At 36.2% G+C, this 57,671-nt stretch carries 52 protein-coding genes and 1 tRNA gene (1 of these 53 only partly in view); 26 read left to right on the top strand and 27 right to left on the bottom strand.

Annotated elements, in window-relative coordinates; all coding sequences use genetic code 11:
- The 4 genes from ACIR131C_RS0108870 to ACIR131C_RS27085 all read right to left on the bottom strand — a co-directional run.
- Positions 1-569 carry the 5' portion of a pentapeptide repeat-containing protein gene (locus ACIR131C_RS0108870; protein WP_028089899.1) on the bottom strand. 241 nt of this gene lie to the left of the window's left edge, so the window shows 569 of its 810 coding nt (coding positions 1-569); it begins with the start codon at positions 567-569; the stop codon falls past the left edge of the window.
- Positions 570-671: 102 nt separating this feature from the next.
- Positions 672-1,313: a beta-carboxysome protein CcmP gene (gene ccmP, locus ACIR131C_RS0108865; RefSeq protein ID WP_028083111.1), complete on the bottom strand. Its 642-nt coding sequence runs from the start codon at positions 1,311-1,313 to the stop codon at positions 672-674.
- A gap of 259 nt (positions 1,314-1,572) precedes the next feature.
- Complete coding sequence (locus tag ACIR131C_RS0108860) at positions 1,573-2,259, bottom strand: acyltransferase (protein ID WP_028089898.1); 687 nt, start codon at positions 2,257-2,259, stop codon at positions 1,573-1,575.
- A gap of 460 nt (positions 2,260-2,719) precedes the next feature.
- The gene (locus ACIR131C_RS27085; protein ID WP_255501491.1) at positions 2,720-2,851 is read right to left on the bottom strand and encodes a hypothetical protein; all 132 of its coding nucleotides are present in this window, start codon (positions 2,849-2,851) and stop codon (positions 2,720-2,722) included.
- 323 nt (positions 2,852-3,174) lie between these two features.
- Between ACIR131C_RS27085 and ACIR131C_RS0108845 the strand changes: the two genes are divergently transcribed.
- Entirely contained in the window at positions 3,175-4,893 is a 1,719-nt protein-coding gene (locus tag ACIR131C_RS0108845) for a diflavin flavoprotein (protein ID WP_028089897.1), read from the top strand.
- Between the two features lie 282 nt (positions 4,894-5,175).
- A complete protein-coding gene (locus ACIR131C_RS0108840) occupies positions 5,176-6,888 on the top strand; it encodes a diflavin flavoprotein (RefSeq protein ID WP_028089896.1) in 1,713 nt (570 codons plus the stop codon).
- A 148-nt stretch (positions 6,889-7,036) separates the two neighbouring features.
- On the opposite strand, the gene ACIR131C_RS0108835 is transcribed toward ACIR131C_RS0108840, so the two are convergent.
- On the bottom strand, positions 7,037-8,266 hold the full coding sequence (locus ACIR131C_RS0108835) for a DUF445 domain-containing protein (RefSeq protein ID WP_028083108.1): 1,230 nt from the start codon (positions 8,264-8,266) through the stop codon (positions 7,037-7,039).
- 10 nt (positions 8,267-8,276) lie between these two features.
- Positions 8,277-8,966, bottom strand: coding sequence for a bifunctional demethylmenaquinone methyltransferase/2-methoxy-6-polyprenyl-1,4-benzoquinol methylase UbiE (gene ubiE / locus ACIR131C_RS0108830; protein WP_028089895.1), 690 nt, complete (start codon positions 8,964-8,966; stop codon positions 8,277-8,279).
- Positions 8,967-9,265: 299 nt separating this feature from the next.
- On the opposite strand from ubiE, the gene ACIR131C_RS0108825 reads away from it, so the two are divergent.
- From ACIR131C_RS0108825 to ACIR131C_RS0108815, 3 genes are all read left to right on the top strand, one after another.
- On the top strand, positions 9,266-10,339 hold the full coding sequence (locus tag ACIR131C_RS0108825) for a RuBisCO accumulation factor 1 (protein WP_028089894.1): 1,074 nt from the start codon (positions 9,266-9,268) through the stop codon (positions 10,337-10,339).
- An 81-nt stretch (positions 10,340-10,420) separates the two neighbouring features.
- Positions 10,421-12,697, top strand: coding sequence for an ATP-dependent helicase (locus ACIR131C_RS22290; protein ID WP_035371722.1), 2,277 nt, complete (start codon positions 10,421-10,423; stop codon positions 12,695-12,697).
- Positions 12,698-12,918: 221 nt separating this feature from the next.
- On the top strand, positions 12,919-13,512 hold the full coding sequence (locus ACIR131C_RS0108815; protein ID WP_028089893.1) for a Uma2 family endonuclease: 594 nt from the start codon (positions 12,919-12,921) through the stop codon (positions 13,510-13,512).
- A 39-nt stretch (positions 13,513-13,551) separates the two neighbouring features.
- Here the strand turns inward: ACIR131C_RS0108815 and ACIR131C_RS0108810 are convergent, their stop codons facing one another.
- The 4 genes from ACIR131C_RS0108810 to ACIR131C_RS0108795 form a co-directional block, all read right to left on the bottom strand.
- Positions 13,552-14,328: an ion transporter gene (locus ACIR131C_RS0108810; RefSeq protein ID WP_028089892.1), complete on the bottom strand. Its 777-nt coding sequence runs from the start codon at positions 14,326-14,328 to the stop codon at positions 13,552-13,554.
- A gap of 107 nt (positions 14,329-14,435) precedes the next feature.
- Positions 14,436-14,930 carry a hypothetical protein gene (locus tag ACIR131C_RS0108805; RefSeq protein WP_028089891.1) on the bottom strand — a complete coding sequence of 165 codons (495 nt, stop codon included), beginning with the start codon at positions 14,928-14,930 and terminating at the stop codon, positions 14,436-14,438.
- Between the two features lie 53 nt (positions 14,931-14,983).
- A complete protein-coding gene (locus tag ACIR131C_RS0108800) occupies positions 14,984-17,086 on the bottom strand; it encodes a pentapeptide repeat-containing protein (RefSeq protein ID WP_028089890.1) in 2,103 nt (700 codons plus the stop codon).
- A 62-nt stretch (positions 17,087-17,148) separates the two neighbouring features.
- On the bottom strand, positions 17,149-17,481 hold the full coding sequence (locus ACIR131C_RS0108795; RefSeq protein ID WP_028089889.1) for a hypothetical protein: 333 nt from the start codon (positions 17,479-17,481) through the stop codon (positions 17,149-17,151).
- Between the two features lie 597 nt (positions 17,482-18,078).
- On the opposite strand from ACIR131C_RS0108795, the gene psbP reads away from it, so the two are divergent.
- The 8 genes from psbP (at position 18,079) to ACIR131C_RS0108755 (ending at position 24,590) form a co-directional block, all read left to right on the top strand.
- On the top strand, positions 18,079-18,624 hold the full coding sequence (gene psbP, locus ACIR131C_RS0108790) for a photosystem II reaction center PsbP (RefSeq protein ID WP_028089888.1): 546 nt from the start codon (positions 18,079-18,081) through the stop codon (positions 18,622-18,624).
- 76 nt (positions 18,625-18,700) lie between these two features.
- Positions 18,701-19,294, top strand: coding sequence for a Maf family protein (locus ACIR131C_RS0108785; protein ID WP_028089887.1), 594 nt, complete (start codon positions 18,701-18,703; stop codon positions 19,292-19,294).
- A gap of 92 nt (positions 19,295-19,386) precedes the next feature.
- A complete protein-coding gene (locus ACIR131C_RS0108780; protein WP_028089886.1) occupies positions 19,387-19,677 on the top strand; it encodes a nucleotidyltransferase family protein in 291 nt (96 codons plus the stop codon).
- Positions 19,678-19,714: 37 nt separating this feature from the next.
- Complete coding sequence (locus ACIR131C_RS22285) at positions 19,715-20,020, top strand: HepT-like ribonuclease domain-containing protein (RefSeq protein WP_196811743.1); 306 nt, start codon at positions 19,715-19,717, stop codon at positions 20,018-20,020.
- 56 nt (positions 20,021-20,076) lie between these two features.
- On the top strand, positions 20,077-20,805 hold the full coding sequence (locus tag ACIR131C_RS0108770) for a phycocyanobilin:ferredoxin oxidoreductase (RefSeq protein ID WP_028089885.1): 729 nt from the start codon (positions 20,077-20,079) through the stop codon (positions 20,803-20,805).
- A gap of 267 nt (positions 20,806-21,072) precedes the next feature.
- Positions 21,073-22,482, top strand: coding sequence for an HlyD family efflux transporter periplasmic adaptor subunit (locus tag ACIR131C_RS0108765; protein ID WP_028089884.1), 1,410 nt, complete (start codon positions 21,073-21,075; stop codon positions 22,480-22,482).
- Between the two features lie 76 nt (positions 22,483-22,558).
- Positions 22,559-23,713 carry an ABC transporter permease DevC gene (devC, locus tag ACIR131C_RS0108760; RefSeq protein WP_028089883.1) on the top strand — a complete coding sequence of 385 codons (1,155 nt, stop codon included), beginning with the start codon at positions 22,559-22,561 and terminating at the stop codon, positions 23,711-23,713.
- Positions 23,714-23,852: 139 nt separating this feature from the next.
- Positions 23,853-24,590 (top strand): DevA family ABC transporter ATP-binding protein, encoded by a 738-nt coding sequence (locus ACIR131C_RS0108755; protein ID WP_035371719.1) that lies wholly within the window; start codon positions 23,853-23,855, stop codon positions 24,588-24,590.
- Positions 24,591-24,651: 61 nt separating this feature from the next.
- Here ACIR131C_RS0108755 and ACIR131C_RS0108750 read toward each other — a convergent pair whose 3' ends face one another.
- Positions 24,652-25,434, bottom strand: a complete 783-nt coding sequence (locus tag ACIR131C_RS0108750; protein ID WP_028089881.1) for a hypothetical protein — start codon at positions 25,432-25,434, stop codon at positions 24,652-24,654.
- Between the two features lie 675 nt (positions 25,435-26,109).
- Between ACIR131C_RS0108750 and ACIR131C_RS0108740 the strand changes: the two genes are divergently transcribed.
- Both ACIR131C_RS0108740 and ACIR131C_RS0108735 read left to right on the top strand, forming a co-directional pair.
- Positions 26,110-26,448 carry a Mo-dependent nitrogenase C-terminal domain-containing protein gene (locus tag ACIR131C_RS0108740; protein WP_028089880.1) on the top strand — a complete coding sequence of 113 codons (339 nt, stop codon included), beginning with the start codon at positions 26,110-26,112 and terminating at the stop codon, positions 26,446-26,448.
- 19 nt (positions 26,449-26,467) lie between these two features.
- The gene (locus ACIR131C_RS0108735; RefSeq protein WP_028089879.1) at positions 26,468-26,740 is read left to right on the top strand and encodes a cupin domain-containing protein; all 273 of its coding nucleotides are present in this window, start codon (positions 26,468-26,470) and stop codon (positions 26,738-26,740) included.
- Between the two features lie 83 nt (positions 26,741-26,823).
- Here the strand turns inward: ACIR131C_RS0108735 and ACIR131C_RS0108730 are convergent, their stop codons facing one another.
- The 4 genes from ACIR131C_RS0108730 to ACIR131C_RS0108715 all read right to left on the bottom strand — a co-directional run bounded on the left by ACIR131C_RS0108730 (position 26,824) and on the right by ACIR131C_RS0108715 (position 29,590).
- The gene (locus ACIR131C_RS0108730; protein ID WP_028089878.1) at positions 26,824-27,411 is read right to left on the bottom strand and encodes a Uma2 family endonuclease; all 588 of its coding nucleotides are present in this window, start codon (positions 27,409-27,411) and stop codon (positions 26,824-26,826) included.
- A 303-nt stretch (positions 27,412-27,714) separates the two neighbouring features.
- Positions 27,715-28,146 (bottom strand): NUDIX hydrolase, encoded by a 432-nt coding sequence (locus ACIR131C_RS0108725; RefSeq protein WP_028083090.1) that lies wholly within the window; start codon positions 28,144-28,146, stop codon positions 27,715-27,717.
- A gap of 8 nt (positions 28,147-28,154) precedes the next feature.
- Positions 28,155-28,613: a DUF3531 family protein gene (locus ACIR131C_RS0108720; protein WP_028089877.1), complete on the bottom strand. Its 459-nt coding sequence runs from the start codon at positions 28,611-28,613 to the stop codon at positions 28,155-28,157.
- Between the two features lie 53 nt (positions 28,614-28,666).
- A complete protein-coding gene (locus ACIR131C_RS0108715) occupies positions 28,667-29,590 on the bottom strand; it encodes a Sll0314/Alr1548 family TPR repeat-containing protein (RefSeq protein ID WP_028089876.1) in 924 nt (307 codons plus the stop codon).
- A gap of 120 nt (positions 29,591-29,710) precedes the next feature.
- On the opposite strand from ACIR131C_RS0108715, the gene ACIR131C_RS0108710 reads away from it, so the two are divergent.
- From ACIR131C_RS0108710 to ACIR131C_RS0108690, 5 genes are all read left to right on the top strand, one after another.
- Positions 29,711-30,382 (top strand): ABC transporter ATP-binding protein, encoded by a 672-nt coding sequence (locus tag ACIR131C_RS0108710; RefSeq protein ID WP_028089875.1) that lies wholly within the window; start codon positions 29,711-29,713, stop codon positions 30,380-30,382.
- A 177-nt stretch (positions 30,383-30,559) separates the two neighbouring features.
- Complete coding sequence (rsmG, locus tag ACIR131C_RS0108705; protein WP_417033389.1) at positions 30,560-31,315, top strand: 16S rRNA (guanine(527)-N(7))-methyltransferase RsmG; 756 nt, start codon at positions 30,560-30,562, stop codon at positions 31,313-31,315.
- Positions 31,316-31,415: 100 nt separating this feature from the next.
- Entirely contained in the window at positions 31,416-32,438 is a 1,023-nt protein-coding gene (locus ACIR131C_RS0108700) for a bifunctional riboflavin kinase/FAD synthetase (RefSeq protein ID WP_028089873.1), read from the top strand.
- Positions 32,439-32,814: 376 nt separating this feature from the next.
- The gene (locus tag ACIR131C_RS0108695) at positions 32,815-33,189 is read left to right on the top strand and encodes a hypothetical protein (protein WP_035371717.1); all 375 of its coding nucleotides are present in this window, start codon (positions 32,815-32,817) and stop codon (positions 33,187-33,189) included.
- Between the two features lie 338 nt (positions 33,190-33,527).
- The gene (locus ACIR131C_RS0108690; RefSeq protein WP_028089871.1) at positions 33,528-34,436 is read left to right on the top strand and encodes an AAA family ATPase; all 909 of its coding nucleotides are present in this window, start codon (positions 33,528-33,530) and stop codon (positions 34,434-34,436) included.
- An 87-nt stretch (positions 34,437-34,523) separates the two neighbouring features.
- On the opposite strand, the gene ACIR131C_RS0108685 is transcribed toward ACIR131C_RS0108690, so the two are convergent.
- From ACIR131C_RS0108685 to ACIR131C_RS0108665, 5 genes are all read right to left on the bottom strand, one after another.
- On the bottom strand, positions 34,524-35,522 hold the full coding sequence (locus tag ACIR131C_RS0108685; RefSeq protein WP_028089870.1) for a PrsW family intramembrane metalloprotease: 999 nt from the start codon (positions 35,520-35,522) through the stop codon (positions 34,524-34,526).
- Positions 35,515-36,441 (bottom strand): class I SAM-dependent methyltransferase, encoded by a 927-nt coding sequence (locus ACIR131C_RS0108680; protein ID WP_028089869.1) that lies wholly within the window; start codon positions 36,439-36,441, stop codon positions 35,515-35,517. Before ACIR131C_RS0108680 ends, ACIR131C_RS0108685 begins: the two co-directional genes overlap by 8 nt.
- A 147-nt stretch (positions 36,442-36,588) precedes the next feature.
- Positions 36,589-37,731, bottom strand: a complete 1,143-nt coding sequence (locus tag ACIR131C_RS0108675; protein ID WP_051347518.1) for a HetZ-related protein 2 — start codon at positions 37,729-37,731, stop codon at positions 36,589-36,591.
- A 408-nt stretch (positions 37,732-38,139) separates the two neighbouring features.
- On the bottom strand, positions 38,140-38,490 hold the full coding sequence (locus ACIR131C_RS0108670) for a carbon dioxide-concentrating mechanism protein CcmK (RefSeq protein ID WP_028083078.1): 351 nt from the start codon (positions 38,488-38,490) through the stop codon (positions 38,140-38,142).
- An 88-nt stretch (positions 38,491-38,578) separates the two neighbouring features.
- Positions 38,579-38,890 carry a carbon dioxide-concentrating mechanism protein CcmK gene (locus ACIR131C_RS0108665; protein ID WP_028083077.1) on the bottom strand — a complete coding sequence of 104 codons (312 nt, stop codon included), beginning with the start codon at positions 38,888-38,890 and terminating at the stop codon, positions 38,579-38,581.
- Positions 38,891-39,032: 142 nt separating this feature from the next.
- Between ACIR131C_RS0108665 and ACIR131C_RS0108660 the strand changes: the two genes are divergently transcribed.
- A complete protein-coding gene (locus tag ACIR131C_RS0108660) occupies positions 39,033-39,920 on the top strand; it encodes an alpha/beta fold hydrolase (protein ID WP_028089867.1) in 888 nt (295 codons plus the stop codon).
- Positions 39,921-39,975: 55 nt separating this feature from the next.
- On the opposite strand, the gene ACIR131C_RS0108655 is transcribed toward ACIR131C_RS0108660, so the two are convergent.
- The 5 genes from ACIR131C_RS0108655 to ACIR131C_RS0108635 form a co-directional block, all read right to left on the bottom strand.
- Entirely contained in the window at positions 39,976-40,485 is a 510-nt protein-coding gene (locus ACIR131C_RS0108655; RefSeq protein WP_028089866.1) for a hypothetical protein, read from the bottom strand.
- Positions 40,486-40,659: 174 nt separating this feature from the next.
- Entirely contained in the window at positions 40,660-42,630 is a 1,971-nt protein-coding gene (gene nblS / locus ACIR131C_RS0108650) for a two-component system sensor histidine kinase NblS (protein ID WP_028089865.1), read from the bottom strand.
- Positions 42,631-42,871: 241 nt separating this feature from the next.
- Positions 42,872-44,101, bottom strand: a complete 1,230-nt coding sequence (locus tag ACIR131C_RS0108645; RefSeq protein WP_028089864.1) for a hypothetical protein — start codon at positions 44,099-44,101, stop codon at positions 42,872-42,874.
- Between the two features lie 50 nt (positions 44,102-44,151).
- Positions 44,152-45,315 (bottom strand): esterase-like activity of phytase family protein, encoded by a 1,164-nt coding sequence (locus tag ACIR131C_RS0108640; protein WP_417033489.1) that lies wholly within the window; start codon positions 45,313-45,315, stop codon positions 44,152-44,154.
- A gap of 56 nt (positions 45,316-45,371) precedes the next feature.
- The gene (locus tag ACIR131C_RS0108635; RefSeq protein WP_028089862.1) at positions 45,372-46,811 is read right to left on the bottom strand and encodes a TM0106 family RecB-like putative nuclease; all 1,440 of its coding nucleotides are present in this window, start codon (positions 46,809-46,811) and stop codon (positions 45,372-45,374) included.
- Positions 46,812-46,988: 177 nt separating this feature from the next.
- On the opposite strand from ACIR131C_RS0108635, the gene ACIR131C_RS0108630 reads away from it, so the two are divergent.
- Positions 46,989-47,060, top strand: a tRNA-Gly gene (locus ACIR131C_RS0108630).
- 478 nt (positions 47,061-47,538) lie between these two features.
- Positions 47,539-48,279: a 2-phosphosulfolactate phosphatase family protein gene (locus ACIR131C_RS0108625; RefSeq protein ID WP_028089861.1), complete on the top strand. Its 741-nt coding sequence runs from the start codon at positions 47,539-47,541 to the stop codon at positions 48,277-48,279.
- Between the two features lie 153 nt (positions 48,280-48,432).
- Here the strand turns inward: ACIR131C_RS0108625 and ACIR131C_RS0108620 are convergent, their stop codons facing one another.
- Both ACIR131C_RS0108620 and ACIR131C_RS0108615 read right to left on the bottom strand, forming a co-directional pair.
- Entirely contained in the window at positions 48,433-50,214 is a 1,782-nt protein-coding gene (locus ACIR131C_RS0108620; protein WP_028089860.1) for a M61 family metallopeptidase, read from the bottom strand.
- A gap of 154 nt (positions 50,215-50,368) precedes the next feature.
- Positions 50,369-52,033 (bottom strand): DUF3352 domain-containing protein, encoded by a 1,665-nt coding sequence (locus ACIR131C_RS0108615; RefSeq protein ID WP_028089859.1) that lies wholly within the window; start codon positions 52,031-52,033, stop codon positions 50,369-50,371.
- Positions 52,034-52,455: 422 nt separating this feature from the next.
- Between ACIR131C_RS0108615 and ACIR131C_RS0108610 the strand changes: the two genes are divergently transcribed.
- The 3 genes from ACIR131C_RS0108610 to ACIR131C_RS24410 all read left to right on the top strand — a co-directional run.
- Positions 52,456-55,029: a M1 family metallopeptidase gene (locus ACIR131C_RS0108610; RefSeq protein ID WP_028089858.1), complete on the top strand. Its 2,574-nt coding sequence runs from the start codon at positions 52,456-52,458 to the stop codon at positions 55,027-55,029.
- Positions 55,030-55,233: 204 nt separating this feature from the next.
- Complete coding sequence (locus ACIR131C_RS0108605) at positions 55,234-56,577, top strand: P-loop NTPase fold protein (protein ID WP_028089857.1); 1,344 nt, start codon at positions 55,234-55,236, stop codon at positions 56,575-56,577.
- A partial coding sequence (locus ACIR131C_RS24410) for a tetratricopeptide repeat protein (RefSeq protein ID WP_035371715.1) occupies positions 56,537-57,671 on the top strand: 1,135 nt, incomplete at its 3' end. The genes ACIR131C_RS0108605 and ACIR131C_RS24410, both read left to right, overlap by 41 nt.

The raw sequence follows: 57,671 nt of genomic DNA, 5'->3' as shown, positions 1-57,671 counted from the left end.
TTAGCTTGATAAAGTTGAGCAGTGATTAATTCTGCTTCATATAAATTAGCTTGACTTAAATTAGCCGCAATTAAATTAACCCCCATTAAATTAGCAAAACTGAGATGACTGCGAATAAGTTTTGACCCTGATAAATCCGCATTTTTTAAATTAGCATTTTGAAAATTTGTACCAATTAAATTAGCATCATTAATCATAGCATTTTCTAGATTTGCTCCACTCAAATCAGCGCCAATTAAATTTACATAACTTAAATTTGCTGCGGTTAAAATTGCTCCGCTCAAATTAGCAATACTCAAATTAGCTTGACTCAAATTGGCTGCAATTAATTTAGCTTCATAAAAAATAGCATTACTCAGATTTGCTTGACTAAAATTAGTTCGCACTAACAAAGCATGAGCTAAATTTACGTGATTGAAATTTACCCCAGCGAGATTTGCTCCTCGCAGGTTTTCTCCTAGTAGAATTGCACCACTGAGATCAATTTCAATTTCAGGATTTTGATTTCTCCATTCTATCCAAATAACTGCCCCGGATCGTAATAAATTCAGATGTTGTTGATTCGCCATTTTTTCCTCCTTGATCAAAAATTAACAAAAATTAAAGAGTTTAATACATCATTTATATGATTAGAAAAAATCTTTAACCTTTAATTTTTAACTTTTAATTGTTTATTCGTTCCGCTTACCTTGAGGATTTTCCCTACCAGGTGAATTTTCAATTGCTGCTAACGCTCCTGCTGCTCCTGCTAAAATATCCTGTTCCGTTCCCCCTAAATAAAGTCGGCCAAAACTACCCACAGCTTGAACTTCCAGAATATTAATTTGTGCTGCTTTTTCCGCTTCATTAGCCGCTAGTGCTGCATAAGCTGCTGGTTCAACTTCTAATACGTACAGAGTTTGTCCTGCTAATAACAGTTGTCCTCGACGAGTACGGTTAATCAATTGAGTTTGATACGCGTCAATATTGCGGATAATCTGACTAGAAACCACACGAGGTTTGAGACATTCCTGCTTTTTCACGCCCAAAAACGCCAAAATCGCATCCCCAGCGGCTCGTGTTTCCCCCTGAGAGCCAGAATGTACCTCCAAAAGTCCGTATAAACGTTCTACTACTTGCACTCCGGGACGGACAGAAGCAGATTTGAGGGCTACGTCCGTAATCTTGTTGATTTCGATACCAGGGGAAATCTCAATCCATAAGGATGTATCCCCTGGTAATGGTAAGAAACCCTGGGCTACTGTTCCCATATATGCAGCGTGTTGAGGTTGCAGGTTGTCTAGAAATACGAAACTGCGTAGTTCTATGCCCAAAGTCTTAATTCTCCAGTCATGAGGGTAAATGTCTTTTATTGCAACATAAAGAGTTTACCGTGAAAGTGGACTGATTGAGTAATTTCAGCCCCCAACTCCTTGCTTGATAACTCACAAGATGTCTAATAACTCAAGTTGCTAGTTATCTAGTTGAGACTGGTAATAGGTAATGGGTAATTGGTAATTGGTGATAAAATCCCTGTTTTGATCCTGTTTATCCTTTAATCTTGGACATTCTGAAATACTAGAAGTCGGTAATTTAGTTGACTGTAAACTTGATAACTTCCTTACCATCACGGTTTTTAATTACTCGTGCCGGTACCCCCACCGCTACTGAGAATTGAGGAATATCTTTAGTAACAATAGCACCAGCACCAATAACACTACCTTTACCGATAGTGACACCATCCAAGACCTTTACACCATCTCCTAACCAGCAATCATCCTCAATTACGATTCCAAGACGAGTAACACCTTGGCTGCTGATTGACTTAGTTGGATCTGCAAAATTGTGATTATTAGCGTATATCCCAGTATGGGCTGCAATTAAACATTGCTTGCCAATTTTAATATTTCCAGGTCCAGCAATACAAACACCAGGTCCAATAAAAGTATCTTGACCGATTTCGATACAAGTATGGTCAAGTGACCCTATGACAACATTATGCTCAACAATAACTCCATTTTCTAGATGAATTCTATTATTTTCGTGTCCTCTTCCATCTATACGAACTCCTTTAAAAATATAAACTCTATTACCGATTTCAATAGAATCAGTGCCAATAAATTCAATGCCATCTTGAAGATAAACTGAGCTACCTAGCCGATAAAAAATAAATTTATAAAGTAAATTACGTAACTTTACACCACCAAAAATTGTTGGTATATCGCCAATGAAAGTAGTTAAAAAAAGTTCTTGAAGCCGCTTAAACTTGACTTTGTTCATAACCTTATTGCTGCTAACTAATGTGATATTGGAGATGGGCAGAATTATGAAATGCCTAAAAAATCCGGCTACCATATAACCATATATATTTCTATATCTGCATTTTCATCAAACAGATGTATAGAAAAATAATATGACCAATATGAAAACCCAAGGCAATTTTCAATCTAATATTTACTAACTGGAAATTAGAGAAAATACTTTTTGATATTTAGAACTGATATACTGAGATTTAATGCTTTAACATCACATCAAATTGCTAACTATTGCTGCACATAATTTAGCAGTTTAACAAGCTATTATAATTCAGATATTCAGTTACAAAATACCAAAATATTTATTTCAATCGAATTACATTTTTTTACGCAATTGCAAAATAGAGGTAAAATTTTATCACTACCATCAAAATGTAATTATTGAATTATTCATCAAATTTCCTGATAAGTACAATCACCTCAAATCAGGGGGGAGTATCTCCAACTTCTGCCATCACATTAAAATTAACCATCGGAGCAAATAAATAAATACTTCCCCGATTACTATAACGGCTTCTTTGCAGCCAATTTTTAGAATCTGCCGCTGTTGTAATCATAGTATGTCAAAAAATTTACTTATGCACTTTTAATTTTCGTATAAAACGCCTTTATAGTGACATAAATAATGTTCTTCTATTATCTTAAAAGACATTTATGAAATAAATATGAAGTAATAGTAAAGTTTAAGGATAAATTATGAAGATTTAAAAATCAACAGAGATTTATCATTAATACAAGTGTAGCGGGAATGCTCTCTAAAAATGTATTTATGATCACAATTTTAATTTCCCAAAATATACTTTTCATTACAGCTTTAAAAAAAAATAATAGGGAGAATGGGGGGCAGAAGAAATAATTGTTTATTTGCTGTTGTGAAATCATGGTAGCTATCTCAGAGAACATTCAGAACCGATTAACTATACAAACTGTAGAAATTGCCCCCAATACCACCGCAATTCGCTCTCTTGATTGGGATAGAGATCGTTTTGATATTGAATTTGGGTTACAAAATGGTACAACCTATAATTCATATTTAATTAGGGGTGAACAAACAGTTTTAATTGATACTTCTCATCAGAAGTTTCGTCAACTCTATTTAGACACTCTCAAAGGTTTAGTTAATCCTAAAAATATTGATTATATCATTGTTAGTCATACTGAACCTGATCACAGTGGCTTAGTAGAAGATGTTTTACAGTTAGCTCCCAGAGCAACTGTTTTAGCCTCTAAAGTGGCTTTACAATTTCTAGAAGGTTTGGTACATGAACCTTTTTCTAAACGCATTGTTAAAAGTGGAGATCGGATTAAAATTGGTCAAGATCATGACATAGAATTTGTGAGTGCGCCAAATTTACACTGGCCAGATACTATCTTTAGTTTTGATCGCAAAACCCAAATTCTTTACACCTGTGATGCTTTTGGGATGCACTTCTGTGATGATCGCACTTTCGACGAAGATTTAGAAGCCATTGAAGCTGATTTTCGCTTTTATTATGATTGTTTAATGGGTCCAAATGCTCGTTCTTTGCTAAATGCAATGAAGAGAATGGGTGAACTTGGTAAAATTAAAATTATTGCCAATGGCCATGGTCCATTGCTTTATCATAATCTTGATATTCTGACTGAATTTTATCAGCATTGGAGTCAGAAACAAACGAAAACAGAAACTACTGTCGGTTTATTTTATGTTTCTGGTTATGGACATAGTGATCTTTTAGGACATAGTATTTCTGAGGGTTTACAAAAATCCGGTATCGGTGTGGAAATATTGGATCTTAGCACCGCAGAAAGCCAAGAAATTCAAGAATTAGCAGGAAGATCATCTGGTTTAATTATTGGTATGCCTCCTACTAGTGCAATTAAAGCACAAGCTGCAATTAGTTCTTTATTAGCAGTTGCTAAAAATAAACAAGTAGTTGGTTTATTTGAATCTTATGGTGGAGATGATGAACCAATTGATACCCTTAGACGCAAATTTATTGACTTAGGTATTAAGGAAGCTTTTCCAGCTATTCGGATCAAAGAAACACCTAATGAATCTATTTATAAACTGTGTGAAGAAGCGGGAAATGGTTTAGGACAATTGTTAGTACGAGAACGCAATATTAAACAAATCAAAGCTCTCGACGTGAATATGGAAAAAGCGTTGGGAAGAATTAGCAATGGTTTATATATTGTTACTGCTAAAAAAGGCGATGTTAGTGGTGCAATGATTGCTTCTTGGGTAACACAAGCTAGTTTACAACCTTTAGGTTTTACTATTGCTGTTGCTAAAGATCGCGCTCTTGATAGTTTACTGCAAATTAATGATCGTTTTGTTCTCAATGTTCTTGAAGAAGGAAATTATCAAGACTTGAAAAAACATTTTCTTAAACGTTTACTTCCCGGTATTGATAGATTTACAGATGTAAAAATCCAAATTGCTAAAAATGGTTCACCTATTCTCAGCGACGCACTCGCATATATGGAATGTGAAGTTATTAATAGTATGGAATGTAGTGATCATTGGATTTTATATTGCATTGTTAATGATGGTAAAGTTTCTAAACCAGATGGTATTACAGCAGTTCGTCATCGTAAAGTAGGAAATTACTACTAATTACAATAAATAATGGATAATAAACAATAAATTAAGTTTTATTATCCATTATTAATTGCATTTAATCTATTGCCAATTGCATTTAATTCATTGTTAATTGCATTTAATCCATTACTTATTTTTAATTGGTAATAATTTATTATCAATTATTAATTGTTTCTTATCTAGATAATTATTTACTCGTTGCAGATCATTAATATGTCAATTCCAGATTCTTTTTCTAACGCTGTTGAATCAGCTAAAAATTGGGTTTCTCAAGTTTTTTCACCTCAACAGGTATCTATGAATGATTCCCGACCCAGAGATGTACAAATTTTACCTATTGGTACTAACACAAAAGTTTTAAGAGCGCGGAGTAAATCACGACTCAGATTTGAAATTGAATATGCACTAGAACGCGGTACTACTTCTAACTGTTATTTAATAGAAGCAGATAAAATTGCTATTACTGACCCACCAGCGGAAGGATTTACAGAAATTTATTTAGAAGCGTTACAAAAAACAATTAATGTTCAAAAATTAGATTACATAATTTTAGGACATTTTAATCCTAATCGTGTTCCAACGTTAAAAGCAATTTTAGCAATTGCGCCACAAATTACTTTTGTTTGTTCTCTTCCTGCTGCTAATAATTTACGTGCGGCTTTCACTGACCAAGATATTAAAGTTTTAGTTATGCGAGGAAAAGAAATACTAGATTTAGGTAAAGATCATGTTTTAAAATTTTTACCTACTCCTAGTCCTCGTTGGCCAGAAGCACTTTGTACCTATGATCAAAAAACGCAAATTCTGTTTACAGATAAGTTATTTGGCGCTCATATTTGTGGTGAAGAAGTATTCGATGATCACTGGGAAAGTTTTAAAGAAGATCAACGCTATTACTTTAATTGTCTTATGGCTCCCCATGCGACATATATAGAATCAGCTTTGGAGAAAATTTCTGATTTACAAGTGAGAATGTATGCTGTAGGTCATGGACCTATAGTACGTACTAGTTTAATTGAATTAACAAAATCTTATCATGAGTGGAGTCGCGCCCAAAAAGATAGAGAAATATCTGTAGCACTTCTCTATGCTTCTGCTTATGGTAATACTGCAACTTTAGCACAAGCAATGGCACTAGGATTAACAAAAGGCGGAGTTGCGGTTAAATCTGTTAATTGTGAATTTGCTTCTGCTGATGAAATTCGTACTACTGTAGAACAAGCAGATGGTTTTATTATTGGAACTCCTACTATTGGAGGACACGCACCTACACCTATTCATACTGCTTTAGGTATTGTTCTTTCTACGGGTGATAATAGTAAACCTGCGGGAGTATTTGGATCTTACGGTTGGAGTGGTGAAGCTTTAGATTTAGTAGAAGGTAAACTTAGAGACGCTGGATATCGTTTTGGTTTTGATACTTTGAAGGTAAAATTTAAACCTGATGAAGTGACTCTTAAATATTGTGAAGAAGTGGGTACAGATTTTGCTCAAAGCTTGCGAAAGGCCAAGAAAGTCCGCGTTCCCCAACAAGCAGCAACCCCTACGGAACAAGCTGTAGGCCGGATTATCGGTTCTGTATGTGTTATTACAGCTAAACAAGGGGAATTTTCTACGGGGATGATGGGCGCATGGGTATCTCAAGCTACTTTTAATCCGCCGGGAATTACGGTAGCGATCGCCAAGGATAGAGCGATCGAATCTTTATTATATCCTGGTGGTAAATTCGTGCTGAATATTCTCCCTGAAGGTATTCACTTGGAATATATGAAACATTTCCGCAAAAATTTCCAACCAGGAGAAAACCGCTTTACTAACTTCCCTACAGCGGAAGCGGACAATGGTTGTACAGTATTAACCGATGCTTGTGCATACTTAGAGTGTTCAGTACAGCAGCGGCTAGAATGCGGTGATCATTGGGTAATATATGCAACTGTAGATAATGGTAAATTACTCAAACCTGATGCGATAACTGCTATTAACCACCGGAAAACAGGCTCATATTATTAATTAGGAGAAGAAAGAAAAAAGAGGGAATAATATCGAGCCTAAAAAAGTGTTTTCTGGGTAGTTTTAGAAACCCTGATTCTTTGTCTTTAACTCTTGTGGGGTGGGCTTCTAGCCCGCCCAAAAGTACATAAAGTAGGTACTTTACAGGTTAATTAAAGAATAAAAATCCGGTTTGTAATAAACCGACAAAAAACCCTAAAATACCACCTAAAGTCACAATTGCTTGTAATTCATTTCTGACAATTCCTTCAATAGCATCTTCTAGTTCAGCCGGTGATGTAGCTTTTACTCGTTCTACAATTACTTGATCTATAGATAAAATGGGAATTGTTTGCGCTACAATCATTTCTAAATCTTTCTCTAGATACTTTTCTAAAATTAAGGTCAAATCCCCAGCAACTATTTCTAAAGAAGTATTGACAGCTGGTGAACTACTCAAGCGATTTAGTAATACAATAGATATCCTTTCCCAGTCAGCGGATTCTGTTAATTCTTTGAGCAAATCACTACCACTATTTTGCAGGTATTGACGTACATTATCTCTAATAGTTTTTCGCAGTTGACGTACAGTACCGACGGGGAGATTTTGTAAAGATAACTTCTGTAATAATCCCTGAATGCGATCGCGCATTTTTAAATCTTTAATTAATTCTTGTAATCGTTCATTGGTTGCTTCTTTTTCATCCAAACAAAATGTCCGTAACCGAGTTAGAGTATTCTTTAAACCAAACAAATTTGCAACTACCCAATAAGTACCACTGGTTTTTTCTCGAAAGCTTTCATCAATAGTTTGAATTGTCCGATCTGTTAAGAAATCAATGATAATTTGTCGCAGTCTATCTGGTGGTAAAACTATCTCTAATAACCAATCAGCTAACCGGATAGATTGTTCTTCAGTCAGTTGAAATTCTAGTAGTACCTTATCAAATATTTGGTTAATTTGAGTTTCTAAAAATGTTTCTTGTCGTGCTAATACCCTCAAAAGACGGGGTAAAGATTCACCCAATAAATCCCGTAAAATTCCCGCTACAATTTTAGTAGTACGGGGGTTTTTATCATCTTTAATTTGCTCAAATAGCAGACGTAATAACCACAGAACTCCCCCTTGTAACCGTTCAGGTTGTAAAAGTTTCCGCGCTAGATTTTGCAGTTCTTCTGGAGTCAGTAACGACTTCATAATCGCATTAGCAATATTTTGTCCTAACCGCTCTTGATTGCTAGGAATTAACCCAGGAGTAAATGGTACTCTTTTCCCAAAAATATAAACTGGTTTGTAGGGACGAAACAGCATTTTTATGGCTATGTCGTTGGTATAATAGCCAATTAATCCACCCAGAATTGGGGGTGATACATATAATAAGATTTGAGACAAATCCACGGCTTTTGGATTACCTAATTACTACTAATACTCCCATCATACCGTTCGCAATGGGATAGTGTCTAACTTCCTGAAAACCAACCTGACGCGCTAACTCTATCTGCTCCCTACCCGTGGGAAAGCGGTCTAAACTAGGGCTAATATAAGCATATTCTTCCTTTAAACCAAGATTAGTGGCTATAGGAACTACACAATTATCTAAATACCACTGTTGCACAGCGCGTAACTGTTGATGATTGGGACGATGAAAGTCTAAAATCGCAGCTTTAGCTCCTGGTTTAAGAACACGGTATATTTCTTGAAGACTTTTGATAATATTTTTAACATTTCTTAATCCATATCCCATAGTAGCTGCATCAAAATAATTATGATCAAAAGGTAAATTTAATACATTACCTTCTACCCAATTAATCGGAGGTTGAGGATAATAATTTTTGCAGCGTTCTTGAGCATTATTCAGTAAATTAGGGGAAAAATCAACTCCATAAACCTTTCCTGTCATTCCCACACGACGTGCTAAACGAAAAGTTAAATCACCAGTACCGCAACATAGATCTAAGCTAGTATCACCAGGTTTAGCAGCGCTCCATTTGACTGTCATTTCTTTCCAAATTCGGTGTTGTCCTAAACTTAATTGATCATTTAGTTGATCATATACGGGAGCAATGCGGTTAAATATAGTACGAATTTCGTTACTCATTTTTCAGGAAAAAAGCATAATTTTAATTTAAACCTCATCATACCAACTGACGGTTTCAACTGGGCGATTTTTACCTTGTAGGGTGCGTTAGCGACTAGTAACGCACCGTGAATACATTTTTATCAAACGATAGTCTAGGAAAATTGATAATTTAATTGGTAATTTACTTTTTGTCAGTCCCTAATTCTCGATAGTGACCAGCTTTAGTGATATACTCGTATAGGTGACTCAATAATGGCCTATAACAAGTTGTTTAAAACTTATTGTACGCAGATTTTTAATTGCTTTTTAATAGAATTATGACAGAAATACAGCCCAATTCTCAAAATCTTGAGGATACAGCTACAGAATTATTAGTGAAACTGAGACAAAAACAGGGTTCTTGGGTGGAATGGGGACAAGCCATCGCTTACTTGCAAAAAAATGGTTATAATCCTCAGACTATCTTTGAAGCAACAGGATTTGAACCAATTCAACAGAATCAGGTAATTGTTGGCTCTCAAGTTTATGCTTCTATGGAAAAATGTGGAGCATCAACGGAAACACTAGCATATTATAAGCAAAAAAGCAGTGATGTGTTATATGAATTACGTGGACTAAATCAAGAAGACCGTGCCAGTACGGCTGATTTAACCTTTGAATACAAGCTTGATGCAGATGTAGTCAGAGATATAGCCAAAGCAGTTAAAGATTTTTCTTGGTTTCCTAATTTACCAGAAGGCTTCAGTAAACATCCGGGGGATGCTGTCGCTTATCAATCTTGGAAATTCGCTAAACAAAAATCTGACTTGTCCGAGCGATCGCGTTTAATAGCTAAGGGTTTACGCTTTGCCCATTCTGAAAGTGCTAGAAAGCAATTAGAACAACTATTAATGGATTTTAGCGTTGCGCCCAAAGTTGCTCCACCTATCCTCCCTTTTTACCGTCTTGAATCTGATGAAGACTTACCCCGGATTTTACCAGTCATAGGTGAGTTACCATTAACACAAGAAGACTTAAAAGCTGTACCATTGATTACGGAGATTGAACCATTTCGGATGGTCAAATTTGCGGGGGAACAAGCTTGGGTATCTTTACCAGGTTGGAAAGTGCTATTAAATGCAGAAGATCCCGTGGTAGTCATTGGTAATAGTGATATTTTTCCCAACCCCCATCAAAGCAAAATTGAACCAATTATGATTGTAATAGATCGCGCTCAAAGAGAATGGGATATTTCCAACTACTTTGTTTTTGATAATGGGGAGAGTATTGACTTTCAATGGTTTGAAACTGCACCAAAAATTCCCTTATTGGGAAAGATGATTGTTTTAGTTCGACCTAAGAAAGTTCTAGATGAAGAATTTACCAAAGATGCTTGGCAAATTGATGAATAATTGATCAAGAAAGATAATAGCTAGGCTAAAAAGCATCTAATTTATATACTTGGGCGGGCTAGAAGCCCACCCCACAAGACAATGACTAATGACCAATCATCTATTATTAAACTAAAAGAAAATATTGCCGAAATTAGGGCTAAATTGCGTCCAGGACAAACGCAAATGGCTGATTGGCAATCGGGTCCATTGGCCGTGGCTGCCGTTCCTGGAGCGGGAAAATCAACGGGAATGGCTGCGGCTGCGGCCATTGCTATTGCTCGTCAATATCAATATTATTTAAATACAGGTAATAAAGAATATAAACAGTTAGTAGTTGTTACCTTTACCCGTTCTGCGACTGCGAATATTAAATCTAAAATTCAGGAAAATTTAAAAAAATTATCTTTACCACAAACAGGATTTGCAGTTTATACTTTGCACGCTTTAGCTTTAATTATTGCTAGTCGTTATCCTGATTTATCGGGTTTACAGTTAGAAAATGCAACCTTAATTACACCAAATCAAAGTCATAGATTTATTCATGTAGCGGTAGAAAAATGGATTTTCAATCATCCCCAACTTTATCTTAAATTGCTTGCAGGACAAGAATTTGATGGAGAAGAAACGGAAAGATTACGTCGTCAGTCAGTCCTGAGAACAGAAGTATTACCAGATTTGGCTTATACTGTTATTCATGAAGCGAAAAGTTCGGGAATATTACCACAAGATTTATTAAAATGGAGTCAAATAAATCCAGATAAATATGATATTTTAAGAGTAGCAGCAGGATTGTATACAGAATATCGAGAATTTATGAAATTACAGGATTTTATTGATTACGATGATATGATTTTAGCCGCTTTGAAAGTATTAGAAAATAATAGCGCTCGTCGCATTGAACAAAATAAAGTTTTAGCTGTTTTTGAAGATGAAGCTCAAGATTCCAGTCCATTACAAACCAAATTATTAGAAATACTAGCTAGTCAAGAAACATTAAATTTAATCAGAGTTGGTGATACTAATCAAGCCGTTAATTCTACTTTTACCCCTGCTGATCCAATTTATTTTCGGCAGTTTTGTCAAGATTGTGAAAGTGAAAATAGACTAGCTAAAATGTCTCAAGCTGGTCGCAGTACACAAATAATTATTGATGCTGCTAACTTTGTTTTAGAATGGGTAAATCATCAGAACTTTACTAAAAATAACAGCAGACAAACACCATTTATAAATCAGAAAATTTACCCTTTAGATATCAGTGACGGTAAACAAAACCCTGAACCAGTAGGAAGAGGATTAGAACTTTATACTCCCAAAGATATACATCATACAGTTGAATTAATTTCCCGAAGAGTAATTGAGTTATTTACAGAAAATCGTGAATCTTCCGCAGCGATATTAGTGCGGGAAAATCGTCAAGGAAGATGGTTAGCTACAGCTTTAGAACCAATATGTCAAGAGTATAAAATCAAACTTTATGATGTGGGAGAAAAAGAACGACGTTCTCATGTTCCTCAAGAGATTTTATCATTATTACAATTTTGCGATCGCCCTCATTCCGCTGATTATCTCAAAGCCACTTTAGATGTGCTTGTAGAACGTAAATTAATACCTACCCAAGATATTAACACCCTAGCTAGTGTTCCCGAAGAATTTTTATATCCAGGACCTTTAACCCCACCTCAAACAGAAATAGTTAAAAAAGCGGCTCATATTTGTCGGAGTTTACTCCGCGCTTATTTAGAATTACCTTTTTATCAAATAATTTCTTTTTTTGCTTTAACGTTAAAATATAACCAAGGAGAATTAGCTACTGCTGACAAACTTGCAGAACGGGTAAATCAGCAAATTTTTAGTAATAGTTCCATGGGAAAGATGATATCAACTTTAATTGAAATTGTCAGTTCCGAAAAATTTGAACCAGTAGAAACAGAAAATATTGAAGAACAATATACCCAAAAAGGACAATTAACAATTATCACTATGCACAAGGCCAAAGGGTTAGACTGGGATTATGTATTTTTGCCATTTCTCCATGAAAACTTAATTCCGGGAAGATTTTGGATTCCTCCCCAGTCCCAATTTTTAGGGGATTTTAGTTTATCAGAAGTCGCACGCGCTCAAATTCGCGCTCTCCTTCATCAAAAACCCATACCTGATATTCAGCAAGCTGGGGAAGAATCAAAATACCTGAAAATTGCAGAGGAATATCGTTTACTTTATGTTGCTATGACGAGAGCAAAAAAACTTTTATGGATGTCTGCGGCTGAAAAAGCGCCTTTTACCTGGAATAAACCGGAGAATTTACAACCAACAACCCCCTGTCCAGTTTTTGCAGCTTTAAAACGCCAATTTATTCAAAATATCTGCAACAATTGACAATTGATAATTATTAATTAATAATTGATTATTATAGGAATAATATTTGATTTGTGATAGCTTCCGTGGCGTAGCCATACAAGACTCAGTAGGTATTAATTCTGTCTTTCTTCCTGTGTTCCCTGTTCCCTGTTCCCTGTTCCCTGTTCCCTGACCACACAAGTAAGTTCACAGAATCAAACCGGATTCCTATAGCAATCAATAACTAACAACGAAATTTTATGGTCGCAACTCCAAATTATAACTACATATCCCCCACAGAATATCTCCAAGGGGAAGAAAACAGTCCTATTAAGTATGAATACAGGGACGGAGAAGTCTACGCAATGGCAGGTGCTAGTAATACTCATGTAATTATTACACTTAATATTGCTTCAATGTTAAGAAACCATCTGCGTGGAAGTGGTTGTCAAGCTTATATTTCCGATACAAAGGCACATATTGAGTCAATTAATACCTATTATTATCCTGATGTCATAGTTAGTTGTAGCCAAAAAGACAAGGCTTTTCATAACTTTCTGCGTTATCCCTGTTTAATCATCGAAGTCTTATCCCCTACCACAGAAGCCTTTGATAGAGGTGATAAATTTGCTGACTACCGAAAATTAGCATCACTTCAGGAATATGTACTAGTGAGTCAAAACCGCATCAGTGTAGAAGTTTTTCGTCGTAATTCAGAAGGACAATGGGTACTTTATAGTTATGAACCTGGGAAAAATATTCATTTAGAAAGTATCAACTTTAACTGTCCTATAGCAGATGTGTATGAAGATGTAAATTTTGAAACTGCTGCTGGAGAAGATCTAATTGTTTAAATTTACGTCACTCTTGTGAATTAAAAAGGCAAAAATTCATCACTTTAATTGTTGACCACACCTTTTACAAAATTTAGCATCTGTATCATGAAAAGCTAAACCGCAACGTTCACAAATAGTTTTTACCTGATTTGCTGTTTTTACTAATCGTTTAATTAGATCTCCAATTTGCCAAGGAATCAGGGCTACTCCTGTTAAAATCATTAATACCGTCAATAAACGGCCTAATTCAGAAATGGGAATCACGTCACCGAATCCCACGGTTGTCATTGTCACAATTGAGAAATAAAAAGCATCTAAAAAAGTGTTAAAATTATCGGGATTAAGTGGATGTTCGACTTGATAAATTAACCCAGAGAAAACAAAAATTATGGCAAATAAAGTAAATAATATTCTGGCAAAAATGACACTATCTTCATTACTAATACTACCAATTAAAAATTTTTTGTCAATAAATCTCAGTAATCGTAAGATACGAAACCAGCGTAATAAACGGATAAAACTAATATCTGCTAATCCGATCAAAGATGGTAGAATTGCCATTAAGTCAATAATTGCATAAAAACTGAGAATATACTTAACTCTATCTTTCGTACTCCATAAGCGCAATAAATATTCCGCAGCAAATATTATTAATATACAAGTATCTAATGCTCTTAATTCTAAATGAGCATCTTCAGGAATACTATAGGTTTCTGCGACAAAAATCCCTGAAGATACTAACACTAATAAAGCGATAGTTAAATTAATTGCTTTACCTATAGATGTTTCTATATCTGTTAGGTAAAACTCTGCTTTTTCTCGATTTATCACCATTTTTTATCCAAAAACTTATGGGGAATAATTAAAATTTTAAATTAAACAAAACTCTTAGTTAAGTTATTACCCATTACCCATTACCCATTACCCATTACCCATTACCATTAAAACCTTAAAGCCACTCCACCTTGTAAAGATACAGCCATATTACCACTATTACGAGTAGCATCAAAGGCAATAATAGCATTACCAAAAATCACAGTATTACTATTAGGAATAACGTAATCAATTCCTGGTTGTAAAGCCAAGCTAATTTTATTACCTACAGGAGAAACTGCATCACTACTATTGATGACTAGTCCAGCGCCTAAATAAGCATCGGTTTGCCAGTTGAGGGGGATATCATAGGAAACAGCAGGTACTATTGCTGTCCCTTTACCAATTAAAGTTTGAGTGCGAAAAGAAATAGGGGTTTCTAGTAACTTATAGCGAAAAGCCAGGACTGCACCTAATTGACTATCATCCGTAAATCCAACAGTAGGACCAATACCAACATAACTACCATAGGCTACTTGAGCTTGTGCAGGTTGAGAGTTGACAGCTAAACCTAAAACTGTGACTACGGACATAAGCCCAAACCAATGCTGAATTTTTTTCATCACACCACTCCTAACACAATCTAAATACTAAATTAACTCGTGATTATTTCTATTTATGGACAACGAGAATGTAGCCCACCTTTCGTACAAATTAAGGCTAACTGTTGAGGATCTAAATTTTTAGCTTTACTAAAATCTACTCCTTGAATTGAAGCATTTTGTGAACCCAGATCAGGCGTTTCTACAAATTTGTCTGACTCTTGTTTACCTGTAAACAGAATTGCACCTTGAAAATCCGCACCGTCTACATTTGCTCCCCGCAAATCGGCACGACTTAAATCAGCATTTCGCAAATTGGCGTTTTCTAAGTTAGCTGATTGCAAACTAGCACCAGTAAGTCGAGTAGCGCTGAGGTTAGCATCACTAAGATTAGCATAATCTAAATAGGCTTCGGATAAATCTGCACCTTGCCAATCAGTTTTAGTTAAATTTGCATAAGCTAATTGTGTACCGACGGCAGAAACACGAACTAAATGAGCCGCATATAAATTTGCTTCTGTTAAATTTGCATCGCTTAAATCTGCATTGGTTAAGCGAGAATTTTCTAAAAGTGCATTGCGTAAATCTGCACCTACTAACTGGGAGCTACTTAAATTAGCACCAAATAAGCGGGTATAGGATAAGTTGGCTTTGTTAAGATTGGCGCGACTTAAATCACTTTGATTCATCAAAATACGACTTAGATTGGCATTAGTAAAATTAGTTTGCTTTAACTGGGCGTTACTTAAATCTGCCATGGTATCATCGTAAGTATCCCAACGTCCATCTTCACCTACACTACGGAAACGACTACCTTGAAAATTACCTTGGTTGAGATTTGCAGATTTCAAGACAATTCCTGATAAATCAATGTTGTTTAATACCAATTTGAATGAGGAATTTCCCCCAGATCCTTGATAACTTAATTGAGCATTGCTCAAGTCAATATTGTGAATTTTGCCACCATAGATAGCCAGAATTTTGTTGATTACCTGCTGGGTGAGAATTAACTGATTTTGTCTAAATTCCCAGTTTGAACTTTTCCCCATAGATTCTATTTCCCCAGCCAAAAACTGATTCACGCGCTTTAATTCGGGGATGGCTTTTAGACCTGTATTAGTTAAAGCTTGTTGAATAGTATCCAGAGTTGGGAGGTCTGTTTCTTTTACCAGTAAATCAACTAGTAATTTGATGGATTGTGTGTCATTCATGCTACCCAATGCTAAAACGGTTTTTTGACGCTCTTCATTGGTAACACCGTTGTTGGGATTAAATGCTTTAATGAGTTCGATAAACTTTTGGCTATTAGTTTGTTCGCTTCTGCGTTGGCTTTCTTGGGTTTGGATATAGATTTGTGTACCTATTAAAGTTGATAATACAGCAATCATACTAGTCAGCCCCACCAAAAACAAGCTGAAATTAGAATTGCTTCTCTGGGAAAGACTGGAAATAGATTGTTGACTGGAGGAACTATCTACATTATCCTCATGTATTTTTAGCTCTTCCCCAGGGTTACTGAAAGTGCTTTTAGCGTCTATTGTATAAGTCCGGGCTAATTGGTCATGGAAGGATCGAGGGTACTTTTGTCCAGGCCAACCTTTTGCTTCTGCTAGGATCATTAATATGGTTAAAGATGTAAACAGAGATAAGTTGGGAAAAATAAAGCTGTAGCGCCAGAGCAAATAAGCAGCGGAAATGGGTACAGTCCAGCGCCCTAATCCTTCTCTGACTACTATTGCACTTAATCCGGGGGCTGATCCTTCTGCATTAACCACCCGCACACCAAACCAACGTTTAGGAATGGTACTACCAGTCTGAGCTAATAAATACAATTGCCACCAGGAAAAGGTCGTGGGTAATAATACAGCTAGAGTCCAGAGAATATTAGTCGGCCAGGCTACATTACGAATACCGTAATTTACGGGTAATGCCAGAGGTCTAGCGATCGCTTTTTCTGTGACTACTAGAATCGGATTTAATGGGACTCGTTGGATATCACTCCGGGAATTTACATATGCACCCAAAGCATAAGGAACTAACCCACTGGCAATAAAAAGGGTTATTTCCACCGTCCAAGCCGCAAAACGCCTAGCTGTTAGTGATGTAATATTGACTTTTTTCGGTTCTTCTGGGCGGCTAGATTGATTACTGCTTCTCCCCATAATTGGATTCGCCATTAGATAATTACCTGTGAATTTATTTTTATACCAGTGTCAGGGTGATGAAAATAGGCTATCGCTTATTTCCCTTTTTTGTCAGCAACAAAAAATTTGTATCCAAGATACACTAACCCTGCCAAAACTGCCAAACTAATTACAGAAGCGACCAAAGCAAATACTGTTTGCAGTATCCAAACAGTTAAAAGCATGACTACACCTGTAACTACCAGCTTTTTAATTGTTGATAAACTATTAAACCAAATTCCGCATCTTTCTAAATATAAGTTCCATTTAAAGAAACTTGTGATAGGTGTCTGTGTCTTTTGTCCTTGGGTATTAACTCCAGCGGACTTGATTTCTGCTTCTAGATTTTGCAGACGACGCTGTAGGTCTTCTTCTGGTTGAAAGTTCATATCACGGGAAATAGATAATAGGGTGGAAATTTAGGTGACTATCTACGTTTAATGATCATTGTATGTTCTCGTCCAACTGATAATCGCTATATTCATGATCACTAATACAATTTAACGCCCAATGATGTTTTCCTGAAAAAAAGAAATATTCAGAAATTATGATTGGTACTTAGTTGTATTTATTTTAGATCATTTTAGTCTGGCAGATGCCCAAACTATAAGTATTAACTAAGTTACCCAAATAAAATTTACCTGTAATAACTGGGAATATTGACGAGAAAATTTTAGATTCTAGGTTAGGTTGGGAATTTTCGGTATAAGCGCCCCTCCTTCAGGACGGAAATCATCCAAAATCTATTGACTTTCACGGGAGCTTACACAGATTGTCCTACTGATAACTAGTCAGTTCAGGATGTTTTAATTTTTTACTATGGAAATTCTATTCAATTTATCGTTATTTACGTAATTACACTTGCTAGAATGGTTATATAACTATAATTACCTTTTTACTCATTAGACATCTCCAATTAGTGAGACAATAAGAACTTGAAATCATCCCTGCTTTGTGTTGCTGACAAACCAAAGGAATCTTAAAAAATGTGCAAAAGAATTACTTTAATCTTATTATTGGTGTTAAGCTTCAGCATAATTAGTCCCAGTGTAGCTGAAGCTGCTGGACTTAAAAGCTTTGTAGATAGTGCTGATGGTTATCAGTTTAATTATCCTAATGGTTGGTTACAAGTGAAGGTTGCTGATGGACCTGATGTGGTATTTCACGATTTAATTGAAGTATCAGAAAATGTCTCTGTGATCATTAGTCCCGTTCCCGCTGGTAAAACTTTGTCAGAACTAGGAACACCCTCAGAAGTCGGTTATAAGTTGGGAAAAGCTGCTCTTGCTCCTGTTGATTCTGGCCGCACCGCTGAATTAATTAATGCAGCGCAAAGGGAAATAAATGGTAAAATTTACTACTTTCTAGAATATGAAGTTAAACTTCCTAATGGACAAAAAAGACACAATATCTCCAGTGTGGCTGTAAGTCGTGGTAAGCTTTTTACCTTTAATGCGTCAATACCCCAGAAACGCTGGAAAAAAATACAACGCATGATTGATGAAGTTGTCAGTTCTTTTACTGTGTATTAATTGTCTATTATTGATAATTAAAAATGGGGACGGGAATAGGGGAAATTACCAATTACTAATGATCAAGACTCAAGACATGAAAATTCCGCAATTTGTACTTGCTTCTGCTTCCGTTGCGCGTCGTCGTTTACTACAAACTGTCGGTATTGACCCAATCATTTGCCCTAGTGATTTTGATGAGTCGCAAATACAACTCAATGAACCAGGGGAATTAGTACAAACTTTGGCCCAGTCTAAAGCGGAAACTGTAGTTTCTCAATTTCCATCAGCTTTGATCATGGGTTGTGATTCAGTTTTGGCAATTAATGGTAAAATCCATGGTAAACCAGCAGATGATCAGGAAGCGATCGCTCGTTGGCAAGTAATGCAAGGTAATTTTGGCGACTTGTATACAGGTCATGTATTGATTGACACATCACAAAATCGGCATCTGGTCAAGTGTCAAGTTACTAGGGTGTATTTTGCTAAAATGAGCGATCGCGCGATTCAAGCCTATGTAAAAACAGGTGAACCCCTCAAATGCGCTGGAGCATTTGCTTTAGAAGGGTACGGGAGTTTATTTGTGGAAAAAATTGAGGGTTGTCATAGTAACGTCATTGGTTTAAGTTTACCCCTATTACGGAAAATGATCGGAGAATTAGGATATGAAGTGACAGATTTTTGGGGATAGTTGGGTAATTATTATTCCCAATTTTTCTCCGAGAAAATGTTAGAAAATAGAGACTACTATCTGAATATGAAATTAGTTTCGGAAAACAAAACATGAAACGAGATGAGGTAATCACAACCTTAGCAGCACATCGAGAAAAGTTGCAGGAATTGGGAGTAAAATCCCTTAATTTGTTTGGTTCAGTAGCGCGGGATGAAGCTCGTTTAGATAGCGATATAGACTTTTTAGTGGAGTTTAATCATCCGGGTGGGTTGTTTCAACTTTTGCGAGTGCAGTATTATTTAGAAGATATTTTGGGATGTCCTGTAGATTTGGGAACTGAGGATGCTTTGAGAGAACATTTGCGAAAACCTGTATTCAAGGATATCATTTGTGCCTTTTAGAGATTGGCGGCTTCGCGTGCAAGATATTGTCTGATCTATCAATGAAATTGAACAAAGGACAAGAGATATAACCTTTGAAGAATTTGCCAAAAATCAAACGATTGTCAAAGCTGTTCTCTATGATTTTGTCGTGATTGGAGAAGCTGCTAGAAATGTACCAAACGATATTCAGTTAAGCTATCCTCTTATACCTTGGCGTTTGATGGGAGGAATACGAAATGTGGTAACTCACGAATATTTTCAAGTTGATTTGAATAGGATTTGGGTAACTATTCAAAATGATTTATCCCCATTATTACCACAATTACAAAAAATACTGGAGAGAGAAATATCAAAAGAATAGTTGATCTGGTGCAGATAGTTGTAAACTAACAAATAAATTGTATTTGTCAAATAATTATGTCTTTTACTCCTTCCTTGCGCGAACAACAACATCCCCTAATTCGTCAACTAGCTGATTGTATTGAAGCAGTTTGGCATCAACACCTAGACTTATCACCATACCATTTACCTGGGGAGTTGGGATATGTGGAAGGTAGACTAGAGGGAGAAAAATTGATTATTGAAAATCGTTGTTATCAAACTCCTCAGTTTCGCAAAATGCACTTAGAACTGGCAAGAGTCGGTAATATGTTAGATATTCTTCATTGTGTGATGTTTCCCCGTCCAGAATATAATATACCCATGTTTGGCTGTGATTTAGTTGGAGGTAGAGGTCAAATTAGTGCCGCTATTGCTGATCTTTCTCCTGTAAATTTAGATCGGATTTTACCAGATGGTTATAATTCTCAACTGAGGGAATTAACTAAACCCAACTTTTCTCAACCTCGTGAATTACCAGAATGGGGAAATATCTTTTCTGATTTTTGTCTGTTTATTCGTCCTACTTCTTCCGCAGAAGAAATAAGTTTTTTATCTCAAGTCAAGTCATTTCTAGAAATACATTGTACACAAGCAATTGCATCTACTCCAGTCACACCTGAAAAAGTAGCTGAAATTATAGCTGGACAACATAACTACTGTACAAAACAACAACAAAATGATAAAACCCGGAGAGTTCTAGAAAAAGCTTTTGGTACAGAATGGGCAGAAAATTATATGACTACAGTTTTATTTGACTTACCGTAAGCATTCAGCATGACAAGGGAACAGGGAACAGGGAAGAGGGAAGAAGTTTTGGGTAACTTTACTTTTCGTTACTTATGTCGGTTTTTTTCCATTCACCTACTATTTAAGATTACTTCATAAATTTATAAATCATCTCTGATAACCAAATACTTGCCATGACTACTCTATTACTCTAACTGTAAGTTGTGTTACGTTTTCTCTCAATCAATAAATGTAGAATTTACATTTAGTTTCATCACCACAATTCAGATTAATAGGTAACATATCATGTCAACGGTGGATGAAAAATCGAAATTTAAGGTTGAACAACCTAAAGTTTGGTTAAGTGTTGCTGTAGCCTTACCAGTAGCATTAGCTGCCGGTTTACTAGCTACAACCAGAATGGAACAATTGAAAAAACTGACTTCTGCTGTATCTGTAGCACCAATTCCCAATACTATTAGCGCCATAGGACGTTTAGAACCAAAGGGAGAAATTATTAAACTCTCCGCTCCTGCGGGTTTATCAGGTAATTCACGAGTCCAGCAACTTCTAGTTAGAGAAGGACAACGAGTACAAGAAGGACAGATTCTGGCTATTTTAGATAACCGCGATACTAGTATGGCCGTAGTCGAAGAAGCCAAAGCCAAAATGCAAGAATCCCGCGCGAATTTAGCCCAGGTGCGTGCGGGTTCTCCCAAGGATATTCAAGCCCAAAAATTCATTATTGCCCGATTACAAGCCCAATTGGCCGGGGAAAAGGACGCTCAACAAGCCATGATTAGCAGAATTGCGGCTCAGTTAAGTGGTGAGAAAATTGCCCAAGAAGCCACAGTTACCCGTTTAGAGGCCGAATTATTGGGACAAAGGGAGTCTTTAAAAGCTACAGTTGAGCGCGTTAGAGCAGAACAACGTAATGCTCAAGTAGATTCTGGACGTTATGAATTTCTATACAAACAAGGTGCTATTTCTCAACAAGAACGAGATAGAAGACAGTTAAATGCAGTAACAACTAATCAACAATTAATTGAAAGTCAAGCTGGTTTAAAACGGGCAATAGCTACTATAAAACAACAAATTTCTGAAGCTAGAGCCAATCAAGTGAAAACTCTAAATACTTTACAACAGCAGTTAATTGAAGCTACTGCTAACCGCAATAAAACTATAGCCACTTTGCAAAGACAAATAGATGAAGAAAGAGAAAAATTAAATCGTCTATTAGTAGTTAGTCCACTAAATGTCCAAGTAGCTCAAGCTCAGGTTACTAATGCAATTGCCTTAATGAGAAAAGCCCAAGCAGAACTTCAGCAAAGTTATGTTAAAGCCCCTAGTTCCGGTGAAATATTAAAAATTCATACTAAATCAGGGGAAATGATGGGTGTAAATGGAATTGCGGAAATTGGACAAACCGATCAAATGTTTGTAGTTGCAGAAGTTCCTGAAGATAGTATTAGTAAAATTCGTTTAGGTCAAACTGCTACTATCTCCAGTGATAACGGTACATTTAATGGTCAATTAAAGGGTCAAGTTACCGAAATCGGCAGAAAAATTGGCAAGAAAGATGTTCTAAATAATGACCCGGCGGCAGATATTGATGCTAGAGTTGTAGAGGTAAAAATTGCTTTATCTCCAGAATTTAATCAGCAAGTTTCTGGTTTAACTAATGCTAAAGTTACGGTAGAAATTAATGCTAATTAACTTTCTATTTCTCTGAAACATATTCAGGTTCAACTACTTAATTAATTCCCCAATCAAAATCAAAAAAAGCTAAAAAATGGCAGGAAAAATACCTTTATCTTGGCTACAACTGACAAGAGAAAAAACTCGCCTAGCAGTAGCTTTGTCCGGTATTGCCTTTGCTGATATTTTAATGTTCATGCAATTAGGTTTCCGGGATGCACTCTATTATAGTAACGTCAGAATGCACAGCAGTTTAGCAGGTGATGTGATTTTAATTAATAATCAATCTAATGCTGTTTTATCAATGAAAAGTTTTTCCCAAAGAACTTTATATAAGGCGTTAGATCTACCGACAGTTCAATCAGTACATCCCATATATTTAGACTATACAAGCTGGAGAAATCCCGTTACAGGTCGCCCTCGCAGTATTTTAATTTTCGGCATCAATCCAGAGGTTAATTTGTTTAATTTACCCGGAGTAAATGAAAATTTAAATAAACTTAAACTGCCTGATGTGGTTTTATATGATCGTTCTTCTCGGGTAGAATATGGTCCGATTACTGATAGTTTTAATCAGGGCAAAATTGTCACTGCTGAAGTAAGAAGACGACAAGTTAAGGTGGGTGGATTATTTACTTTAGGAGCATCTTTCGGTGCAGATGGTAATTTAATTACTAGCGATCTTAACTTTTTGCGAATTTTTAATAATCGTCAACGGGGACTAATTGATATTGGGGTAATTAAGTTAAAATCTGGTGCAGATCCTAATCAAGTGGCTCAATATTTACGAAGTTATTTACCTACAGGTATTAATGTTTTAACTAAGGAGGAATTTGTTGAATTTGAAAGAAATTATTGGGCAAGTAGTACGGCTATTGGTTTTATTTTTACCTTAGGAACAATTATGGGTTTTATTGTCGGAACTGTCATTGTTTATCAGATTTTGTATACAGAAGTAACAGATCATTTATCTGAATATGCTACTCTCAAAGCCATAGGTTACACTCAAAATTATTTATTAACGGTGATCCTTCAAGAAGCTTTTTTATTAGCTGTTGTCGGTTATTTACCCGGATTTGCCTGCGCTCTTGTTTTGTACAATGTTGCTAGAGACGCTACTCTTTTACCCATATTTATGAGTTATAATCGCGCTATTATGGTAATCATGTTAACTATTTTAATGTGCTTTATTTCAGGAATGATTGCTATTCGTAAATTGGGTTCTGCTGACCCAGCAGATATTTTTTAATAGGTAATATATAATGGGTATTTAACTTGCATATTACCTAAAATTAAAACTCTTGTGGGGTGGTTATCTTAACCGCCCTGGTTATGCTTAAAGGTTTATCAGCCCTGATTATTCCATCTTTATTCTCAACTCTTCTATTATGATCAACAAAAAACCCGTAATAACTATTAAAAACATTAATCACTACTATGGTAAAGGATCTCTGAGAAAACAGATTTTATTTGATATTAATCTGGAAATATATGCCGGAGAAATTGTCATTATGACCGGTCCATCAGGTTCAGGTAAAACAACATTACTGAGCCTAATTGGTGGTTTAAGATCGGTACAAGAAGGAAGTCTGAAATTTTTAGGTGAAGAACTCTGTGGCGCGAGTCAACGTAAACTAGTAAAAATGCGTCGTCATATTGGTTATATTTTCCAAGCTCACAATTTATTGGGTTTTTTAACTGCTAGACAAAACGTGCAAATGGCTGTTGAATTAAATCATAGCATTTCCCAATCAGCAGCTATTTCTCAATCGGAAACTATGCTCAAATCTGTGGGTTTACAAGAACGTATTAATTATTACCCGGATAATTTATCAGGTGGACAAAAACAAAGAATAGCGATCGCTCGCGCTTTAGTCAATCATCCTCCTTTAGTATTGGCCGATGAACCAACAGCAGCACTAGACAAACAATCAGGACGTGATGTAGTAGAAATTATGCAGCGTTTGGCTAAAGATCAGGGAACTGCTATCTTACTTGTTACCCATGATAACCGGATTTTAGATATTGCTGATCGCATTGTGGAAATGGAAGATGGTCTTCTCACTCGTGATACTCAAAATGTCCTTTTGAATCACGACCCCAAGAGTAACAATTATAACACCTGATTCAAGTTTTTTACTGCAAATTTATTGTTTTTTCACCTAGCGTCTAATAACCTAATGCTCCTTAGTATCTTGTCGCTACAGGTGCTTTGCGGGTAGTTTTAAATGTCACATTTACCCCTTCATTCAGTTGTTCCAGTACAAGCAGGGGGGTAGGTTTAGCCTTTTGATCCCAATGCATATAAACAATCCGACCGTGAATATTCGGTTGCCAGGTATCATCATTTTCTCTGGAACTCAGGTATGTTTCTATACAATCAATTATCTGAGAGACAGTAGTAGAAGTGGCTTGAATTGGTAACTTAATTAATCGAATTTGTACTCGGAATAGTACCCGCTTCACAATTTTCGGTGCTACACCAGTTTCATATTCAATATCAAAAGTTTCATCTATCTGTTTACCATTGCTACTGGCAACTCCCACTGAGCCTTGACTCGATTGACTAGGACGCAGGGCTGGAGATATCTTATCTTTAATCTTGATTTTCATTTGATTAATCAGGGCTAAATGGAATACATCCTCTGACATCCGCATTCGCAGATAATCTAGATTAAAATGCCGTGAGTCAGCTAAATCGGGATTGTTCTCCAGTTTGCGAATAGTTTCCAAAGCTAACTTCAGTTTTTTGTCTAATTCTCGCGTGCGGAATTTTTCAAAATTTAATTTTTTTTCACTCTGTTGTAATAAAATTTTACTATAAACAATTACAGCAATCAGAGCTAAAACCATTCCCCCACTGGCAAATAGTAACAATGGTGGACTTTGGGACTCATTGGCAACTACGGCTTTAGTTGTTTTTGTAATCTTGGGTACAGAAGATTGATTGAGGGACTTTGTACTGGACATAATTTGCAACCTTGTAACTATAAGACTGATATTTGATTGTTGAAATATACTTAGTGCATTGCTAATTTTGGGCTGGTTTTTTCAGACAATACTACACTATTGCAATTTTTGCAACTGTCAATAAATTTTGGATTAGTTCCGTCCCGAAGAGGCTGCGCTTGTACCGAAAATTCCCAATCTAAAATCTAAAATCTAAATAAAATCTAAAATTTTCTGGTCATTTTACGATGGCTATATTAACAGGTTATCAGCATTCAGAATTTAGTTAAGTGAATGTAACTTATATCACATTTTTATTAACATTCCATAACCTACAATTGATGTTATGGTTTCCTTATAGTTATACGGCTTGGCAGAGGTAAAAACTGTATAATTCCATGTTATTGCCGATGTGTATGGTGATTATTGTCCAGTTTTTAGAGGATTATTGGCATCTCATATATGAGATTAATATATCGAATATCAGAAATTCATCAGCTAATGCTATACCACTTTTATCTTTTCTTTGTTATTTTGTATTGGGGGGAACAGTTATTCCCCATCAAGCCCGTTTAAATGAAAATTAGTTCAACTACTTTACCGTTCCTCAAGTTCAGTGCAAATTGCCAAGACAATTTATCATCTTCGTGACCAAGGCAAATTTTGATCACTCTCATTCACAAAGGATTTACGACTATGCTGAAAACCAATAGTCAACCAATGATTATCTCTAGTTTTGTTAACCATGAGGAGCAAAACCGTCAAGCTAAAAATCAGTTTAATTTATTGCAAAAATTACGTCAATTTCTGGATGAAATCGAAATTGATAATCGTCAAGTCGCTAGATTGATTGCTAAACTTATTCCTGCCCAATGTCCCTTTGAGCGTGATATTGTGGTTTTTGGTCGCAAAATCGCCCACATTCCCCCTTTATGCAAATTTAACCCCCTATATGACCAGTTTGTAGGCTTGCGATTTCGTGCATTATGTTATTTAGTAGATAAGTGTGGAGAAGATATTCAATCTTACTGCTAAATACAACATTAAATAGGCCATGGATATTAAAGTCGAACATCAACCAAGTCTTGCACATCTCCATCAGTTAGATGTATTTAATTGGCCAATTTGGGAAAAGGAAATATCTAAGTTTCCCTGGACTTACGATGATCAGGAAGTTTGCTACTTTCTAGAGGGTCATGTCATTGTCACTCCTCATGAAGGACAATCGGTACAAATAGGTAAAGGAAATTTAGTGACTTTTCCTGCTGGTATGTCTTGTGTTTGGGAAATTATCAGCGATGTCAATAAACATTATCGCTTTGATTAATTGTAATTGATTGTTACTAATTTTGATGCAACCCAAATAATCAATATCTGAGAGGTGGGAATTTGATATTTTTTAGCGGGTTGCTATGAAACTATTGTTCCTAAAATATCGTCTACAAATAAATTATTTTCGGGGAATGCTGAAATTGACAATTTTTCCCCGCGACTTAGTGTTTGAATGTCCCTATAACCATGTTCAGTAGGGTAGCGATAGACAGTAATTACTTGTTGATAAATATCAACTAACCAAACTTCAGTAATACCACTACTAGCATAGAGAGGAATTTTCACGTCTCTATCATATTCAATACTGCTATCTGCGACTTCAATTAATAAGAATATATCTTGGGGTTGGGGGTGTCCAGATTCATAAAAATCTGCGCGAGGTTTTAGTAATGCGATATCTGGTTCAGGTTCAGATAAGTTATTTAAGAGAATCGGATTTTGTACAGCAACTATGACTTTTTTAGCCAGTAATTGTGAAAAAATTGAATTTAAACGATTTACACAAGCTGTGTGTCTTCTACCAATTGGTGACATTTCTATAATTTCTCCATTAATCAGTTCTACTTTATCATTTTCTGACAAAATACCAGCTTCACTCATTTGATGGTATTGAGAAATAGTAAAGCGAAAATTTTTAACCTGTGGTTTTGCTAATTGTAAGGTCATAATTAACTTTCTCCTATAGGAATCTGGTTTGATTCTGTGAGTTTACTTGTGTGGTCAGGGAACAGGGAACAGGGAACAGGGAACAGGGAACAGTAAAGACAGAATTGATACCTACTGAGTCTTGTATTGCTACGCAACGCAAGCTATCAAAAATCAAATAGGAGTCCTATATTTACCTTTATTTTTAAAATAGCAATAATATCCCCGACTTCTCAACTCAATTGATTATTTAGACTAAATTAGGCGGTTAGAAACCCCGTGTATACAGAGACAAAACCCACCTGCGTGGGTTTAGAAACCTGTTTATAAAAAATCGAAAAATACTTCAGGAACTAATCTTAATTCACCAGATTTAAACCGAGAAATATCTATCCATAATGCGCGATGTTGACGTTCTGGTGTTTCTGAAAAAGTTAAACTTTCGATGTGGTAAAATTTGGAATCTGCAAAATCACATTCATAGAGTTGAATGATTTCATGTCCTTGTTTACCGTTAAAAGTAAATAGGTTTTCGATACAACTTAGATAGCGAATATTGGTTAATTCGGCTTGAATTTCTTCTTGAAACTCTCTAATTAAAGCTATGCGGCTAGTTTCACCAAATTCTACACCACCACCTAAAGCCCGATAAAAGATTGATTGTTTTGTAGGATCATATCCTTCAGAAACAAAGATTCTATTACCATCTCGAATTAGTGCTAAAACAATTACTCGAATTTGACCTTCTTTATTCATGATAGTAATTAATTGTAATTATCGTAGATTGAATCGGGGTGACTTTCACTATTTTCTATAGGCCAATCTGAATTTTCACCACCAATATATAGTTCTTCAATAGTGACATATTCTTGATTTAATTGTGTTAGTGCGTTAATCAGAATGTCTAAAGCGATCGCATCACTTGTTCCCAAATCAAACCAACAACGCATCCAATCTCCTTCATATTCAAATTCACCCATATTGTGCATCAAAGCCAAGAAGGTTTTATCATAGCCTTGTTCATCATAATTCATGTAGCTGATATCAATTCCTGTATCTTGTACTTGCAGATTTTCCGCATTAAATCCCCCCAATTTACCTAAATAAAACCAGGAAGTAAATACTTCTTCTACATATTTTTTTTCTTGTAGGGAGGGAATGGTGCTAAACTTCAACCAAATCCAGACATCAAAAGGATTAAACTCGCGGAATTGAATTTGCATTTTTGTAATGGGTAATGAGTAAGAAATTCTTGCCAATAACTAATGATTAATGACTAATAACTACTAACAGCTTGACTGCGTTCATATTCAATTTGTTTGACTAAATTAACAGGAAGCTGGGATTTTTTAGCTAATGCTTTGTCAAAATAAACTATTCCTTCCTTAATTAAATCCTGACTTTTTTCCCTTTTTCCTTTTTCGTGAAGAATTTGAGCTTTTAGATAGTAAATTTCTGGGTTGTCAGCAGTTGTTTTTAAAGCGCGGTTGACATAATCTAAAGCCTGAGAATATTGTTTCAAATCTCGATAGGCTAAAGCAATACCTCTATCTACTAAATAACCAGGTGACGCATTTTTTTGCAACCGTTCAATTGCATCATCTGGACTGGTAAAAGGCAAATTTACAGCTAACATTAAATCCATATAGCCGCGAATTAAGTTTAACTCTGGATCAGTAGCAGAAATTTCTTCGGCTCTGTCAAAATATGTATATACTTTTCGTAAGCGACTAAAAGCAGGTCCAGCACCATTGATAGTCCCTTCTCGACCGAGAATTAGCGCCCCCTCTAAAAAATGACTGACAGCAGTGTATAAATTACCACGTAATGGATCACTAGGAATAAGATCTTGTGCAGTTTCCAGAGTTTTTTGACTGTATTTTTCTAGACTAGCCCAATCTTGATCTCTATAAGCTAAACCAGCCTGAATCATATAAATTAAGGGTTCATTGGGTTCGCTAGAAATAGCTGATTGTAAGGAATTTTTAGCTTTTGGGTAATTTCCCTCTTGGAAAATCGCTTTAAAAACAGCTTCCGTATTATCACCAATATTACGAGGTTCTTGAGTCCGAAATGGATCAGCAGCAAAGCAGGAATTTACAAATAGATTTAAAAGGATTGAAGTAGTAACAGTCACTTTCAAAAATATAGGAAATCGCCAAGATATGATGAATTGAGGAATTAAGAACTGTTTGAACATAGTTATCACGGGAATAATTACGGTTGAAATTGTTTTATCTATTACCTAAAATGCAAAACAGTGAATTATAAATTACGTCTATTGCCACCAAAATTTACCCTAACTTGGTAATCTTAACAGATGCTCTATCTTAGAAATCTAACTTATCACCCCACGGCTTGCCCCAAAGCAATTCTCCAAGCCATTAACTTAGAATTACCACCCCAGAAACTGGGTTTAATAATTGGACCTAGCGGTTCAGGGAAAAGCACCTTATTAGAAATTCTATCTGGACTAGCTGATCCTACCACTGGTGGGGTTTTTTGGCGAGAGCAGGGACTCATAGCTGAACAACTACAACAATTAGCAGGTTTAGTATTTCAATTTCCAGAACGACACTTTTGCGGAGGGACAATTTTAGAAGAATTACGCTTAGGACATCCTGAACTGGGATTAGGACAGGTTAAACAAGCATTAACAGAAGTAGGATTAAATAATTTATCCTTATCTGTATCTCCTACTAATTTAAGCGGTGGACAACAAAGACGGTTAGCTTTAGCAGTCCAATTAATTCGTCAGCCGAACTTATTGCTATTAGATGAACCAACAGCCGGTTTAGACTGGTCTATGCGTCGGCAACTGGTAAACTTATTAGCTAAACTGAAAAAAGATTGGACATTGTTAGTTGTAACACATGATGCCAGTGATATATTACCAATAGCTGATTATTGTTGGAAATTAGATCATGGTATTTTAAAATCAGTTGAGCCGACAACTTTGGCAAATAAAACACAAGAAGTAGTGACTAATTGACCGGGTTAATATTAACTTTGTTCTTCCTTCTTCTTCCTGCTTCGCGTTCTTTGCGTCTTCGTGGTTCATTTAATTCCATATTTTGTCAAAAAATAGGGAATTTAACCGCAGATGAATTTGAGATCAATGATCAAGTAAAAATCGGCTAAAATTAATGGGAAAAAGTGATTTTCAATAATGGATATAGAACCTTTATCTATCGCTAATTTGCCGAAAATGGCGGAAATATGGCAAAAAACCCTGAATTGGCAACCGACAAATCTACAAGAAAACCAATTTCAACAACTTTATCAATTAATCATTGCGGGAAATCGCCAAATTAACTTAACTAGGATTACTGAACCTGAAGAATTTTGGGAGAAACATCTTTGGGACTCCTTGCGAGGAATTGCCCCAAAACAAATATTTATTCCCGGTATTGACAAAGGAAAACGGATAATTGATATTGGTACAGGAGCAGGTTTTCCTGGTTTACCAATTGCTCTAATTTTTCCTAATTCGCAAGTTACACTTTTAGATTCTACGGGTAAGAAAATTAATTTTATTGAGACGGTTTTATCAGCACTTGCTCTCAATAATGCGAAAACTTTACTTGGGAGAGCGGAAGAAATTGGTCAACAGTATGAACACAGACAAAATTATGATGTTGCTGTGATTCGGGCTGTGGGAAATGTTTCCGTTTGTGCTGAATATAGTTTACCATTAGTCAGAAAAGGCGGTTTGGCGATAATTTATCGGGGTAGTTGGAGTGAAGCAGAAAATGAAAGTTTAGAAACTGCTGTTGAACAATTAGGTGGAGTAGTTGAATTAATTGAAGAATTTTCTACTCCTTTGAGTAATAGTATGCGTCATTGCCTTTATTTGCGAAAAGTCACCAACACCCCAATTAGTTTTCCCCGTGGGGTTGGTATACCCAGTCAAAAACCAATTTAATCAGCGAATTTCTCGATTTTAGATTAGATTAGTGATTAGATATATAGCGTGAGAGCGTCAACGCTGCCAGCGACAATAAACTTAAAATCCCCAAATCCAAGTGTTAAATTTGTCTCAAAATGGTTGTTCTGTATGGGTTGCTTCTTCAACAGAAGGACTGCTGACACCAACTGCTGTTGCTCTTGGCAAATTTGATGGTGTTCATCTTGGTCATCAAAGAGTAATTCAGCCAGTATTACAGTCAGTATGGGGTAAAAGTGGAGAAAATTCAACCCCCCTAGACCGCAAAAATCCGCGACCCTACTCAACCGTTGTTACTTTTGATCCCCATCCCCATGAGTTTTTTACGGGACTTCCCCGTGATTTGTTAACACCACTGGATGAAAAAGTGCAACAATTGCGATCGCTTGGGGTAGAACAATTGGTATTATTACCTTTTGATAGAGAATTGTCCGCTCTTTCCCCGGAGGAATTTGTGGATAAAATTCTGGTTCAACAACTCCAATGTCAACAAATTAGCGTTGGCCAAGATTTCTGTTTTGGCAAGAAGCGTATGGGTACAGCCCAGGATTTGCAAATACTCGCAGCTAAATACAATATACCCGTGAGCATAGTTCCTATAAAAACTGATACAGATAGCTTATCCACAGACGATACTCGTATCAGTACATCCTTAATTAGGGAAAGTTTAGAAGTAGGTGATATTCCTAAAGCAAATCGTCTCCTGGGAAGACCTTATACTCTTACGGGTGAAGTAGTAACAGGTCAAAAATTAGGTAGAACTATCGGCTTTCCTACAGCGAATATCCAACTACCAAAGGATAAATTTTTACCTCGTCATGGTGTTTATGCTGTGGAGGTGATCATTCATAATCAAACTCCAGATACAGACCCTATTCCGCAATTAGGGGTCATGAATATCGGGAACCGTCCCACAGTTAATGGTATAGATACTCGTGTAGAAGTACATTGTTTAAATTGGTCTGGTGATTTATACGGGAAAATTTTGGAGATACAGTTAGTAAGATTCTTGCGTCCTGAACAGAAATTTCCCTCATTGGAAGCACTGAAAAATCAAATTCAACTTGATTGTACAGCAGCTCAAGCAATTTTTAATTCTTAATGATGGATTACAAGTGTTACGTGAGAATACTGTAAAAAAGGCTAAATTATCAACTTAAAACTAAATTGGTGGTTAAAAACTGTGTCTATATTTCCTCTGATACAATATCAGTATATAGCTGTAGCCATCTACATTAGGACATAAACCATAATCACCAGACTTGATAGTAAAGACTACCCAGCACAAGTGGTGGAAGCAGCGTCCTAATTAACCTGGCTACAGCTATAATACAAAAAATTGACGCTTTAATACAAAATTTCGTATAATTTTTGTCTAGACATCAATTCGTCGGTTTAGTCTTGGTATCCTCACCCAACTCACATAAGCCATATTTTTGAACATGAACAGCAAAATCTTCTGGAAGCTTAGTATAGCCATGAATTTATCGCTATTTATGGTTTTTTGTAATTCTTCAAAGTTCCAATTAATACCTACAGCAATAGCGCAGACAAATAATTCCTCGGTTTTAGGATGTTGGATTACTGCATATAGGACTGGTCAGGCAGTTAATACAATAACAATGGAAATCTATGGTGACAATACATGGGAATTAGTAACGCGAATGAAGTTCCCACCAAAAGCTAAGAGAAAAGACTTTGAATTCAGTACATCAGGTAATTGGTATATTCAAGGACTTCAGTTAGTAACTCAAGAAAAAGATAGGGGAACGAAAAGTATTTTTGTACAACCCGCTCCTAATACACTTGAAGTAATTTCAGGGGGTGGTCTTGTCTTTAACAGATGCAATTAATTAAGCAGTTTTAGGTATAAAACCTCTCAAACCCTCATTTATTCATGTACTTTGTGCTTAATTTGTTATGTATCTCGTAACTCAATAGCAAATATTATAACCGATTTTCTAGAAATTTTGGGTTCATCTCTGGTTTCAATACTTGTCGGTTCAAGAAATGCGGGTTAGGTTGAGTAATAGTGAAACATGACATAATCAATGATTTTGTTGGGTTTCGTTCCTCAACCCAACCTACCATAGAAGTAGATTAGTGTTAAAAATAGTGATTGAGACGGTTCTGGATTCTAAAATCCTTTTTACACTTCATAATTCCTTCTACATTTCCCCCCAGGTACTACATGAGAGAAAAAGTTGACGCTTTAACACAAAATTTAGCTCGTACTATCGTTGGAAAACATGAATCTATCCGCTTAGTCATAGTAGCTTTACTTGGTGGTGGTCATGCTTTATTAGAAGATGTCCCTGGAGTCGGTAAAACCCTCTTGGCCAAGTCTCTAGCTCGTTCCGTAGATGGTAAGTTTCAACGGTTACAATGTACTCCTGACTTACTCCCGACGGATATCACTGGGACAAATATTTGGAATCCTAAAAGCGGTGAATTTACATTTCTCCCCGGTCCGATATTTGCTAATGTCCTACTAGCTGACGAAATCAACCGCGCTACACCCCGTACTCAGTCAGCTTTACTGGAAGTCATGGAAGAACATCAAGTCACAATTGATGGTGTTTCCCGTCCAGTTCCGCAGCCATTCTTTGTCATTGCTACCCAAAACCCCATTGAGTATCAAGGGACTTTTCCCCTCCCAGAAGCGCAAATGGACAGGTTTATGGTGTCTTTAAGTTTGGGATATCCTTCGGAATCTGAAGAAATGGAAATGCTACAAAATTTACAAGCAGGTTTAAAGGTTACTGATTTACAGCCCTGTATCAATTTAGAAGAAGTACAAGCATTACGTCAAGCTTGTTCCCAGGTTAAAGTAGCAACATCTTTACAACAATACATTTTAGAATTGGTGCGGACTACTAGACATGATGAAGAAATTACCCTGGGTGTTAGTCCCCGTGGTACGGTAGCGTTACAAAAAGCTACTCAAGCTTTGGCTTTTATCTTAGGTAGAGAATATGCTCTTCCCGATGATATCAAGTTTCTTGCTCCCCACGTTCTTTGTCATCGTTTGATTCCTAGAGGGGGACGAAATGCTAAAACTATAGTTGAACGGTTATTGCGCTCTGTGCCTATTCCTTAATATGTTGTAATATTATGGGAGGTATAACTTCCCATAGAGTATACCTATTCTGAAATTGGTGATGAGAAATGGTTATGGTAAATTTATTTAGGACTTATGTATAAAGTATTGATTATTGAAAAAGTACCCAGGACGCACTAAATTCCGTAAATACCGATAAATTAACCAAGCTAAAACTCCTAAACAGAGATTGAGCGCAATATCCCTGATTATAAACCAAAAAATCCCTGGCTCAAACCAAAGTTCCCACCGCAAAAGGCTAATTTTTCTATACAAAATCAAAAATCTAAATATAGAATTTCCACCCAATAAAAACATTAATAATACTAAACCTTTTTGCCAATTACGCACTGAGGATCTATGTCCACCAATTAACACTAAAGGACGTTTACGCTGTAATTTTCTCAGTAATTTTTCCCACCTCCAAAACATCCATAACAGCAAGGGAAATAAACCATAAGTAAGTAAGTATAAGGGCTGTGGAAACCTGCCAGCAATAGATAAAATATTAACTAAAGCATGAAAAAAGACAGAATTTAACCAAGCGGTAAAAATTAAATTCCGATCTCGATCGCACCTTGTTTTGGTAGCAATATATACCGCTAAAGCGTAACCCCAAGGAGCGGAAAACATCACATGAACTGGTGTACCAATAGTCCTTTCTAAAATTGAGGATGTACCATTAAATAGATAAATCCAGGTTTCTTCTGCTGCAAACCCTAACCCTACTGCTATAGTAAATAAAAAGACAGTAGTACCTCGCAAATAATACTGACGTTGTAAATAGCAAACGGGCAGAATAACTGCTACTAATTTACAACCTTCCTCAATTGGTGCTATTGCTAATATTTGCCGGAAGATTATACCAGAAAAATGACGCTGTATCTGTTGCCAGTTTAAAAGCCAGTTAGCAGTGTTTTCTAGAGCAAATTCCAGCCCAAGAGCCACAAAACCAGATACAGCACCGATAATGAACAATATGAGTAAATTTAACACAGGTGGGGCAGCAGGGGTTCTGCGGTAGTAAAACCACAAAAACAGCAAGGGGGGAATTACTGCCCATAGGACTAGTAATAAATTATCCACTCACCTGAGCAATTACAGTACGATGACGAGGACTATTGCTAGTAATAGTAGGAGCGTTAAAACCGGCCTTAATTAAAGCTTGTTCAATGTCCAAACTAAAATATTCATCTAAATAAGGTTCGGTGCTTTTGAGCAGCGTCAAAATATAAGGTGGCATTTTTTTGTAATTTTCTGCTTTGGGGTTCATATCCATAATTGCTAAGTGGCCACCTGGACTTAAGATACGTCTAGCTTCAGTAAAAATTATGTGAGTTGCTGATTGTGGTAATTCATGACACATCAGAAAAATGGAAACTAAATCAAAGGTAGCATCTGTAAACCCTGTAGATTCTGCTTGAGCGTGAACCCAGTTAATTTGAGTTTGATGTTCTTGACTACGATAATTAGCTACAGCTAAGAAGTAAGGAGATAAGTCTAAACCAGTAATTTTGGCTTGGGGATAAGCTGCTTGTAAGGCAAAGGTACTTAATCCTACAGCACATCCTAAGTCTAATATATTTTGTGGTTGGGAATCAATTTTTTCTTTGAGAATATTGTGGTAACTTTGGCGCAGTTTGGTGTCACCTTGAGAACCGGCTTCAGTCCAGATACTAGCATGAACGGTGCGAGCAGCTACTTCTAATTCAAAAGCTGCTGGCCAACCTAAATTTCCCTGTTCGTAGGCATGAAATGTCCGCAAATAGTATTCTGGGTAATTAATTTGAATTTGGGGATTTTCAACTTTTGATAAGTCTTTTACCCAGTCACGCTGTTGCAGTTTTTCTACTTCTTGGGTCCAGGGTACACCTATTTTTTCTGCCCGTTTAATCATCATTTGTCGGGCTTGGTGTTTGGCCAGGTTTGCTAGGGGTTTAATCGCTAAAATGCCATTAATGAAGCGAGAAGCTAAATCAGGGGTATTGTTGATGGTAGTTGTCATAAATCAATTTTGGTAAGTAGCCTTTACATACATTAAATCCTAAGAATTTGATCAAATTCAATACTTACTTGCAATATTATCAAAATTATCAAAGTATCTGATAAACTTAATAAACTTTTAATGGTCGTGATTGATAATTCTTGATTTTTAGGGATGATAATTATTAGTTCTCAGCTTTTGGGCGGCCAGATAGATTTTAGTCCATTCACTGAGAACTTGATTGGTTTTACATTGTAGTTTTTGGGCTATTTCTTCCATGGAATTACCAGCTTTACACAGCTTGAGAACTTGCTGGGCTAAAGGGGTTAATTGTTCTTCAAGTTGTTGCCATTCTGTTGCAGTTAACCCTAAATTATCTTGTTTTAAGGATGCAGAAAGCCAGTTATCTACTAATTCTGGTTGACGTTTAATCGCAAAAATTCGCACAGCATGATAACTAATTTTTTCTCGGAGACGATATACTTGTTTAATAGGTTTATTAAGTTGTTTGGCAATTTGTTCTTGAGATTTACCTTGCAGATATAACTGCAACCAATCTACAGCTAGTTGTCCAATATTTGCTAATAAATATTCTGCAAATTCTTCTTGAACTAATTGACGGTTAGCTTGTTGTTCTTCTAAATATTGAGTTTCTTCAAATTGTGCGATCGCTTGATGATCAATTAAACTAACAGGATGATCGTTATTTTCCGTTATAATCTCCGGGGAAACAAGTTTCACTAATTCGCCGGTAGGTAGTTGTGTTAAGCCTCCTCTCTGGATTCTTCTTAGGTAATTAACAAACCTGTACATTAATATTGGTTGATTGCGAACTGGACGTAAACAATATTCTTCAATACTAGCAAATAACAACATATCTCGCAATCTTTTATCTGTTGTTAATGCGCTAATTTGGCTCATTTGTTGTTGAATATAGGAATCACTTTGTAATAATTCCTGAAGCACTTCTTGAAGTACATCAACAACACTACGCTGACGATCTCTGCTTAGAGATATCCAAGACTGAATCTTATTTCTAATCGTAACTACGCTACCCAAACGATTAATAAGTTGACAATAAGCCTTTTCTCTGCTCATTCCTAAATAGCGTTTGTGCAAAATTCGCCACCGATATTCTATTGCTTGTTTAGCAATTTCTAATTCTTTGGGGCTAAGTAAATTAAACCGCTGCAAATCTATTCCTAACAGCCAGGAAATAATACTTTCTCTATTAGCCTGACTTTGTTCTGGACAGTCTGTAGCCAGTCGTTGTTGCCAATATTGAGCTATATTTGCCCCATTTTGTGTCATAGCAATATTGCTCTCCTCGAAATTAGATTTGGCGATTTAGTGGCAATTAATAACTCCTAATTTATTATGTATCAGATTTCTAAGGTGATTGACCGCAGATAAACGCAGATAAGAATAGATGATTTAATAGACATTGTCGGTAAAGGATGTAGAGAGGTTCTTCTGTTAGGGATTTTCGGCTCTACAATCTTTACCGCTGGATGTTTATTAGAGGATGTTTTAAAAGCGAATATAATTCGCTACTACCCAAGCCAAGTTCACTTGGGCAGACTAATGAAAAATCAAGAATTTCCCACCTGCGTAGGCAATTTTTATCTGTGTAGCCATGATTGACTATAGCCAATTTCAGTATTAATTCAGACTACTGCATTCATCCTCTTACCCCTTACTCATTCATAGAGTATTAAATTAACCTCTGTTAGAGCCAGCAATAATGGGATTTTCTACGGAGTCTCTATACTGTTGTACTTCTGCTGTATAAGCGATTGGTAATACAGCCTCTACGTTTTCATGGGGACGGGGAATAATCACCCAAGATTCCAAAGTACCACCATAAACTTTTTCTACAGCATCTACACCGGCAGCCATAGCGGCTTTCACTTCAGAAACATCACCACGAATGTTAACTGTAAACCGGGCGCTACCAACTCTGATATAACCAACTAGGGTAACTCGTCCTGCTTTTACCATTGCGTCTGCTGCTGCGAGGACAGCGGGAAAACCCTTAGTTTCTAATGATCCAACGGCCTGTAATGACATTTCTCATCTCCTGTTTTGAATATAAAGTTATAGATGGCTACAAATTACTTGTATGAAGGAAGACTTCAATTTTTGATAGCGCATTTACTTAGAAAATACGGAAAGGTTCGGATTTCGATGTGAAGTGAATGGGTAAGACCGTTTCTACGTTTTCCGGGGGGTTGGGAATAATGTAGTGGGTAATAACCTGACCACCATAGATTTCTTCACCCGCAGTAATACCTGCGGCCACGGCTGTTTCGACTTCGGCAACGTGTCCCCTGACAGCAACTATCAAGCGACCACCTTCGGCGATACCATAGTACACAATGGTGACACCCGCTGCTTTAACCATGGCATCTGCTGATGCTAAAACCGAGGGAAAACCTAATGTTTCAATTACGCCAACTGCCATTGGCATGGGCTGAATCTCCTACGTTAGGGATAATTGATTCTTATTTTACGAGGATTGTGTACCGATTTTTATTTTTGTGGAAATTTTCTTTTTTAATTAATTACTGGGTATTGCTGCAAGTGGTACGCGCTGATGTAAACTGGGTTTTATGTTTCCAAGTTTTCTCCCCCCCGCAGTTGGGCAACTCACACAAACTACATCTATCGCTTTGGCCCAAAATATCCAACGTCAGGCGATCGCTGTTCCCTGTATAAATGCAACTATTGATACTACTTATGTCCATCAAGGTCAGGGTGGTACACCGATTTTATTAATTCATGGTTTTGATAGTTCTGTCCTTGAATATCGGCAAATTTTGCCTTTACTAGCTGAAAATAATCAAGTTTGGGCAGTGGATTTGTTAGGGTTTGGCTTTACGGATAGATTACCGGTAATTACTTATAGTCCTGAATCAATTAAAACTCATCTTTTCTCCTTCTGGCAAACTTTAATTAATCGGCCTGTGATTTTGGTGGGTGCTTCTATGGGTGGTGCGACGGCTATAGATTTTACCCTCACTTATCCAGAAGCAGTAAAACAACTGGTATTAATTGATAGTGCTGGTTTGAAAGCTAATTCCCCATTAAGTAAGTATATATTTCCTCCTTTGGATTATTGGGCTACGGAATTTTTACGAAATCCGAAGGTACGCGATCGCATTTGTAGAACTGCTTATAAAAATCCTAGTCTAATCTCTGCGGATACTTTATGTTGTGGAGCTTTACATCTACAAATGCCGAATTGGACTCAGGCTTTAATTGCTTTTACGAAAAGTGGCGGTTATGGTGCTTTTAAATTTCCACAACTGGCCAAAATTGCACAACCAACCTTAATTTTATGGGGTGATAGTGATAAAATTTTAGGAACTGGGGACGCTAATAAATTCACTAAAGCCATTCCTCAAAGTCAGCTAATTTGGATTAAAAATTGTGGTCATATTCCCCATTTAGAACAACCAGAAATTGTCAGCCAACTTATGTTAGAATTTCGGAAATAATCTGATTAACAAGATCCCAGATTTCTTCAAGAAGTCCGGGATATGACTCCTAATTTTAATCATATAACCAGGTATTTTTAGAAAAATCCTCACTATCTTGATTTGGTTTTTCTTGAAGTCTTTCTATGGATCTATGGGATTTTTTGTATTGAATGGATTTAGAAATTTGACTAGTTTGTTGACTAGGTTGTTTAAAAACTTTGATTTCTTCTAACAACTGAGAATTAGAATCTGCTAATTGTAATGCTGTTTGTTTCGTTTCATAAAGTTCTTCTGTTAAGCGTTCTGTTAATTCTTTCTTTTCAGAAATTACCATTTGTAAAGCACTAATTTTCTCAATGAGAGTAGATTCTTTTTGTTTTAATATATCCACGGTTTTTTGCAATTCTTTTATAATTGCTTCCAGTTCCGACTGAGTTTTAATTGTGGTAATGGGAGTTTCAGGGGTTTGTATTTGTGGTTCTAATACTGGTTCAGCAATAATTTCAATTATTGGTTCACCTTGAAGGGGTATAAATTTCTTGCTTTCTTCCTGTGTTAAATTAGAGATATTTTTTTTAGCCATGAGATTATGAACTCCAATTATATTGTTATTATTCAAGTATAAACCTGGAAGTGACAAAAAACATAGATACCCAACTTCTTCCATAAATACGATATGAATTGATCTGGATTTATCTGACACAGAGTCGTTCCAGCTTAAAATCTTGATGACTGTGAGTATCAGCAACGTTAAATATCAAACTGTCTTCACTTCCAAGTTTTCTGAAGTGATTTCTAAAGTTGATAAAACTTCTTCCTCAAATAATTCTAAATCAAACCAAAAAGTAGTACCAATACCCACCTCGCTGACTAAATTAACCTGACTGTGATGTCTGTCAATAATATTTCTGACAATTGATAAACCTAAACCTGTTCCTTCCAGGGTATGAACCCTATTTTCCACGCGAAAGAAGCGGTCAAAAATCGCTTGTTGATCTTCTGGTGCTATCCCAATTCCTGTATCACCGATTTCAATTCTCACTTTACCAGGTTGATGATGAGAATTAGAATTATCATCTAGTTGATAAGCTCTGATAACTACCTTACCACCTGCGGGAGTAAATTTGAGAGCATTACCAATTAAATTACCAAAAACTTGCAATAATAAATCGTAATTTCCTAAAACTAAAGGTAAATTAGGAGTTAATTCCTGGAATAATTCCACACCTTTATCTTTAGCATTAAGTTGATAGGTACGCAATGTTTGTTCTAGTGCTTGTGGTAAATCTACCTTATCAAAATTATAAGTCCGTCCAGATTCAAGTTTTGATAAATCCAAAACGTCATTAACCAAACGGGTAAGTCTGTCAGTTTCATTATTAACTGTTTGCAAAAATTCCTGTCGTTCTTCAATTCCTAAATCTTCACCATAATCATGTAAGGTTTCAATATAGGTTTTGATATTAAATAATGGTGTTCGTAATTCGTGGGAAATATTGCTAATAAATTGGCTTTTGGCTTCATTTAATTCTACTTCACGGGTAATATCCTGGACAGTAATAGCGATACCTTTAATACTTTCCCGTTGTAGGTTCAAAACAGTTGTTAAAAGAATGCGAACTGTGCGTTGAGTTGGTTGGTTAAGTGGGATACGAAATTCAGCACTTTCACATTCACCAGCGGCCATTTCATATAAAGTCCGGGATATTTCCATTTGCACACTTTGGGGTAAATGGCGTAAAATATTATTACCAACAACATCCATATTTTCCCAATTAAAAATGCGTCTGGCTGTGGGATTAACTAATATCACCTGCATATTATTATCAATCAACACTGCACCATCAGCAATGGTAGAAACTAAGGTTTCTAACTTAGCTTTTTCTGCGGTTAATTCTTCAATATTTTGTTCTTCATAGCGTTCTAAACGTTCGGCCATTTCATTAAAACTAAGAATTAGTTCACCTAATTCACCTCCTAATGGTATATTTATACGTTGTTTAAAATTACCAGCAGCAATTTGTTTGACACCTACGAGTAATTCCTTGATAGGTTTAGTAATAGTTAAAGCATTAATTACCCCCGCTAAAATTACCATTACCCAAATCGTGATAAAAACCGCCAGGGTAACATCACGGGTGAAATTAGTGGATATGACGGCTGTTTGGTTGGGATTAATACCCACTGCTAATACACCTAAGTATTTTTTATTGACTATCAAGGGAACAAATACATCTGTAACTATCCCGTCAGGAGTATTATGTTGTCTAACCAGAGGCTGATATTCATCACCAGGATAATCTTCTGGTAATTGTATCCGGCGCTTAATACTCAGGGAATCTTCTACCTCTGGCTCCCAAAAAGGAATACCAAAGAAGATTTCTCCAGTTTCGTCAGCGTAAAGCAGATAGCGGACGCTGGTGGTGGTGCTATAAAAGCGTTGAGAAAATTGGGCTACCTCAGTCAAGTTATGATCAGCAATTAGGGGGGCGACATTAGCTGCTAACAATAACCCTAAATCACGGCCAAAGCGGGTATCATTAAAACGTGCATCTTGTTGAATTGTGTTCACAGCCCAGAAAGTTAAACCACTCATGACCAGGGAAACCGTTAAGGTAGCGACGGCCAGAAGTTTAGTCTGAAGGGTGAACTCTGACCACCAATTAGCGATCGCTTTTGATACACCTGAAGCAAATTCATCTCGGAAATTTCTGAAAAGAGCCAGCATTTTAAAATTCACTTGTTAGTAGTTCCTTGTTTTCTATCCCAAAAACTCAAAATCAAGGGTTAATTTCCTGAAATTTCTAGGAATTGAGGCTGGGGACAGAATAATACTTTTTCCTTTACCTCTTCTTTCTTTATTTAACTATGTTTTTAGCCTGATCATGAAAACTTTGATCTTTAGCTTCATTAAATACCTAAATCCCCGATTTCTATCAAAGGTCAGGGATCTAATCTATATCACTTTTTCACTTCTTTACTAAAATATAAGCATTTGTATATTCAGGTAATTTATGAATGTACTGCTGAAAATCTTTTTCACTCGCAAAAGTTCCCGCTAAAAAATCAAGTTGATAAAGGTTGGGTAAAAATGCTCCACCTGTATCCGCAATTACGCCCATTTTTAACCGTTTTTTCCCATTCTGATTATCTTCAATCACAATTATTCTCCCTAAACCAATATTCAGCACATCTCCAGCAAATGTTACTCCTGGTTTAATGGATATTTTGGCATCTATTTTATATCCATAGCCTTTAATTGCATCAACTTCTTTAAAATACCAGTACCGCTTTTGTGAAGTTGCTTTTACTCCCCGAATATAAGACATTCCATTATTCTTATCTACATTTAAAAATTCTTTAGTTCCATCAGTAAAATTAACTAATACTGTTCCCTGCATTAGTGCTGCTTCTAAACCGTTTCTGGTTAAATAAGCAATAGGTTTAACTTTACCAAATTCTTTACCTCCTGGTTCATAAATACCTGATAAAACATCTTGTTTTGTATATTTGGTGTAAAATTTATCCTGGCTTAATTCTTCTTTCAAAGCATAAATTGGTGTATTATATTTAGAGGTTTTTTCTCGAGAACCAGGATGGATAAAAGCCGCATATTTTGTGATTCTCAATTGTTTCTGTTGAGGATTTTCTGGGTTATGTGCTGACCATTTAATCACGCGAAAATTGGTGTTAATAAAACTTGGATCTTGTAACCTAGTTGTTCGTTTGTTAGCAATATCTTCTTCTAAAACTGTGATCATGAAATCTAATGTTTTCAGAATATCTTTAACTGTAACTCCCTGAGTTATTAATATTCCCGTTCTTTGAAGATCTGGATCTTCTGAAGCATATTTTTGAAAATATTCTCTGGTATTTGTGAGTACGGATAATAAATCAGTCTGATTAAAATTTATTTGATTATTTGGTAGTTTTCCTGTTGTTAATACCTGATGAGAATTGATACTATATTGATATTGTTTCCATTCATTGATCACTGAATACAATATAGATTTATGAGATGGTTTTTGAGTCAATAAATTATTAGATAATCCTACAATTGGATAATCTACTATTGGGGACAATGATAAATTTTCTGTAGTCTGTTGTTTTTGAATTGGCTGTTTATTCATGAAACCAACTACCAATAAACTGGTAATAAATGCTGTAATTTTGAATTTTTGATTGAATAAGATCCGCATAATTTATCAAGATAAACAATGATTACCCTCTATTCTAACATTATTCACTGTTATGGGTTAAGTATTCTCAACCGTCGTAATAATCTCATCAGTGGTGGTTCGGGTTTGAGTTTAAAGGCCAGAATTTGAGTCTGTTGTAACCTTCTAAAGTTATTATCGCTGATCAGAATTAGGGATTGTTCTCCGCTGGGTAATTTTGCTCCCAAGGTTAATCCTTCAATATTATCTAATGATACATCCAAGTTCCGTAGATCTAATAATAGTTTTTTCTCTACTGGTTTAATTTCAGAGGTGTCAACTTTTGCAATGCTGTCGAAATTACGAATATCCGTAGCGTTGTTTAAGGAAATCTGAAATAGAAAAATTGTAAATCCGAAACCTGTAAAACTTCTTTCTATACTGATAAAATGACCTTGATTATCAAGTGCTAATAAATCTGATAAACCACTAGCAAATTTACCAGTAGGATTAAAGAAAGGTTTGACGGGTTGCGTCTGGTAGAGAAATTCCCGTTCTGGCTGCTTGGTTAAGAGGTTATATTCTAAAATCCGACAAGAAGTACCAATACCGCTTTTAGCTTCCTTACCATCTTGAATTAAAGCGTTTTCAGTGGCTGTAAACAGAAATTTTTCATCAGGTGTTATGGTAAGACTTTCAAAACCTAAGTTACTGCGGATACCTTTTTTCTTTTGTCTATCTGGTAAAAATTTATCCGGTATGGGTAGGGTACTAATTGTTTGTCCAGAAGCCAGGGAAAATTCATCAATAAAGGGATTTACTTGATTGTATATATCAGCTTCAGATGAGACAAATATAGTATCTTTACTGGTGAATGCAATTCCTTCTGTATCACTGGTATTCAGTGAGAATCTTTGATTATTTGTATCTAATAAGTTTGTTACATTTACGGGAGTAACGCCATTATCCGTTAATTTACCTTGGCTGAGGTCAATTTTAAATGTATAAAAACGAGGAGGTGCTTTTCTCCCTGTATCATCGGAAATAACATAGTATAAATTATTTTTAGCATCGTAAGTAATTCCCGATAGACCACCAACTTCAGTTTTTTGGAAAGATAAGCCTGTGGGTAGGGTGGCTTCGCCAATAAATTCTACACTACTGATGATTAAAGAGGGAGAGGGTAAATGACTAAAGAAAGAACCGATAAGAATAATCACAAAGAAAAGTTTCTGGGGCTTGGGGAGACGTATCATAAACATAAAATAATAGAGGTAAGATTTTTTACAGGGTGATTACCACATTACCACACTCACCTGGAAAAAAAACTAACTAGCCAATCTTTAACTGTACGGGTGGCGCGACAGTCATCTTCATTGTACTCTTGAATAATTGATAATAATGCGCGATCGCCTGTTTCTAACCACTGATCATACCAATAAATACATTTAGCCCCATTAGCTTCCTGTTCACGCCATTCAAAACCTAGCCAACGAGCGATACTTTTTAATGCGTAACTATCTATTGGTAAGGCTACGCTTTGAGTTAATTGTTCATATACATCAATAAACCGATTGAGGACGGGACGGATTTCGCTATAGGGTGTATGGTAAAGTTTCCCAAGACGTTGAACCGTATCCACTTCATAAGCACAAAAATGATAAATAGGTGCTTGCGGGTATTGACTGACTAAAGCTAAAAATTGCTGCCAAATTAATTGTTCTTGATCTGGTGTTTCAGCCAAAAAGGAGTAAAATTGTTCAGTATTGGCAATTCTATCCACAACTAAAACACCTAAAAGATAATTTAAATTTAAGTCTGGCTGGGCTTCAATATCAAAATAAAGTTCAATGGGGGCTACAAAAGTCAGATATTCTGGAGAACAAGGATCAGGAAGGGTTAAAGGTTGTTTAGTTAACACAGATTGGGCTTGAATAACTAATTTACCAGCTATATTACTATCAAACCCTGTTAGGTTTTCTAAGGTGCTGGGTTGGGTACAAGCAAGTGCTTCTAAGCTGGTAATATCCAGATTTTGCAGTTGTGTGTAGCGAATAGGTGTTACACCTGGCAATAAAGAAAGGTGTTGTTGAGCTTGAGCGATTCCATAACAGTGATTATACCAATGACAAAGGTTACATTTTTGCCGGGAAATAAAAACTTCCGGCGGATTTACTGAATCAATTACTTGAGTGTATTCATCGAGAATATCCAGCATTTGTGGTATCCATTTATCTAAATCCACCAAATGTGTTTTGTCTTTATTTCGCAATATCAGCCCTGCTTTTTCCAAAATTATATCCTGAACCGTGGCTAAAACTTGGGCATGAAAAGCAATCACTACTTGATATTCCTGTTTAGGACGTTTACCCAATTCAATATTCACCGGCACATAGTTCCAGTTTCCAAAGCGCGACTTTCCCGGCTGTTTGACAAGTAAATCCGGGCGACTAAGTAAGCTATATTTTTCCTTATAAGTAGTTAATAGTACACCATGATGAATATAACTTACACCTCGCTGCATTAATTCTATAGTAGCTGCTGCTCCTGCTTGCCAATTTCCTGAAGGATAATCAGGCTCATAGTAACTTAATTTTGTGACTATTCGCTGATGATTCAGGTTTTTGTCTTGTTGTAACTTTAATACCAACTCATTGCGAATATCTCGCTGATGATAATCACCGTGAGTGTCTAAAAAAGAACGTCGCTGACAGCGTTGAAATTGTAGTAAAAGTTGAGCATTAATTAACATCCTTTTAAATTAACAATAATTTAGAGGATATGGAAGTACCTGTAACCGCAAAATTAATTATATTTTTCATAATTCAAGGGAGTGGCTAACGGATAAACTGGAGAATTGATCAATATGTAACAATATGTAAATTTATGATCTATCCTCTGATAAATTATGGTATCATGAAAAATCTATGCGGGTGTAATTCAGTGGTAGAATGTCATCTTCCCATGGTGAACGTCGTGGGTTCGAGTCCCATCGCCCGCTTTTAATAATTACAGAGGATTTGATCAGATGGCGTTGCTGATTTGAGGTATGAAAATGATTTTTGATGATTTCAAAACCCTTGTAGAGACTTTCCTCCTGTAGGGATTCTCGGCTCTACACCTAAATTCATACCTGGTTTCAGCAACGCCCTTATAGTGTTAAAACATCCTCTTATAGCCATTCCCATTCAAGTGAGGTATAAGTAGTAATAATTGAACGCAGATGGACGCAAATAAACGCAGATAATTTTGTACTTCATTAGACTGGGAAACGCTATATTTCTCTGATTTCATTGTTGCTATTTTTCTATATTTTCGATTATAAGATGTAATACCAAGCTTAAAAGCTGACTGAATAGGCTTTGCATGATTTATTAGTATTTATTTACTACTGAAGAGTTAGAATTTAGTATTACCAATTAGTGGCAGCAAGTGGGTAGAATATGATAACAGTATTATAAGGTAGGTATAGCCAGCACGTGAAGATATTTGTATATCACACCCCCGAATTGACCCCCATTGATACAGTACCAGAATGCGCGATCGCTGTTGACGTTCTGCGGGCAACTAGTACAATGGCCACAGTTTTAGCCGCTGGAGGTGAAGCTGTGCAGGTTTTCAGCGACTTAAATCAACTTATGACGGTGAGTGAAGCATGGCCTCCAGAAAAACGATTAAGAGCCGGAGAACGGGGTGGTGCTAAAGTGGCTGGTTTTGACTTAGGTAACTCACCCTTGGATTGTACAGCAGATTTAGTCGCAGGACGACGGTTATTTATTAGTACCACCAATGGTACAAGGGCTTTACAAAGAATAGAAAAAGCTCCCATTGTTCTTGCAGCAGCTTTGATTAATCGGGCGGCGGTGGTGAAGTTTCTCTTAGAAAAGCAACCGGAAACAGTGTGGATTGTTGGTTCTGGTTGGGAGGGTAGTTACTCTTTAGAGGATACAGTATGTGCTGGTGCGATCGCTCATAGTATTTGGCAAAAAACTAATTCTTCTCTGGAGGAAATCAGTGGTAATGATGAATTGATTAGTGCAATCTCTCTTTATTCTCAATGGCAAAATGACTTATTAGGACTACTAAATCAAGCTAGTCATGGTCAACGATTATTGCGTTTACAATGTTTAGAAGACATGAAATATTGTTCTCAAACTGACATTTTAGATGTTTTGCCAATTCAGCAAGAACCAGGTGTTTTAAAAAGTTGGAATAAGTAACCCAAAAATTCTTCTTTCTAGAGGATTAATTGATCTGAATTGGGATTGACAAGATTTGAGAATGTCCCGGATTTGATTTAATTATCTATATTTTTTCATGCTGATCATCCTGAAATCCTGCATATCCTGATTCAGACATTTTTATCTATGATATTACTGAATAGTTGACAGCGGTACACCCAACCAACCGACAAAGTTCTCCATTTCCCTAGAAGAGGGATTTTCCACAGATTTAAGTTGATATTTACCGGGAATTGCTGCTGCTAGGGTGATAGAATAAGTTCGCAATTCATCTTGATGGAAAACAGTAACTTGGATCAAATCATTGGCTTGATAATCCTTCAATCTTTCATTTAACTGATTTCCTACCTTAATTCCATCAATAGCTAATAATTCATCTCCGGCATCAATTCCTGCTTTTTGTGCCGGTGAATCTGCTTCTACAAATTTAATTATTTCTCGACCATTTTCGCTATTTATCCTCACACCTAAATAAGGTTCTTCGTTCTTTTCTTCTACTAATTGTAAACCAAAATGTGGCAAATATTGATTAAATGGTAAATCTTCGAGTCCATGAAGATAACGTTTAAAGAAATCTCCTAAATCCATACCTGCTACAGATTCAATTACCTCCTCTAATTGTTCAGGAGTATAACCAATTTCTGCCTTGCCAAATTGCTGCCACATTTGCCGCATGACATCATCTAAAGAACGTTTATTTCCATGATGAACGCGAATTAATAAATCTAACAAAAGTGATACCATTTCCCCTTTTAAATAATAGGAGATTTGGGAATTACCACTATTAGCATCTGGACGATAAAGTTTAATCCAAGCGTCAAAACTTGACTCAGATAAAGGTTGTACTTTGCGTCCGGGAGTCATCAAATATCTGGTAATTTCCTTACTCAAATAATTCAAATATGCCTGGGTATTATAAATACCTGCCCGTAAAGGAATGATTAAATCATAATAACTGGTTGTTCCCTCACAAAACCATAAAGATGGTGTATAGTTTTCCTGATCATAGGCGATTATTTCTAAACCTTGGGGACGAATTCTTTTCACATTCCATAAATGAAAAAATTCATGGGCAACTAATTGTAAAAACGGCTCATATTTATCTGGGGTCTGAAATCCAAATCTTTGATAAATTAAAGAACAAGAGTTTTTATGTTCTAAACCACCAAAAGCTTGTTGAAATAAATGCAGTAAAAACACATATCTATCATAAGGTAAACCATCAAACATTTGTGCTTCTACTTCAATGATTTTTTGGAAATCATTAATCATTTTTTGTGGTTGAAAATTACCTTTTCCCCAAATTGCTAACTCATGGGGTTTATTCAAAACCTCAAATTTATGTAATTGATGACAACCAATTTCAAAAGGACTATCAACTAAAGTATCAAAATCTGCGGCTAAAAAAGTATTTTTTGTCTCCGAAACGGTTGGTAAAGCAGTGGTTATTTGCCATTGGGGGTGAGGAGGAATCACAGTTATTTTTAAGGGTAAATTCTGCCAATTAGGGATTCTAAAAAACAGTGCTGCACCATTAAAATAACCGTGAGTGGCATCTAAATGATTTGTTCTTACTGATAGTTCATTAGCAAAAATACGATAAGATATAGTTACCTGGGAAATATCACCTTTTTCTACTTGCCAATGATTTTTACTAACTTTTCGCCAGGGTAAATGTTCAGTATTCGCAAAAGCGGTAAAGTCTTGTAAATTTCTGGCATATTCGCGCACTAAATATGATCCAGGTGTCCACACTGGCATTTTTAAATCAAGAATTTCTGAAGGATAATTAATAATGTCTAATGTCACTTCAAACAGATGGATTTCTGGTTGAGACATTGCCACTAAATAATGAATTTGGGGAGATATTTCTGCAATTTGAGTATTTAAATGTGGTGCGGTTGATTTAGTCATCTTGTTTCAGGTAAAATTGTTAATATACACCAAAAGATTTTCGACTCTGTTTCCTATTCTCTATTTGTTGGTGGGAGTAATTCATGAATTACCCGACTGTTTTCTATAAGTCCTGTAATTCATGATCACACATCTAAATTACAGAAAATGAATATTATTTCCCTTGACGAGGTTTGAGAGAAAATAACATCTCCATTTCAGTCTTTGATTTACTAGGGCTATTCACAGTCACCCCAACGCCACGCATAGAAGTTAAGATCGCAGTAGTATCTGAAGTTAGGGGTTGACTTTGGGGGGCTAAACGCTTAATTATATCCGTGGTTTTGTCCATATCTAAATAGAAATAACCACCATTGGGTTTTTGCAAAGAACCTGTAACCTTTTTAAAGGTATCAGTCTGATCAAGTGCTGTACCTTGACGATTTGCTAGGGTTTCTGCAATCGGTCCGCCAAGGGCTAGAAATACAGTATCATTATCTAACCAACCATGGGAGACAAGAGCGCCTTGTTGGGGAATTTGCCATTCTGTAATGTTCTTACCACCAATATTTTTTTGGGCAATATTGAAAGATTGTTGTTTAGCAAGATTATCAAGTTTAGTGAAGGTAGCTTCAGCAGTTTTGCGATCGCTTGTATCTAAAACTAATGCACCCCCAAAACCGACATTAGCTAATAAACCTTGATTAGATTTTACAGCACCTAAGCCAAATTCTCCATTCATCCACCCAAAAATATCTTTATCTAAATCAATTTGTGTGGTTTTCAGTTGTGTCCGAGCTTGCTGAATTACTTGATTTAATTCAGGATAATCTTGAGATTGTTGCACAAAAGTTTGCCAACTTTTACTAATACCTTTTCCACTAACTAAAGCAAAGGTTTCACTGGGAAATTGTTCTACAATTTTTGTCGAAGTAGTTTGATATTCAAATTTATTCATTTGAGAATCTAAATTCACAGTTGTTTTTAATCTCAGTCCCGCATCATCTACTCCCATACCTGCTACTAATGATTTTACTTGCTTAATTTGTGCTAGAGCCTGGGGAGGTAATTGTTGAGACTGGGAATTTAATTTTTGTATCATGTTGGCATAATCGGGGACATAAATTTGAGCCAGACTATTTTTAACATCCACACCTTTACTGAGAAGATCGGATGCACCTTCTTTGTTTGCAAAGGAAGGTTCACCTTTATAGGTATCAATAGCTTTTTCTACAGTTTGTTTATTTGCTGTTAACAGCAAGTGGTCATTATTCAAAACGGTTGTATATTGTGGTTGACCTTGACCTTTGGTTTCGATAATTTTTTCACCTTTATAGTCTGATTCCTTAGCTGTGATGTTTTGTGCTACTTTTAACTTATTAGCAAATTTTAGCGCAGCTATTTTGTCCTTGATACCTACTACTAATAAAATATTTGGTGCAGAGGGTGAGCCTAAGTAGTTTGTTGTTTTTTGGGGGGGTGGTGTCTTTTTTTCATCTGGTGGTAGTACTGCAATCATTACACCACCAACCCAAGGTTTGATATCTGCTTCGTAGGAGATATTACTATCATTCAATATTTGTTGGTTAAAACCCTGTAACCCTTTTGTTACTAACTTCTGTGCTTCAGGTGTACCAAATTGGTCCAACTTGTGCCACGATTCAGGATTAGTGTCAATATAAGTTGCCATTAACGCGGTTTGGGGTACTAATTTAGCATTACCTAAAGGGCTAGAGCTATCTGTATTACCCTTTAGATATATATAAGCTGCTATACCACCTGCTAAGATGACAGCAGTACCAATTACAGGAATTAAAAACGATGATTTCTTGTCAGACATTAGTGAACTATCCTAATTTTATTGAAATTTGTGACAGATGATAGGAAATACTAATCATCCACAACAGATGGAAAACAAGTAGATTTTGGGATTTTCCTCAGTTTACTTAATGCCAGCAGATATGGTATATTGAGTATAAAAGAGTTAAATACACCCCGATCATAAACACAGTTTACAATCAAGTGGTAGAAAAACTTTAACTCATGGGTTTTCCAGCTTTAACCATTTTTTATGACTAAATTTCCGTTAATTTAACCGTATTTACCGATAAAATCGGGAATTTATGCTCACCAATAAATTGGAATTAGCTTTAAATAATACTCCTCTATGGTTAGAATTGAATCCGCAAATGATATCTTATTGCTTTAGAAACAACTCACATTCCTCTAGACGGTTCAGGACTATAAGGCTAGTAATAATCAATGTCGCAGTTTCATTTTGATATCGAAAAAACCGGACATAAACGGTTTGAGTTACCAGGAGCAAAACCACACTATAACCCTGACCGACCCGGACAGGTAGAACATATTTTTTTGGATCTGAGTTTGGATATCCCCAACCAAAGATGCTATGGAACTTGTAGTATTCGCTTATTACCGATTCGTAATGGTATTGATAGGTTAACTTTAGATGCTGTCAATCTCCAGATTAAATCGGTACAAGTGGATGAAGTTGAGCAAAATTTTGAATATGATGGGGAAAAACTCTGTATTTACCTATCACAACCCACGAAGATCGGTTCTCGTCTGATAATTGCGATTAATTACTGTGCTGAAAAACCCCAGCGGGGAATTTACTTTATTCAACCAGACAAACACTACCCCGACAAACCCACCCAAGTCTGGACTCAAGGAGAAGACGAAGACTCTCGCTACTGGTTTCCTTGTTTCGACTACCCAGGACAGTTATCAACTTCGGAAATTCGCGTTTGTGTTCCTAAACCCTTGGTTGCTATCTCCAACGGGGAACTAATTGACACAGTAGAAGAAGGAAAATATAACAGCTACCATTGGTCACAACAACAAGTTCATCCTACTTACTTAATGACTTTGGCCGTTGGTGACTTTGCGGAAATTCGGGATGAGTGGCATCATAAACCAGTTACCTATTACGTCGAAAAGGGACGAGTTGCAGACGCTCGACGCAGCATGGGTAAAACTCCCCAAATGATTGAGTTTTTAAGCGAAAAGTATGGTTATCCTTACCCTTTCCCCAAATATGCTCAAGTTTGTGTAGATGACTTTATTTTTGGAGGAATGGAAAATACTTCCACCACTCTATTAACTGACAGATGCTTACTAGACGAACGAGCCATATTAGACAACCGTAATACTGAAAGTTTAGTCGTCCACGAACTCGCACACCAATGGTTTGGAGATTTGGTAGTCATTAAACATTGGTCCCACGCTTGGATTAAGGAAGGTATGGCTTCTTATTCTGAGGTAATGTGGACAGAACAGGAATATGGTCCCCAAGAAGCCGCATATTACCGTTTATCGGAAGCGCGAAGTTATTTTAATGAAGATAGCAGTCGCTACCGTAGACCAATGGTAACTCATGTTTACCGAGAAGCGATCGAACTTTATGACCGCCATATTTATGAAAAAGGATCTTGTGTTTATCACATGATGCGGGCAGAATTGGGAGATGAGCTATTTTGGCCAGCTATCCAAACTTTTGTCCAGGACAATGCTCACCGCACGGTGGAAACTATAGATTTATTAAGAGCCATTGAAAAAGCCACTGGACGGAATTTGGCTTTCCTTTTTGATCAATATGTCTTTCGCGGTGGTCATCCTGACTTTAAACTAGCTTATTCTTGGGATAGTGATGCAAATTTGGCGAAGGTGACAGTCACCCAAACCCAAGCTAAAGCCGAAAGTAAGGATTTATTTAATCTCAAAATTCCCATTGGTTTTGGATACAAGGAAAATCCACAGCTAACAACTTTTACCGTGCGGGTACATGACAAAGAACAAAGTTTTTACTTTCCTTTAACAGAAAAACCCGATTTTATTAGTTTTGATGTGGGGAATAATTACTTAAAAACCGTTACTTTAGAATACCCAATTTCTGAATTGAAAGCCCAGTTAGAATTTGATCCCCACCCCATTTCTCGCATTTATGCAGCAGAAGCTTTAGCGAAAAAAGGCGGGTTGGAAGCAACTCAAGCTCTATCCTCTGCTTTGAAAAATGATCCATTCTGGGGTGTGCGTGTTGAAGCTGCTAAACAATTAGCAGAAATTCAATTAGATCAAGCCTTTGATGGTTTGGTAGTTGGGTTAAATGATCCTAGTCCTTTTGTGCGTCGAGCCGTGATTAGTGCTTTATCACAAATTAAAACTCATAATAGCTATAAGGCTGTAAAGGGTTTTGTCCAGGATGGGGATGAAAGCTATTATGTAGAAGCTGCCGCTTGTAGAACTGTTGGGGCTATAGCAGCAGCGCATTTAGAAGATAAACCCCATGAAGATAAAGTAATTAAACTGCTAAAATCTGTATTAGAGGAAAGATCAGGTTGGAATGAAGTAGTTCGTAGTGGAGCTATAGCTGGTTTAGCTGAATTTAAAGCCTCGGAAGCAGCTTTAAATTTAATACTGGAATACACAAAAATAGGTGTACCACAACCCTTACGGCTGTCCGCAATTCGCGCTGTCGGGAAAATTTCCACTGGCCAAACTCCTGCTAACATAGAAAGGATTTTAGATCGATTATCGGAAATTGCCAGGGAAACATTCTTTTTAACTCAGGTAGCAGTTTTGACAGCCTTGGGACAAATGGAAACCCCAAAAGCGATCGCCATTTTGCAATCTTTAGCGAATCAAACCGCAGATGGGCGCGTCCGTCGCTACGCTGAAGAAGAAATAGCCAAAGTGCAAAAGAATATTGGCACAGACAAAACCCTGAAGCAATTACGTGAGGAACTAGATCAAATCAAACAGCAAAATCAGGAATTGAAAAGCCGTTTGGAAAATCTAGAAGCCAAATCAAAGTAAATAAGCTGTTACCCAGCTAAATTCTACAATCCTGACGTGGCTAAATCTTGTGGTGCGGGCATCCTGCCCGCTATAATTATCGTTAGGTAGTTATTACTTTAAGTGGTGTAACTTTCTTTTTCTCAATCAGGATCACGAAAATGGCAAGGAATCAACTAAAATTAAACTTGACTCCTTGAGATTCCTAAATATATTACTTTATCTATGAATCAATCTAACTTTCAACGTGCCAATACTCTAAAATCTGCTTATAATGCTTGCACTTTAGAACCACTAGAACCTGCGGAAATTTCAAAATACTATGTTGATTTATCAGCAGTACGTAAATCTTCAGCCGTTGAGGGTGTAAGCACAATTTTAGACTTTCAAGAATCTGGAGATTATACCACTATTTTATTTACTGGACATCGAGGTTCAGGCAAAAGTACAGAATTAAAAAAGATTCAAAGTCAATGGGAACAAAACTATCATGTAATTTATTTAGAAGTAAATGAAGAAACAGATATTAATGATGCTAACTATACAGATTTATATTTAATTGTCATTAAACAAGTTGAATTTACTTTGCGAAAATTAGGGTTAAAGTTTGATCAAAAATTATTAAATAGTTTTGAGAATTGGTTTAAGGAAATTACCGAAGAAAATGAAGAAAGTGTAGAAAAATCAGTCAGTGTAGAAGCAGAAGCCAGTTTAGAAGGTGGTACGCCATTTATTGCGAAATTAATGGTCAAGTTATTGGCACAAATCAAAGGTTCTAATAAACAAAAAACGACAATTCGCCAAACTTTAGAAAAAGATATTTCTCGACTCAAGGCAGATATCAACCTATTGTTAGATGACGCTTCTAATAAATTAAGAAAAAAATATCCAAACTATAAGGGATTATTAATTATTTTTGATAACTTAGATCGTGTTCCCCCGACGGTTGCAAACCATTTGTTTTTTGATTACGCAACCCAACTACAAGAACTGCATTGTACAATTATTTATACAGTTCCTATTTCTGTTTTGTGTTCGCCAAAAAATCCCCTAGCATTGTTTAATGGTAATCCTCACACTGTGTCAATGGTGAATATATACCAATTTGATCGGAATGTGCGTGATTTAAACTATAATCAAATTAGATTAGATGCCATAGCAAGTTTAATTGAAAAACGAGTAGATGTTGATGCTGTGTTTAATTCCCGTCAGGAATTGCTAGAATTAGCTAAAGCCAGTGGTGGTCATGTGCGTCAACTAATGCAAATGATGAGGTCAGCTTGTCTCACAGCAAGCACGAAGAAGCATCCTAAAATTTTAGCAGAAGATGTGATTTATGCTATAAAACAACAACAATTTAGTTTTGAAAGGTTTATTCCTGAAGAACATTATCAATTGTTAGCGCAAGTTTATCTGAATAAAGATGTCAGTAAAGATGATAATGGACAGTTAATGCTGTTTAATACTTCTGTTTTAGAATACAATGGCGATAACCGATGGAATTATCCTAACCCAGTGGTGATGCAAAATGAATTATTCCGAAAAGCACTGGCAGAAATTACAACATGATTTTAACGCCGAATTGGGGCAATTTATCGCTCTAAATCAAGATATTTTGGCGGAATTATTGACATTTATAGATTTTTCGGAAAAGTTTACTTTGGGATTTATTGAGATTAATTTCCCTCCTCATGGAGAGTTATTAATTGAGGCATTAAAAACAAATTCCCAATGTGAGGAAATTCAATTTGTAATTCTCAAATTTGCTGATCCTAATTTGCGCTTTTTACGTGATGCTATTATTCAGGAATTAGCAAAAATTGAGAAAGAAGCAAATAAAAAGTTAGTATTAATTATTCAAGGTTTAGAAAAATCTATTGGTGTGTTTGGTGAATATCCACCCCTTTTACAAGATTTGAATTTTGTCAGGGACGCTTATAAAAAAACCGTTCCTTATCCTATATTATTTATTTTACCAGATTACGCTATTAACCGTTTAGCTAAATTTGCCCCTGATTTTTGGGCTTGGCGTTCTGGTGTATTTAGATTTAAAACTTTAGAAAAAACTAGAGAAAATGCGATTACTCAAACTTTAGAATCTAATATAGAAATTGATAGAGTAGAACCACAGGAAAAGCAAGAAAGAATTGAGATTTTACAAAGTTTATTGATGGAATATAAGCCTACCTGTGAGCAAATAAATGATGGTAATTTACGCAGGTATAGCAATATTTTATTAGAATTGGGAACAGCTTATATTAGTCAACATCAACCGAAAACAGCGAGGGAATATTTAGCAGAAGCTTTACAAATTGCGGAAAAATTAGCAAAGGAGGCTTTGCAAAATGCGGAAAAATTAGCAGCTGTTAATTTTAAACGTCAGGTTTTAAATAAAATTGGTGATACTTATAGTGAGGAAAGGCAGTTTGAAAGAGCGATTGATTATTATCAACAGGGTTTAGATATTGCGCGGAAATTAAAGAACCGTAATGGTGAAAGTTATGCTTTGTTTAAATTAGGTAATGCTTATTTCGATTTACGGCAATTTTTAGAAGCTAGGAAATATTATCAACAGTGTTTAGCAATTGATCAAGAGTTAAATGATCATCGTAAACAAGCCGGAACTTACCACCAGTTGGGATATGTAGCCCAAGAAATGCGGG

It is taken from the genome of Dolichospermum circinale AWQC131C, from assembly GCF_000426905.1.
Classification (GTDB): domain Bacteria; phylum Cyanobacteriota; class Cyanobacteriia; order Cyanobacteriales; family Nostocaceae; genus Dolichospermum; species Dolichospermum circinale.
This window is presented reverse-complemented; position numbering and strand designations above follow the sequence as displayed.

Bases quoted from the DNA above. Each gene is read 5' to 3' on its own strand.
- ACIR131C_RS0108860 (WP_028089898.1), bottom strand. From the start codon at position 2,259: ATGAACAAAGTCAAGTTTAAGCGGCTTCAAGAACTTTTTTTAACTACT.
- ACIR131C_RS27085 (WP_255501491.1), bottom strand. From the start codon at position 2,851: ATGATTACAACAGCGGCAGATTCTAAAAATTGGCTGCAAAGAAGCCGT.
- ACIR131C_RS0108845 (WP_028089897.1), top strand. From the start codon at position 3,175: ATGGTAGCTATCTCAGAGAACATTCAGAACCGATTAACTATACAAACT.
- ACIR131C_RS0108840 (WP_028089896.1), top strand. From the start codon at position 5,176: ATGAATGATTCCCGACCCAGAGATGTACAAATTTTACCTATTGGTACT.
- ubiE (WP_028089895.1), bottom strand. From the start codon at position 8,966: ATGAGTAACGAAATTCGTACTATATTTAACCGCATTGCTCCCGTATAT.
- ACIR131C_RS0108825 (WP_028089894.1), top strand. From the start codon at position 9,266: ATGACAGAAATACAGCCCAATTCTCAAAATCTTGAGGATACAGCTACA.
- ACIR131C_RS22290 (WP_035371722.1), top strand. From the start codon at position 10,421: ATGACTAATGACCAATCATCTATTATTAAACTAAAAGAAAATATTGCC.
- ACIR131C_RS0108815 (WP_028089893.1), top strand. From the start codon at position 12,919: ATGGTCGCAACTCCAAATTATAACTACATATCCCCCACAGAATATCTC.
- ACIR131C_RS0108810 (WP_028089892.1), bottom strand. From the start codon at position 14,328: ATGGTGATAAATCGAGAAAAAGCAGAGTTTTACCTAACAGATATAGAA.
- ACIR131C_RS0108805 (WP_028089891.1), bottom strand. From the start codon at position 14,930: ATGAAAAAAATTCAGCATTGGTTTGGGCTTATGTCCGTAGTCACAGTT.
- ACIR131C_RS0108800 (WP_028089890.1), bottom strand. From the start codon at position 17,086: ATGGCGAATCCAATTATGGGGAGAAGCAGTAATCAATCTAGCCGCCCA.
- ACIR131C_RS0108795 (WP_028089889.1), bottom strand. From the start codon at position 17,481: ATGAACTTTCAACCAGAAGAAGACCTACAGCGTCGTCTGCAAAATCTA.
- psbP (WP_028089888.1), top strand. From the start codon at position 18,079: ATGTGCAAAAGAATTACTTTAATCTTATTATTGGTGTTAAGCTTCAGC.
- ACIR131C_RS0108785 (WP_028089887.1), top strand. From the start codon at position 18,701: ATGAAAATTCCGCAATTTGTACTTGCTTCTGCTTCCGTTGCGCGTCGT.
- ACIR131C_RS0108780 (WP_028089886.1), top strand. From the start codon at position 19,387: ATGAAACGAGATGAGGTAATCACAACCTTAGCAGCACATCGAGAAAAG.
- ACIR131C_RS0108770 (WP_028089885.1), top strand. From the start codon at position 20,077: ATGTCTTTTACTCCTTCCTTGCGCGAACAACAACATCCCCTAATTCGT.
- ACIR131C_RS0108765 (WP_028089884.1), top strand. From the start codon at position 21,073: ATGTCAACGGTGGATGAAAAATCGAAATTTAAGGTTGAACAACCTAAA.
- devC (WP_028089883.1), top strand. From the start codon at position 22,559: ATGGCAGGAAAAATACCTTTATCTTGGCTACAACTGACAAGAGAAAAA.
- ACIR131C_RS0108755 (WP_035371719.1), top strand. From the start codon at position 23,853: ATGATCAACAAAAAACCCGTAATAACTATTAAAAACATTAATCACTAC.
- ACIR131C_RS0108750 (WP_028089881.1), bottom strand. From the start codon at position 25,434: ATGTCCAGTACAAAGTCCCTCAATCAATCTTCTGTACCCAAGATTACA.
- ACIR131C_RS0108740 (WP_028089880.1), top strand. From the start codon at position 26,110: ATGCTGAAAACCAATAGTCAACCAATGATTATCTCTAGTTTTGTTAAC.
- ACIR131C_RS0108735 (WP_028089879.1), top strand. From the start codon at position 26,468: ATGGATATTAAAGTCGAACATCAACCAAGTCTTGCACATCTCCATCAG.
- ACIR131C_RS0108730 (WP_028089878.1), bottom strand. From the start codon at position 27,411: ATGACCTTACAATTAGCAAAACCACAGGTTAAAAATTTTCGCTTTACT.
- ACIR131C_RS0108725 (WP_028083090.1), bottom strand. From the start codon at position 28,146: ATGAATAAAGAAGGTCAAATTCGAGTAATTGTTTTAGCACTAATTCGA.
- ACIR131C_RS0108720 (WP_028089877.1), bottom strand. From the start codon at position 28,613: ATGCAAATTCAATTCCGCGAGTTTAATCCTTTTGATGTCTGGATTTGG.
- ACIR131C_RS0108715 (WP_028089876.1), bottom strand. From the start codon at position 29,590: ATGTTCAAACAGTTCTTAATTCCTCAATTCATCATATCTTGGCGATTT.
- ACIR131C_RS0108710 (WP_028089875.1), top strand. From the start codon at position 29,711: ATGCTCTATCTTAGAAATCTAACTTATCACCCCACGGCTTGCCCCAAA.
- rsmG (WP_417033389.1), top strand. From the start codon at position 30,560: ATGGATATAGAACCTTTATCTATCGCTAATTTGCCGAAAATGGCGGAA.
- ACIR131C_RS0108695 (WP_035371717.1), top strand. From the start codon at position 32,815: ATGAATTTATCGCTATTTATGGTTTTTTGTAATTCTTCAAAGTTCCAA.
- ACIR131C_RS0108690 (WP_028089871.1), top strand. From the start codon at position 33,528: ATGAGAGAAAAAGTTGACGCTTTAACACAAAATTTAGCTCGTACTATC.
- ACIR131C_RS0108680 (WP_028089869.1), bottom strand. From the start codon at position 36,441: ATGACAACTACCATCAACAATACCCCTGATTTAGCTTCTCGCTTCATT.
- ACIR131C_RS0108675 (WP_051347518.1), bottom strand. From the start codon at position 37,731: ATGACACAAAATGGGGCAAATATAGCTCAATATTGGCAACAACGACTG.
- ACIR131C_RS0108670 (WP_028083078.1), bottom strand. From the start codon at position 38,490: ATGTCATTACAGGCCGTTGGATCATTAGAAACTAAGGGTTTTCCCGCT.
- ACIR131C_RS0108665 (WP_028083077.1), bottom strand. From the start codon at position 38,890: ATGCCAATGGCAGTTGGCGTAATTGAAACATTAGGTTTTCCCTCGGTT.
- ACIR131C_RS0108660 (WP_028089867.1), top strand. From the start codon at position 39,033: ATGTTTCCAAGTTTTCTCCCCCCCGCAGTTGGGCAACTCACACAAACT.
- ACIR131C_RS0108655 (WP_028089866.1), bottom strand. From the start codon at position 40,485: ATGGCTAAAAAAAATATCTCTAATTTAACACAGGAAGAAAGCAAGAAA.
- nblS (WP_028089865.1), bottom strand. From the start codon at position 42,630: ATGCTGGCTCTTTTCAGAAATTTCCGAGATGAATTTGCTTCAGGTGTA.
- ACIR131C_RS0108645 (WP_028089864.1), bottom strand. From the start codon at position 44,101: ATGCGGATCTTATTCAATCAAAAATTCAAAATTACAGCATTTATTACC.
- ACIR131C_RS0108640 (WP_417033489.1), bottom strand. From the start codon at position 45,315: ATGATACGTCTCCCCAAGCCCCAGAAACTTTTCTTTGTGATTATTCTT.
- ACIR131C_RS0108635 (WP_028089862.1), bottom strand. From the start codon at position 46,811: ATGTTAATTAATGCTCAACTTTTACTACAATTTCAACGCTGTCAGCGA.
- ACIR131C_RS0108620 (WP_028089860.1), bottom strand. From the start codon at position 50,214: ATGACTAAATCAACCGCACCACATTTAAATACTCAAATTGCAGAAATA.
- ACIR131C_RS0108615 (WP_028089859.1), bottom strand. From the start codon at position 52,033: ATGTCTGACAAGAAATCATCGTTTTTAATTCCTGTAATTGGTACTGCT.
- ACIR131C_RS0108610 (WP_028089858.1), top strand. From the start codon at position 52,456: ATGTCGCAGTTTCATTTTGATATCGAAAAAACCGGACATAAACGGTTT.
- ACIR131C_RS0108605 (WP_028089857.1), top strand. From the start codon at position 55,234: ATGAATCAATCTAACTTTCAACGTGCCAATACTCTAAAATCTGCTTAT.